The following is a 57,671-nucleotide window of genomic DNA, read 5'->3' as shown; positions in this document are numbered from 1 at the left end:
AAAATGGTGGAGATCAGTAATATTAGACAAAAGAGTAATGCACTAATAAATAAAAAAACTTAGACCTTTTTCTTTCCCCTTTCACCTTCTCCATACAACAAAAAAAACCGCTGTTCGTTAAAACAGCGGCTTTCTTTCTAAAGCTTATAGCTAAAAACTGACAGCTGTCAGCTGTCAGCTAGTATTTTACGCTTTGCCAATCACTTCAAGTCCACCCATGTATGGGCGTAATACTTCTGGCACGACTACTGAACCGTCAGCTTGTTGGTAGTTTTCTAGTATCGCAACTAGTGTACGCCCTACCGCTAAACCTGAGCCGTTTAGTGTGTGTAAAAGCTCTGGTTTTTTAACACCTTCACGACGAAAACGTGCTTGCATACGGCGTGCTTGGAAATCAACCATGTTTGAACATGATGAAATTTCGCGATAGGTGTCTTGTGCTGGTAACCATACTTCTAAATCGTATGTTTTAGCTGCGCCAAAGCCCATGTCGCCCATACATAAAATCACTTTACGGTATGGCAATTCTAGCGCTTGTAAAATTTGCTCAGCATGGCCTGTTAGCTCTTCGAGAGCTTGCATTGAATCTTCTGGTTTTACAAGCTGTACAAGCTCTACTTTATCAAACTGGTGCTGACGGATTAAACCGCGTGTATCGCGACCGTAGCTGCCTGCTTCACTTCTAAAACATGGCGTGTGCGCTGTTAGGCGAATAGGTAAATCGCTTTCTTCGTAAATTTCATCACGTGCGCTGTTTGTAAGCGGTACTTCTGCCGTAGGAATAAGGCTAAAGCCAGCTTGCTGCTCGCCATCATCGTTCACTAGGCCTAACGTGTGGAATAAATCGCCCGCAAACTTAGGTAATTGGCTCGTACCGTATAGGCTTGCGCTATTAACTAAGTACGGTACATACATTTCTGTGTAGCCGTTTTTATCTGTGTGGGTGTCTAGCATATATTGGGTAAGTGCACGGTGCATACGTGCTACTTGGCCGCGCATTACGGTAAAACGTGCGCCACTAATTTTAACGCCCATTTCAAAGTCTAAGCCGTTTAGGTCTTGCCCTACGTCAACGTGGTCTTTAACTTCAAAATCGTACTTTTTTGGTGTACCCCAAGTTAAAATTTCTACGTTGTCGTCTTCGTCAGCGCCTTCTGGTACCGACTCGTCTGGTAAGTTTGGAATTGCTAAGGCAATTTGTTTAATTGCTTCTAACACTTCGTCTTGCTCAGCTTTAGCTGCGTCTAACTCGCTGCCTAAGTTAGCAACTGCGTCTAGCAATGGCTGTGCATCTTCGCCTTTTGCTTTTGCTTGACCAATAGCTTTAGCACTGGCGTTACGTTGACTTTGAAGTTCTTGCGTTTTTACTTGTAATGTTTTGCGTTTTTCTTCAAGTTCAGTCACTACCGCTACATCTAGCTCATAACCACGTGCGGCTAAACGTGCTGCAGTTTGTTCGACATCTTGACGTAAATATTTAGAATCTAACATGTTAGTTTTTTAACCTTTTTGCATTACTAGCTGAAGGCCCAGCCAAGCCATAAAAATACACACCATCACGTTTAAGATGATATTGAGGGCCATTTTAATAAAGTGACCTTGTTGTAATAACAACAACGAATCCATTGAGAATGTTGAAAAGGTGGTTAACGCACCTAAAAAGCCAATTCCGATGAGGGTTTTAGCAGGACTGACGGCAATAACTTGTTTATCTATTAAACCGTATAAAATGCCCATCAACAATGAACCCAGAATATTAACCGTCAACGTGCCAAAAGGGAATCCCCTACCGAGGAGTTTTAGCATGGTTTCGCTAATAAAAAACCGTAAACAGGCTCCTGACGCTCCGCCAAGGGCTATCATCATGTAAAGTTTAATCATGCTCATAACGTTTTATTGGGCTTTGTGCGTCGCGCTCTTTTAAATAATCGAGCTTTTGTTTAATTTTTTGCTCAAGTCCACGATCACTTGGCTGGTAGTATTGTTTGCCATCCATTTCTGGCGGTAGGTATTTTTCGCCAGCAGCAAATGCGCCTTCTTCATTATGCGCATATCGATACTCTGCGCCATAGCCTAAGTCTTTCATTAAATTAGTGGGGGCATTACGTAAATGCTCTGGTACTGGGTAGCTTGGCTCGTTTTTAGCATCTTGTTTGGCTTGATTAAACGCCATATAAACCGCATTGCTTTTAGGTGCACTGGCTAAATACAAGGTGGCCTGCGCAATAGCACGTTCGCCTTCACTTGGGCCAACACGTTGGAATATATCCCATGCATTTAAAGCCACTTCCATCGCGCGTGGATCGGCGTTGCCGATGTCTTCTGTGGCAATCGCTAATAAGCGCCTTGCAACATACAGCGGATCGCCGCCACCGGCTAAAATACGGCAGTACCAGTAAAGCGCGCCATCGGGCGAACTGCCCCGTACTGATTTATGAAACGCCGAAATTAAATCGTAAAATTCATCGCCGCCTTTATCGTATTTAGCTAAATGCGTAGGGAGTACTTGGCTCAGTACCTGTTCGTCTACGTTGTACTTGCCGTTTTGCTCAGTGGTTAAATCGACTGCTTGCTCGAGTAAATTAAGCACTTTACGAGCATCGCCACCGCTTGCTTGGCACAGCGCTTGTTTAGCGTTATCTGCAATCACGATTTGCTTTTGGCTAAGTTGTTCGTCTTGTTTGAGTGCGCGCTCTATTACTGTGTATAAATCGCTTTCCTGCAAGGATTTTAATACATACACCCTTGCGCGAGATAAAATCGCGTTATTAAGCGCAAACGAGGGGTTTTCGGTAGTGGCGCCTACAAATATAAAAGTGCCATCTTCAATATGCGGTAAAAACGCATCTTGCTGAGACTTATTAAAGCGGTGTACTTCATCAACAAACATTAAAGTGCGCTGACCACGGCTTTGTAAGTTATCGCGAGCTTGGGTTACGCTATCGCGAATATCTTTTACGCCAGCGGTTACTGCCGACATTTGAATTAGTTCAGCGTTGGCATGGTTGGCAATAATTTGCGCCAGCGTAGTTTTACCTACCCCCGGCGGCCCCCATAAAATTAAACTATGGCAGCGCCCTGCTACTATCGCTTGATGAAGAGGTTTATCAGCGCTGAGTAAATGTTGCTGCCCTATATAATCGTTAAGCGATAAAGGGCGCATACGCGCAGCGAGTGGGCGCACATCGGGCCCAAAGTTAAATCCTAAATTACTCACCGTTACTCTGATCGTCTATTTCTACACCCGCTGGCGGGGTAAATTCAAAAGTTGTTTTATCAAGCTCAGTATTAACCTGTGCATTGCTAAATGTAAACGCAGACAGCTGGCCTGAGTTATCTTTAACTACCAGTTTTGCAAGCCCTTGCTCGTTATCAGCAAAAGTAATATCAAGCTGCTCTACTTGGCTTTCTACGCCTTTATTTGGGGTAATGCTAAAGCCTAAGTCAGTAGCGATCACGCTGTATTTTTCCCATTGCGCAGGGTCTTTAGAGGTGAGCAATATAAACGGCGTTGAGTCAATTAAACCGCTGGTTTTCATAATGGTTACTTGCTCAGCAAAGCTATCAAAGTAATAGGTTTTATCGCCGTTTGATACAAATAAAGTGTCGTCTGGGTTAGTTTGCTGCCAGCGGATCATTAATGGCTGTTGCAACGCAATATTGCCTTGACCTTGCATTACCAGTTGGCCTTCACCGTCGGTTACGTTCTGTTTAAATTGTGCTTTAAAGCTTTTTAAGGTCGATAACTTATCTTGTAATGCTTGGCTGTCGTCAGCAAAGCTTGGCATCGCCACTAAACTGCCCAATACCAATAATAAACTGTTTAATTTTTTCATTAATTTGCTCCATTAGGTACTAATACATCGCGCGCCCCGTTGTGTCCTGGTGCACTCACGATACCTGATGTTTCCATTTGTTCTACTAATCGTGCAGCACGGTTATAGCCTACACGTAATTTACGTTGCACTGACGATACCGATACTTTACCGGTTTCTATTACAAAGGCGACCGCTTCGTCGTATAACGGATCTGACTCTTCATCGCCATTTTCGCTGGCTTCACCTGGTAATAGAATATCTTCCGTGGCATCGCCATTTAAAATCTCGTCTATGTAATTTGGTTTAGCACGGGCTTTCCAATCGTTTACCACAGCATGTACTTCATGGTCGTCTACAAACGCGCCATGCACACGCTCAGGTACACTGGTACCTGGCGGTAAATAAAGCATGTCACCCATGCCTAATAAATTTTCTGCGCCTTGTTGATCAAGTATGGTGCGCGAGTCTATTTTACTTGATACCTGAAACGCCATACGTGTAGGTATATTCGCTTTTATTAAACCGGTTATTACATCAACCGACGGACGCTGTGTTGCCAAAATTAAATGAATACCCGCAGCACGGGCTTTTTGCGCTATACGGGCAATTAACTCTTCAACTTTTTTACCTACAATCATCATCATGTCGGCAAATTCGTCAATAACCACCACTATGCTAGGTAATTTATCTAGCTCATCAGGGCCGTCTTTCATGCCGTCGGTGTCTTTAAATAATGGATCCATAATTGGGTAGCCCGCTTCTTTGGCTTCCATTACTTTTTGATTGTAACCTTTTAAGTTACGTACACCTAAAGCCGACATCAGCTTATAGCGGCGTTCCATTTCACCTACACACCAGCGCAGTGCGTTAGCCGCTTCTTTCATGTCGGTCACAACTTCACATAATAAATGCGGAATGCCTTCGTATACTGAAAGCTCAAGCATTTTCGGGTCAATCATGATCATACGAACATCTTCAGGGCCCGATTTATACAGTAAGCTTAATATCATTACATTAACGCCCACTGACTTACCTGAACCGGTTGTACCAGCTACCAGTAAGTGTGGCATTTTACCTAGGTCGGCACACACAGGTTGCCCTGCAATATCTTTACCTAGCACCATGGTTAATGGCGAGGGATTTTGCTCAAACTTAGGCGCGTTTATGACTTCTGATAAACGTACAATTTCACGGTATTTATTAGGCAACTCAATACCGATATAGGTTTTACCTGGAATAACTTCAACCACGCGCACACTAATTGCCGAAAGTGAACGCGCTAAATCTTTTGACAGCCCTGTAATTTTAGACACCTTAATACCCGGTGCTAAATCAAGCTCAAAACGAGTAACAACAGGCCCTGGATATACTCCAACTACGGTTGCTTGTACGTTAAAATCGAGTAATTTTGTTTCTACAAGGCGCGATACACTATCAAGCTCTTCTTGCGAAATTGGGTTTTTAGCTTTGTCGGGTCTGTCGAGTAAATCAAGTGATGGCAATGGCCCCGGAGGTGGCTCTTGCTCTAATAATTGCTCAAACTTTTCTTTTGCAGTTGGCGGCGGTTGAAACCCTGATTTTGGCTTGTTAATTGGCCTTGCTGGTGAAACCACGGTTGTTGCTGGTTTTTCAGGTTCAACCACAGGGCTTTGATCCAGCGCGTTAAGTGCTGCCTCGGTGTCCATAGGTTCATCGTCTATGGCGCTAAAGCTAATTTCTTGATCGAGTATTTGGTCAAGCTCGTCAAACGGCATAAATTCGTCGTCTTGAGGGGCGTTTACTTTAGTTGTTGGTTTGTCGAGTGCTTTTGGTTTGTCTGCTACTTTATTAGCAAGATCAGGTTCTTGTTGGCGTGTATCGTCTTCAAAATAAGCATCGGGTTGCTCGTCTTGTACTTTACCTGCAATGCGTTCGCGTTGCATCCAGCCCCGGGCATAGGTCACCAAAAAGCGGTATAACCGAACAATTAAATCACCTAAGTAATCAACAAATTGTACCCACGACACACCCGTTAACAATGTTAAGCCTGCAAAAAAGAAACACAGTAGTAAAATAGAGGTACCGGTAAAATTAAACGCTGGCATCATGGCTGATGCAATCACATCACCCACTACCCCACCGGATGAAAAGTTATAAATATCATCAAAATTAATACTGCTAATAGCGGTTGCTGAGGTAATAAACAGCGCAAAACCAATAATGCGTAATCCAAGTGTGGTGTAATCGAGTTGTAAAATACGGTGTGGCTGCTTAAACACCAAGTAACCTAGCAGCTGAATAGCCGCTGGCACAAAATAGGCAAGCCAGCCAAAGGTAAGTAATAGTATGTCGGCCACCCACGCGCCCGCTGTACCCGTAATATTTTGTACGTTGGTAAATTCACCCGTTTGCGACCAAGCTGGATCGGCAGGATGAAAACTAATTAAAGCACATAAAATAAATACCGCTGCAAAGGTGCTGACGATGAGCCCCGTTTCTAATAGTCTTTGTACACCGTTTAGGCGCATAATTACCTATCCCTCATTATTATTTTTTACACTCACTTGGCAATAGAATACCTTAGCAGGAAATGTATTTTGATGCACTTTATCTTAACCATGATGGCCTGATTATGAACAAGTTTTTATTATTTAGTCGTACACTTATTAAAAAAGCAAAGTTGGCTGCAACAATAAAAGTATATTAAAGGCTGTTACTCTATCATTAAGCAACAAAAGGACGAATAACGACGCCCTCTTCACCTTTTACTTCTTCCATGACTACATAAGTGCGGCTTTCACTCACATTAGGCAGCTTTAATAGTATATCACCGAGCACGCCTCGGTATTCTGACATATCGTTAACCCGGGTTTTTAATAAAAAGTCGAAATTACCCGAAACCAAATGACATTCTATAATTTCTTCGTGCTTTCTAACAGCGGCACTGAACTCTTCAAATACGTCGGGCGATGTTTTGGTAATGGTTACTTCTACATACACAGAAAGCCCTTGGCCAAGCTTGGCAGGATCAACCACGGCTTTGTAGCCTAAAATATATCCTTCGCGCTCTAGCTTTTTCACTCGCTCTAGACAGGGCGTGGCGCTTAGGCCAACTCGTCGGGCCAGTTCAACATTTGACAGGCGGCCATCGAGTTGTAATTCGACTAAAATCTTGCGATCAATACGGTCTAATAAGTTATGCATAGCTTTTTAGTTTTTTATTCTAATAAAATCGATTTAACAGATACTAACACTACAAAGACCTTAAAAAAAGGTGAGACACACTACCCTAGCATGAATATAATAGTGAAAAATTTTTATCCCGTTCTAACAAGGCAAAATTATGATTATTGGTGTACCTAAAGAAATTAAAAACCATGAGTACCGTGTAGGTATGGTTCCTGCGAGTGTTCGCGAACTTGTAAATCACGGCCACCAAGTGATTGTTGAAACTAACGCTGGTATGGGCATTGGTTTTACAGATGATGATTATGTTCAAGCAGGTGCTGAAATTTTAGAAACAGCTGCTGACGTTTTTGCAAAAGCAGAAATGATCATCAAGGTAAAAGAGCCACAAGCTGTTGAACGTGCAATGTTACGTGAAGACCAAATTCTTTTCACTTACCTTCACCTTGCACCGGATCTTCCACAAACTGAAGACCTTGTTAAAAGTAAAGCAATCTGTATTGCTTATGAAACAGTGACTGACGCACGCGGCGGTTTACCACTATTGGCACCAATGAGTGAAGTAGCGGGTCGTATGTCTATTCAAGCAGGTGCACAAGCGCTAGAAAAAGCAAACCACGGTCGTGGTATGTTACTAGGTGGTGTACCAGGTGTTGAGCCAGCTAAAGTTGTTGTTATTGGTGGCGGCATGGTTGGTCGTAGTGCTGCACAAATGGCGGTTGGCTTAGGTGCTGAGGTTGTTGTACTTGACCGTAACATCGACGTACTACGTGCACTAGACGCACAGTTTGGTAACAAAGTTAAAGCTATTTACTCAACAGCTGACGCGCTTGAAAAGCACGTATTAGAAGCTGATCTAGTAATTGGTGGCGTGCTTATCCCAGGTGCTGCTGCACCTAAACTAGTGACTGCTGAACACATTAAAGCAATGAAGCCAGGTGCTGCTATTGTTGATGTTGCCATTGACCAAGGTGGTTGTATTGCCACTTCTAAAGCAACTACGCACGCTGATCCTACTTTCATCGTTGATGAAGTTGTTCACTACTGTGTTGCTAACATGCCTGGTGCTGTTCCACGTACATCGACGTTTGCACTTAATAATGCAACATTACCGTTCATCATTAACCTTGCAAACAAAGGTTACAAAAAAGCACTACTAGATGACGCTCACTTCTTAAAAGGCTTAAACGTAATTAAAGGTCAAGTAACTTACAAAGAAGTAGCTGAAGCGTTCAACATGGAATATGTTGACCCACGCACTGCAGTAGAAAACGCGTAACTATTATTGTTACCGCTTATACCTAAGTCATTATTTAGGTATAAGCATTAAAAAAGCAGCTAATTAGCTGCTTTTTTTGTATCTAAATTTTAGGGTCTGTGGTCAACAGACCCTCGTATTATATAAATCGTTTAATAATAAAATCGACTTTTACGCGCTTAGCTTGACCAAGCAGTTTTTTCACCGGCTGCGGGTAATCGTCCATGGTTTCTAAATCATTTGGACCGGTTAAACGACGACAATGCTTTAAAATTTCTTGGCGTTCATTATCAATGTCGCGCATTATCGTTTGCTCAGGATCTTCTATCAGGATGCCATTTTCGATATCGAGCCCCCACGCGCGCGGATTTAGGTTATGCCCACTGAGTAAATGTACTTTGCGGTCGCAGCAAATCCCTTTTAGATGGAACGAGTTACTCTCGTGTTTCCAAAGGTATACGTTTAGATTACCATTATCTATGTGGCGTTTTTGCGATTTTACAAACTTGTGCAAAATAGTTTCGTATAAATACGGCAGTGCACCAATTTTACTAAATGGCTCGCTAGGTGGCAGATAAAAATCGTTTGCGGTTTTATCGCCCACCACAATAGTCACCTGCTTACCTTGCTTTAATAAGCGACGTAAAGAGCGCATTAAAGGCGCTGGAAAATTAAAATACGGCGTGTATAACACCAACTCTTGCTCGGTGGTATCAAATAACGCTTTAATTAAGCGATTGAGCTCGTTATTACGACGGCCTAACCCTAAAAATAAACGAATACCCATTGCATGGGTATTAAACTCTTGCGCATTTTTATAGCTTGCCGATTTAAGCTCACGCATAAGTTGCTTTTGTTCAAGCTTAAAGTCAGCCATGCGTTTAAGCGGTCGTTGATCAATTCTTGGTACCGCTTCAGAGCTTAATAAAGTTGATTCGATAAAATCGACTACTGAGTCACATAAATCGCTTTGCGAGACTAAAAAGTAGCGATCGAGCCGGTATCGGTCGCTATATTGCAAATACACATTATTTAAACTGGCACCGCTGTAGAGCAGTGTGTCGTCAATAACAAAGCCTTTTAAATGCAACACCCCAAACAATTCTTTTGCCTTTACGGGGACACCATACACTTGAACGTTTGAATTAAATTTTTCTAAATCGTCGCAATATAAGCTTGCATTGCCCTCTGACTTTTCAGCTCCAATTAAACCGCGTTGCGCACGATGAAAATCCACCAATACTTTTATCTCAAGCTCAGGATTAGCTAACGAAGCACTGTGTAGTGCAGCTAATATTTCACGACCCGCTTCATCATCTTGTAAGTAAAGTGTGGTGATATAAATTCGTTTTTTTGCGTTGGCAATTAAATCTAACAATTGCGTACGGTATTCTTGCGCATTGGTTAAGACGTTAACGTCTTTTGAAGTCAACCCAAATGCGGGTTTCTCTTGCCAAAATAACATAGTTGCCTATTCACTTAGGTCACATAATTAAGCAGTGACAAATCAAAATTAGTTAAAAGATAACAAAAAAAATCAGGCTGGTCATGAATTAACGTCGTTTTATTGGCTAACAGTCTATTTATTAGTCGAGCACTGCTTGTAAGTCATTTGCTAGTACACATTAATGAACAGCTTCGGAATTTGCGAAAAAAAATAATCTCATCTTTTATTTACTTCCTGCTTGTTTTTCTTAGAATCGGGCGCATTAAAACCGTATTAAACGTTTAGGAAAAGATCATGACTGAAGCAAAACATTGTAAGTTACTTATTTTAGGTTCGGGCCCTGCAGGCTATACAGCTGCAGTTTACGCTGCACGTGCTAATTTAAACCCTGTTTTAATTACAGGTATTCAACAAGGTGGTCAGCTAACAACCACTACTGAAGTTGAAAACTGGCCTGGCGATGCACACGGTTTAACCGGCCCTGCATTAATGGATCGTATGAAAGAGCATGCAGAACGCTTTGAAACTGAAATTGTGTTCGACCACATCAACAAAGTTGACGTATCTAAGCGCCCTTTCACACTAACCGGTGACCAAGGTACTTACACCTGTGATGCTTTAATCATTGCAACAGGTGCCTCTGCTAAATATTTAGGCTTAGAGTCTGAGACGAATTTCCAAGGTCGTGGCGTTTCTGCTTGTGCAACCTGTGACGGCTTTTTCTATAAAGGTCAAAAAGTAGCGGTTGTTGGTGGTGGTAATACAGCGGTTGAAGAAGCGTTATACCTATCTAACATTGCTGATGAAGTTCATGTTATTCACCGTCGTGATAGTTTCCGTAGTGAAAAGATTCTTGCTGACCGCCTTGCTGAAAAAGCAGCGAACGGTAACGTTGTCATGCACTACAACCGTACACTTGATGAAGTGCTTGGTGACCAAATGGGTGTTACCGGCGTTCGCATTAAAGATGTGGCATCAGATGCTACTGAAGAACTTGATTTAGCGGGTGTGTTTATTGCCATTGGCCATAAGCCAAACACTGATATGTTTGAAGGTCAGCTAGAAATGAAAGACGGCTACTTAGTAGTTGAGTCTGGTCTTAACGGTAATGCAACACAAACTAGTGTGCCAGGCGTATTTGCTGCCGGTGATGTGTCTGATCATATCTACCGTCAAGCAATCACTTCTGCGGGTACTGGCTGTATGGCTGCACTTGATGCAGAACGCTTTTTAGATAATCTGTAATTTAGAATCTAAATTAGAAAAGGGCTGAATTTTCAGCCCTTTTTTGTGCCCAAACATAACTGTACTAACACCAAAATTCATTGTACTTATAATTGAAATTAGTTTTATTTATACAATTAATGGCTTAGGTGCGATAGGATCCAAGGGTGAGCAACAAATACCGTCAAATTATATAAGTAAAACTAGCTATAATTATCGTCAGGAATAAAAGCTTTATTCATTTAGGCATTACTAGAAACTGTAAAATCAGTTAAAATGCTAAACTTCATATCAAGTAAATTACCGAGAGTTTTCTATGAGTTTGTATACAAAATATATGGAAGAAATCCAAACCCGTAAAACGGAGCTTGGATTAAGCCCACAACCAATCGATAGCGCTGAACTAGTATCAGAAATAATTAATCAAATTAAAGATACTAATAACGAGCACCGTAAAGATTCACTGCATTTCTTTATTTATAATACTTTACCTGGAACAACTAGTGCTGCGGGCGTTAAAGCACAGTTTCTAAAAGAAATCATTTTAGGTGAAGAGCACGTTGCAGAGATCACTCCAGAATTTGCATTTGAACTGCTTTCACACATGAAAGGCGGCCCGTCAATTGAAATGCTAATTGATTTAGCATTTGGTGATGACGCAGCAATCGCAGCACAAGCGGCTGAAGTACTTAAAACTCAGGTATTCTTATACGATGCTGATATGGAGCGCATAAAAGCGGCCTACGAAGCAGGTAACGCAATTGCTAAAGAATTACTAAAGAGTTTCTCAAAAGCTGAATTCTTCACAAAACTACCTGACATCGAAGAAAAAATCGAAGTAGTAACTTACATTGCTGGTGAAGGCGACATCTCAACTGATTTACTGTCTCCAGGTAACCAAGCACACTCACGTGCTGACCGTGAATTACACGGTAAGTGTATGATCACTGAAGAAGCACAACAAGAAATCGTTGAACTTCAAAAGAAACACCCTAATGCTAAAGTAATGCTTATTGCTGAAAAAGGCACCATGGGCGTTGGTTCATCTCGTATGTCTGGTGTAAATAACGTTGCACTTTGGGCGGGTAAACAAGCAAGTCCATACGTTCCTTTCATCAACATTGCACCTGTTGTTGCAGGTACTAATGGTATCGCACCAATCTTCTTAACGACGGTTGATGTAACCGGCGGTATTGGTCTTGATCTTAAAAACTGGGTTAAGAAAGTAGATGCAGACGGCAATACTGTAACTGATGAAAATGGCGATGCAGTGCTTGAAGAAGCTTATTCAGTTGCCACAGGTACTGTATTAACAATCAATACAAAAGAGAAAAAGCTTTATAACGGTGATAAAGAACTGGTTGATGTATCATCAGCGTTCACACCGCAAAAAGTTGAATTCATGAAAGCTGGTGGTTCATACGCTGTAGTATTTGGTAAGAAACTACAGACGTTTGCTGCTGAAACGCTCGGCATTGAAACTCCTCTTGTGTATGCACCTTCAAAAGAAATTTCACATGAAGGCCAAGGCTTAACAGCGGTTGAAAAAATCTTTAACCGTAATGCGGTAGGTGTTCTATCTGATACACCACTTCATGCAGGCTCAAACGTTCGCGTTAAAGTGAACATCGTTGGTTCGCAAGATACAACCGGTCCAATGACAGCACAAGAATTAGAAGCGATGGCGGCTTCAACGATTTCACCACTTGTTGATGGTGCTTATCAGTCTGGTTGTCACACTGCATCAGTATGGGATAGCAAAGCACAAGCTAACATTCCTAAACTAATGGCGTTTATGAATAAGTTTGGTTTGATCACTGCACGTGACCCGAAAGGCGTTTACCATGCAATGACTGACGTTATTCACAAAGTATTGAACGACATTACAATTGATGATCGCGCTATCATCATCGGTGGTGACTCGCATACTCGTATGTCTAAAGGCGTTGCCTTTGGTGCCGATTCAGGTACTGTTGCTGTTGCACTTGCAACCGGTGAATCAGCGATGCCGATTCCTGATTCAGTTAAAGTGACGTTTAAAGGCAAAATGGCTAAGCACATGGATTTCCGCGACGTTGTACATGCAACGCAAGCGCAAATGCTTAAGCAATTTGGTGGCGAAAACGTATTCCAAGGTCGTATCATTGAAGTGCATATTGGTACCCTAATGGCTGACCAAGCGTTTACTTTCACTGACTGGACTGCAGAAATGAAAGCGAAAGCGTCAATCTGTATTTCAAATGATGAAACGCTAATTAAGTCAATTGAACTTGCTAAATCACGTATCCAAATCATGATCAACAAAGGTATGGATAACGAAGCGCAAACGCTACAAGGTCTAATCGACTTAGCTGACAAACGTATTGCAGGTATTCAATCTGGTGAAGAGCCAGCACTTTCTCCAGACGACAACGCTAAATACCACGCAGAAGTTGTGGTTGATTTGGACCAAATCGTTGAGCCAATGATTGCCGATCCAGACGTGAACAACGATGATGTTTCTAAGCGTTATACTCACGATGTGATCCGCCCTGTTTCTTTTTACAACGACAAACCTGTTGATTTAGGTTTCGTTGGTTCGTGTATGGTTCACAAAGGCGATATGAAAATTATTGCTCATATGCTGCGTAACCTAGAAAAGAAAAACGGTTCTATCTCATTCAAAGCACCATTAGTTGTTGCGCCACCAACATACAACATTGTTGATGAGCTTAAAGCGGAAGGCGACTGGGATATTCTTGCTAAATACGCAGGTTTTGAATTTGACGATGAAAAACCAAAAACAGCGGCACGTACTAAGTATGAAAATATCCTATACCTAGAACGCCCTGGTTGTAACTTATGTATGGGTAACCAAGAAAAAGCAGAACCTGGTGACACTGTTATCGCAACATCAACTCGTCTGTTCCAAGGCCGTGTAGTAGCCGATACATCTGAGAAAAAAGGTGAGTCACTACTAGGTTCTACGCCGGTTGTAGTACTTTCTACTGTACTTGGTCGTTTCCCGACTATCGAAGAGTATAAGTCTGCGGTTGAAGGTATTGACCTTACCTCGTTTACACCTGTTGAAGAAGCAATGACAACTAAGTTTAACGCTGGACAAGCAGTACCTGTAAAAGTGGTTAGCTAATTCGATTAGTTTACCATTTAATTAAGCGCGTTTTTTAACGCGCTTTTTTTATGTCTAAAATTTATCTAACAGGAATGTAAGCCCTGCTCAACCCTATGGACAACACAATAATTTGTGGTTTGTGATTTTAAAGCAACAGGTTACACTTTACCTTGACCATGCAGTTATTCAATCGGTGTTATGACTAAACAACTCTATCAACTCGCTCAAAGCCACTTTGCTTTTCCTGATCCCATCCATGCATTAGATGATCCCGATGGTTTACTTGCCATTGGTGGATGCTTATCGGTAGCGCGATTAAAAAATGCCTACAGCCAAGGTATTTTTCCGTGGTTTAGTGAGCACGAGCCAATTATGTGGTGGTCGCCTAGTGAGCGCGGTATTGTTGAGCTCAATGACTTTCATGTTAGTAAAAGCCTACGAAAAAATTTAAAAAAGCACCCGGTCACCGTAACCATAAACCATGCCTTTGAAGAAGTGATAGAAGCATGTCGCGATCAACGTATTGATACCGATGGCACCTGGATCACCCCACAAATGCAACAGGCGTACATTAAAGCCCATCACCATGGCCTTGCTCATAGTTTAGAGGTTTGGCGCGAGGGAGAGCTTGCAGGTGGCTTATATGGCATCATGCAAACAGGTGTTTTTTGTGGTGAATCAATGTTTCATCATCAAACAAATTGCTCCAAACTGGCTATGTGGGCGCTGGTTAATTGGCTTAAACGCCATAATGCGCACTTTATTGATTGCCAATTAGAAAATCCTTATTTAATGTCGTTAGGTGCTAGCGTTATTCCACGTGAAGAATTTTTAACTAAACTTAATAAAGCACAGTGTTACACCCCAGCTGCCAGTATGTGGCAGCCACAGGAGCTAATCGCGATTTATGAATGAACAACTTCCCGCTCGTATTGGCCTAAGCCAACCATTTGAATGCAGTTATTTGCCTAACCGCCAAGAGCAACTGTTGGTCATACTCGATCCGAGTTGTTACAGTAGTACTAAATTTGAGTCATTGTTAGCATTAGGCTTTCGTCGCAGTGGTAACCAAATTTACCGTCCGCACTGCCCTATTTGCAGCGCGTGTAGTTCTGTGCGCGTTTTAGCTGATGAGTTTATGCCGACAAAATCGCAAAAACGTAAACTTAACAAAGCAAAAAACCGCTTTGAGGTAAAATATTCTCAAGTTGAACGCGAACAATACTATCCACTTTACAGTAAATACATTAGCTTGCGCCACCAAGACGGTAGTATGTATCCACCTGATAAATCACAATTTCAAAGCTTTTTGTTTTGTAGCTGGTTAACCATTACCTTTATAGAGCTTTGGGATCAAGAAAACTTAGTGGCTGTTGCTGTAACTGATTGTATGGACAATGCTATTTCGGCAATTTATACATTTTTTGACCCTGACTATGAGCACTTTAGTTTAGGCACTGTAATGATATTACAGCAACTTAAATTTGCTAAACTGCAACAAAAACAATTTGTTTATTTAGGCTATCAAATAGATGAATGCGACAAAATGAACTATAAAACGCAGTTTTTACCTGCTCAAAAACAGTGCAATGACCAGTGGCTGGCTATTTAATTTACAAAAATAGCCCCTGCGCCTTTACTTATTGGCGTATTTTGGGCAAAATCTGCAGCGTTTAACTATTAAAGAGGTGTTACGCTAAACATGGCGAAAGAAGACGTAATCGAAATGCAAGGGACAGTCCTTGATACTTTACCAAATACAATGTTCCGAGTTGAGCTAGAAAATGGTCACGTAGTTGTGGCTCATATTTCAGGTAAAATGCGCAAAAACTATATCCGTATTTTAACCGGCGATAAAGTAACGGTAGAAATGACTCCTTACGATTTATCGAAAGGTCGTATCGTATTCCGTGCTCGCTAAGTAAGTGCGTAAACGAGATTTAGTTTTTGGCTAGTGAAAACTAGCTTTAAGCGTTTATTAAATGTAATTAATGGATACTCGCCAGTAATTACATTTAATAAACAAAAAACCCAGCCTTTGCTGGGTTTTTTGTTGTCTATTTCTTTGGCAAATAAAAAAGCCTGCGCAAAGCAGGCTTTTGTATAACGACCATTAGGCTGGGGTTAAATCACTTTCGTAATCAAAACGCAGCTTTTTATCTTTAACCGATACTTTTACCGTACCGCCAGAAATTAGCTCACCAAACAGTATTTCGTTTGCCAATTGCTTTTTAAGGTCTTCCTGAATAACACGTGCCATAGGGCGTGCGCCCATTGCTTTGTCATAGCCTTTGTCAGCCAACCATTCACGTGCTTTAGACGTCAGCTCAAGATTAACTGATTTCTTGTCTAGTTGCGCTTGAAGCTCCACAACGAACTTATCAACCACTTGTAAAATAACTTCTTTATCGAGGTGATTAAACCAAATAATGTTATCTAAGCGGTTTCTAAATTCTGGTGAAAATACTTTATTAATTTCACCCATTGCATCGTGCGTATGGTCTTGCTCACTAAAGCCAATCGACTTACGTGTGGTTTCTTGCACGCCGGCATTAGTGGTCATCACCACGACGACGTTTCTAAAGTCGGCTTTACGGCCATTATTATCAGTTAGCGTACCGTGATCCATAACTTGCAATAAAATGTTGTAGATATCTGGATGGGCTTTTTCAATCTCATCCAAAAGTACAACAGCGTGTGGATTTTTAATGACCGCTTCTGTTAGTAAGCCGCCTTGTTCAAAACCAACATAACCCGGAGGCGCACCAATTAAACGGCTCACCGCATGGCGCTCAACATATTCAGACATATCAAAACGAATAAACTCAACGCCCATACATTTAGCTAATTGCTTGGTAACCTCAGTTTTACCGACCCCCGTTGGGCCTGCAAATAAGAACGAACCAACCGGTTTGTTCTCATTCGCTAAACCTGAACGCGACAAACGAATGGCAGAAGTTAATGCATCAATAGACTGATCTTGCCCAAACACTAACATTTTTAAGTTACGGTCTAAGTTTTTCAGCGTTTCTTTATCAGACGATGATACATTTTGTGGCGGGATACGCGCCATTTTTGACACAATCAGCTCGATATCAGAAACACCAATCGTTTTTTTACGTTTAGAGGTAGGTAACAAGCGTTGGCTTGCACCCGCTTCATCAATAACATCAATCGCTTTATCAGGCAGATGACGTTCGTTAATGTACTTAGCGCTAAGCTCGGCTGCCGCCTTCAACGCTTTTTGCGTGTAACGAATACCATGGTGTGCTTCATAACGCTCTTTTAAGCCGTTAAGAATTTTAGTGGTGTCTTCCACACTGGGCTCAAGCACATCAATTTTTTGAAAGCGACGTACCAAGGCACGGTCTTTCTCAAAAATGTTTTTGTACTCACCATAGGTGGTAGAACCCATACAACGCAATTGACCACTAGAAAGTAGCGGTTTAATTAAGTTTGAGGCATCCATTACCCCACCCGATGCAGCACCTGCACCGATAATGGTATGAATTTCATCTATAAATAAAATAGAGCCTGGTTTAGCTTGCAGCTCTTTTAATAAGCTTTTAAAGCGCTTCTCAAAATCGCCTCGGTATTTAGTACCTGCAAGCAAAGCGCCCATATCTAATGAATAAACAACCGCATCAGCAATAACTTCAGGCACTTGTTCGTTAACAATTCGATACGCTAAACCTTCAGCGATAGCGGTTTTACCCACGCCAGCTTCACCAACCAGTAATGGGTTGTTCTTTTTACGACGACACAACACCTGTACAGTGCGTTCTACTTCGCTGTCGCGACCAACAAGCGGGTCAATATTGCCCTCTTTGGCTTGTATGTTGAGATTAGTGGTGAAGCTGTCGAGCTTACTCGCTTCTTCACTAGCAACTTCTTGCACTTCTTCATGTATATCGTCAGTGTCATCGCCTAATTCGTCGTCACCTTTTGCAATCCCATGAGAAATAAAATTAACAATATCAAGGCGAGAAATATCATTCTTTTTAAGTAAATAAACTGCCTGGCTTTCTTGCTCAGAAAAAATAGCCACCAGCACATTTACACCCGTCACTTCATTTTTTCCCGAAGATTGCACATGAAATACCGCGCGCTGTAATACACGCTGAAAACCAAGCGTTGGTTGAGTTTCGCGTTCTTCTTCTAAATCAGAAATAACCGGTGTGGTTTCATCAATAAATTCAAGTAACTCTGTTTTTAATCCAGAAATGTCAACACCACACGCATTAAGCGCTTCTCCAGCTGATGGATTATCGAGTAGAGCCAATAAAAGATGCTCTACGGTCATAAACTCATGACGACGTGTACGCGCTTCACGAAACGCGGTGTTCAAAGTTAGTTCTAAGTCTTTATTTAGCATTGGCAACCCCTTACAGAGATAATAATTTTATACCGCACTTCAAAGATGAAAGTTCACCTTTGTGGTATTTATTCCTGCTCACAACTACATAGCAGTGGATGCTCGTTATCCCTTGAGTAGCGGTTAACTTGCTCAGCCTTGGTATGTGCTACATCGGCGCTGTAAACACCACAAATGCCCTTACCTTGCTGATGTATTTGCAGCATCACATCAGTTGCTCTATCGCTATCCATATTAAAAAACGTCATCAAGATCTCAATTACAAAATCCATCGGCGTGTAATCATCGTTGTTTAACACAACTTTATATTTTCGCGGTGGTTGCAACTTTTGCTTTTCACTATCGCGAACGGTGTCGATAACACCAGAATCTTTCATACCACTCATAATTAAATATAGTCTTGTCTTTGTAACTCAAGCAAACTTGAATAAAAAAATAAATAAAATGTTAAAAAATAACCCAAAACACTTGACTGGTTGCTTAAATAAACTACAGTCAAATGGTGATTGATTAAACCTTAGTCAGTCTAGCAAACAATACAGTTTAGGATAACTAAATTAGTCAACTTATAGAAGGATGTAGAAGTATGGCTTGTGGTAAAGTCAAATGGTTCAACAACGCCAAAGGTTTTGGTTTCATCGTAGAAGACGGTTGCGAGAACGACATTTTTGCTCATTACTCCACTATTGTAATGGACGGATACAAGACGCTTAAAGCTGGTCAAGATGTTACCTTCGAATTACAACAAGGCCCTAAAGGTCTACACGCTACTAATATAGCCCCTAACGGCGATATTTTAGAGTGATTGTAAATATGAGACTAAAGCGAGCGACCTATTTAGATCCTCGCTTAATTCCCTAAAATCCCTAACCACTTCCATATTAATTGCTTCATTGTTCGTTAATTCAACCCCACTCCTTGATTTTATTTTATCTACCCCAATAATTTCACTATTAGATGTTTAACTGCTGGCGTTTAGCGCGTAATCCTAGCCCTTTTTAGCCAAGCTTGTTACACTCTTTATCCTGTAAAACGTAATTACTTTAGCCTAATGGCTAGTTTAGATTTACATAAATTTTAGTTATAAAAGACACTAGTCCGTCAGGTGTGATTATTCTTACCTTGTTTAGGTTATACGAGTACCAACACCTAACAGACTACTCATTGCATACATTAATACTTTATTTATAAGGTATTAGGCGATGATTTCTTTGCATTGTTGAATTTGGCCAATGCGGCCTACTATCTAGGAATGATGATGACATCAAAAATTATCTATACAAAAACGGACGAAGCTCCGGCATTAGCAACGTATTCGTTGTTACCAATTATCCAAGCGTACACAAATGCGGCAGGTGTTGAAGTTGAAACACGCGACATCTCACTCGCTGGTCGTGTTATTGCGAGCTTCCCGGATTACCTAACAGAAGAACAACGCATTGGTGATGCACTTGCAGAACTTGGCGAAATGGCGAAAACACCAGAAGCTAATATCATTAAATTACCGAACATCAGTGCCTCAGTTCCACAACTTCGCGCTGTAATTAAAGAGCTTCAAGAAAAAGGTTATGCACTTCCAGAATACCCTGTAGAACCTAAAAACGATGAAGAAAAAGCGATTCAAGCCGCCTATGACAAAATTAAAGGCAGTGCAGTAAACCCTGTACTTCGTGAAGGTAACTCTGACCGTCGCGCACCAAGTTCAGTAAAAGAATATGCACGTAATAACCCACATTCTATGGGTGCATGGAGCAAAGATTCACAGTCTTATGTTGCAAGCATGGAAGAAGGTGACTTCTTTGGTTCAGAGCAGTCACTAACTGTTGATGAAGCAACGAATGTTCGTATTGAACACGTAGCGGCTAATGGCGATATCACTGTACTTAAGCAAAGCACACCGCTACTTGCTGGTGAAGTTATTGATGCATCACGTATTAGCGCTGCAAAATTACAAGCATTCCTTGAAGCTGAAATTAATGCAGCTAAAGAAAAAGGCGTGTTATTTTCGCTTCATATGAAAGCGACCATGATGAAAGTATCTGATCCAATCATCTTTGGTCACGCTGTAAAAGTATTTTACAAAGACGTTTTTGCAAAACACGGTGCACTTTTTGAAGAGCTAGGTGTTGATGTAAATAACGGTTTAGGCGATGTGTACTCTAAAATTCAAACTTTAGATGACGCTAAGCGCGAAGAAATTGAAGCTGACATTCAAGCTGTTTACGCTGACCGCCCTGCTATCGCAATGGTTGATTCTCATCGTGGTATTACAAACTTACACGTACCAAGTGATGTGATCATCGATGCTTCTATGCCAGCTGCAATTCGTTCAAGCGGTCAAATGTGGAATAAAGACGATAAATTACAAGACACAAGCTTTGTAATTCCAGATCGTTGTTACTCTGGCGTTTATCAAGCAACGATTGATTTTTGTAAAGAGCACGGTGCATTTGATCCTACGACTATGGGTAGCGTACCAAACGTTGGCCTTATGGCTCAAAAAGCAGAAGAGTACGGCTCACACGATAAAACATTTGAAGCAAAAGCTGACGGTACTATCCGTGTTGTAGACACAAACGGTAATACGTTACTTGAACACAGTGTTGAGAAAGGCGATATCTGGCGCATGTGTCAGGTTAAAGATGCACCTATTCAAGATTGGGTTAAACTTGCAGTAAACCGCGCTCGCGCAACAGGTAATCCGGCTATTTTCTGGTTAGATGCAGAACGTGCACACGATGCTGAGCTAATCAAAAAAGTAAATAAATACCTGCCAGATCACGACACTGCTGGCCTAGATATTCAAATTTTATCGCCAATGGATGCAACCTTGTTCTCACTAGCACGCATCAAAGAAGGTAAAGACACAATTTCTGTAACGGGTAACGTGTTACGTGATTACTTAACAGATTTATTCCCAATTTTAGAATTGGGTACCAGTGCTAAAATGCTTTCAATTGTGCCACTAATGAATGGCGGTGGTTTATTTGAAACTGGTGCGGGTGGCTCTGCACCTAAGCACGTTCAACAATTTGAGAAAGAAAACCACTTACGTTGGGATTCTTTAGGTGAATTCTTAGCACTTGCTGCGTCACTTGAGCACCTAAGCACAACAACAGGTAACAAAAAAGCACAAGTACTTGCAGATACACTTGATAAAGCTACCGGCACATTCTTAGCTGAAAACAAGTCGCCTTCACGTAAAGTAAAAGAGATTGATAACCGTGGTTCTCATTTCTTCTTATCTTTATTCTGGGCACAAGAACTTGCTAAGCAAAATGATGACAGCGAGCTTAAAGCGCAGTTTACGCAAATTGCTAGCGACCTTGAAACTAACAAAGAGCAAATTGTTAGCGAGCTAAACGATGCACAGGGCCCAGCAATGGACATTGGCGGATACTTCCAGCCAAATGACGATGCAGCTTTTAAAGCAATGCGCCCAAGCACAACATTTAACGAGATTTTATCTAAACTGGTATAAATCCATTAAATGAATGAAAAGGCGCTCCAAAGAGCGCCTTTTTTTTGTGCCTAATACCAATTCGCTTATTTAAGTGGTTTACTTTGCAGATTGGTATAAGTAAAAGCTGTTCATAAAAAAGGCCGCTAATGCGGCCTTTTATATTCAACTAAACAAGTTTATTTAGTGTATGCACGTGGCATGTTTGATTCTGTTGTATAGCGCTCACGCAGTTTATCTTGGCGAGATTCAGTACTTACCTCAACCCCATTAATAAACATTTTATTTACGTGGCTGCTTAGCTCAAACGGGTCATTACTCCACATTACAACATCAGCGGCTTTACCCACTTCTAAGCTACCAGCATTAATACCAAATACATCAGCCACATTTGAAGTCATCGCTTTTAATGCGCCTTGCTGGCTCATACCGTAAGACACTGCATTACCGGCATCATAGCGGAGCTGGTAAACATTATGACTGGCATCGCCACCCACAGTTAAAAGTACTTTAACACCTGCTTTTTCTAGTATGCCGGCATTATTTAGGCTTGCATGTAATGAATCAAAACTGCCTGGTAAGTTATCCATTGCACTGATGATCACAGGAATACCCGCTTTTGCGATTCGATCTTTAACTACAACGGCATCTTGCGCACCATTAAGAACAATATTTACCCCAAACTGCTGTTTCACTTTTATAAGTTCAACAATATCCGATGCACGCGACACACTAATTAGTAATGGCATATCGCCTTTTAGTACTTTAGCCATTATTTTATCTTCAGCACTTGGCTTAGCATCGTCTTTTTTAGCTTCTTTGCTTGCTTTAGTTTGGTGCTCATCTAACTTATTGATCAGTGTTTGCAATGTAAATGCACGAGAGCCTTTGCTTCGCTCACCCAAATGAACCACTAATGCCGCTTGCTTTTTGTTTACGCTTTCAAAGCTGCCGCTTAAATCCACCACACTGGCAAGGCCTGCAAATATGCTGTCACCGCCGTACGGGGTGATCAAATCGCGAGTAACACCGCCTTTACGTGCATAAGGGATTAGGCTTGAACGAGGGTTAAATGCCAAGCTTGCATCAAAATCAATACCTGCTTTTTCTTCTCCCGCATCGCGAGAGCCCGCAACCGCACCTACTTCAACTAAACCAAGTTGATTTACAGTGGCAATAAAACCAGGGGTCACGATTTGACCTTTGGCATCAATAATTTTATCTGCTTTAACATCGCTAGGATTAATTGCAGTGATTTTGCCATCATTCATTACGATGCTGGCAGACTCTAATACGCCTTGATCTGAGGATGTATGCAGTTTTGCATTAATTATAGCAAGAGATTGAGCGCTCACCGCACCCGATGCTAGTAACCCTGCAGCAACCAGAGAAAGCGAAAACGAACGTGATAATTTTTTCATTCTGGGTGCTCCTTATTGTTGACCTAACATAAAATCACTTTGTGCTTGGAATGCGCTATCGTTTCTATCGTAAACTTTTGCGCCATCAACAAACACTTGCTCTGCTTTTGCGTAAACGCTAAATGGGCTTTGATTCCAAATAACCACATCAGCTTGTTTACCTGCTTCAAGTGAGCCTGTTTTATCTTCAATGCCAAGTGATTTAGCGGCATTAGCCGTGATCCACTTAATTGCATGCTGCTCAGAAATATCAAAACCATTTTGGTTTGCACTGTACATTACTTTTGCGGCTTCTTGATTTAAGCGCTGAATGGTCGTGTCTGAGTCTGAATGCACAACGGCACATGAGTTTTTAACTGCATCAACAATCGCTACGTTCTCTTGTACCATATCGTAGGCTTCCATTTTAAAGCCCCACCAGTCTGGCCAAAGTGCTGCACACGAGCCATTTTCAGCCAGTAAATCTGCGATTTTATAGGCTTCAATACCGTGATGGAATGTACCCGCATGGTAATTAAACTCTTTAGAAAGGTCGATCATCATCGCCATTTCTTCAGCTTTATAACAGTGATTGTGAATACGAACCTCACCTTCTAAAACACCGCGAAGGGTATCGTATTTAATATCGCGGTGTGGAGCTTCTGGGTTTTTACCCGCAGCGTAATCAGCATCGTATTTGTCCCAAGCACGTTTGTACTCTTGAGCGCCAATCCAAGCTGTGCGATAGCCTGCCATATTACCCATACGTGTCATCGGTAATTCACCTTTACGGCCATAAACGCGTTTAGGGTTTTCACCACACGCCATTTTTAAACCGTATGGTGCATCAGGAAACTTCATCCCTTGCATGGTGTGAGCCGGTACATTTTTAAGGGTAACGCCACGTCCACCAAATAAATTAGCTGAACCTGGTAAAATTTGTAACGAGGTAATACCGCCTTCACGTGCGCGATTAAAACCTGGATCTTGTGGCCAAATTGAATGCTCAACCCATACTTCTGCTGTATTTGGGCTAGTCATTTCGTTGCCATCTTGGTGAGACTCAACCGACGGATTTGGATAAGCACCTAAATGAGAGTGAACATCAATAATACCTGGTGTTACCCATTTGCCTTGCGCATCGATAGTGGTGTCTGCGTTAGCGGTTAAATCTTTACCAACTTGCTGTACTTTACCATCAACAAGTAATACATCGGCTTCATCTAAACGCTCACCCGTGCCCGTTAATACAGTGGCATTGGTAATTAATGTGCTTGATGTAGCAACGGGTTGATAAGTACTTGGGTATGGGTTTTTATTAATGGTTACTTTTGCATCTTGCGGGCCGCTTTCTTGGCAACCAACAAGAGCCACTGCTAAACCAACAGCTAACAATGAGGGAGCAAATTTTTGCATGTTTTTAGGTTCTCCTGTTTTTTTACTACTTTAGCGAAAGCAAACGCATAAAGCTAAAAAAACAGGTGAAAAGGCGGTTATTTAAGGTGAGTTTCTGTAATTATTTTTTTATATAATTGTTATAAAGCTTATCCAGTGCCCCTTCTGTGGTGAGCGATGGATCTTTACTAATAAAGTGTTTAACCGTTCGGGTTACAAAATCCGAATTTTGCTTATGTAATTTTGAAAAATCTTTAATTAATGTATTACCATCTTTTGCGGCGGTGACTTTATCATGACGATGCCTGTATTGGCTCAATGCCTTATTAAAATCGCCTTGATAATCCTCGACTAAAATTTTATAAAAATCAATTTTTTGTACTTTTAATACAGTAATGCAATAGTTAAGCGCTTCTTTAAAGTCGGTAAATACGGTGCCTTCTACATCAAACTCTTTGGTTTTTTCGCGCACCGTAACGCGCGCTTCTTCAGTGGCATAACTAAACCCTGTAAAGGCGAGTCGCTCAGCCGCTTCTTTACCGAGTTTCATGCCCGCTTGAATGCTGTGCGCAAATTCATCGCTCATGTCGCCAAGCTCGCTTTCTTCCCACATGTTGTACACACGTAAGGGCTTGGCGTATTTATTTGATAGTTTCTTTTTAAGCTTACTAAAACGCTCATCAATGGTCATTAAGCGTTCATTATGAAGTAATGCATGGCATTCATAACAAGCCGCAATAGCAACAAAATCCGCTTCTTCGCCTAAATCAATAATACTTTGTAACATGTGCAATGGTGGGCAATGATCGCGCTCTGTTGCCTCACACCCGCAATAAAAACATTGGTTAAAATGCTGTTGCTCACACGCATAAGCTTGCTGGTAGTAACTGGCTAACGTTTTATTCACAATTGCGCTCCAAAAATATAAAATGCCACAAATTTAGGGCGCGATAATAACAGCCTGAAAAAATATTTCAGTATGAAAACGCTAAAGTGTGTCAAAAATAAATTATTTAACCTGAACTTTGGTTAAGAGATTTACCAATATATTGAATTATATCAATAATTTAGTTCGTTTTCTCCAGCCAGAAATTTACAGTGAAAACAAGGCGGATTTTCGCGTCAATAGTGGGCCTATTGCAAGTAAATTCAACGCAGTTAGCGCTGAAAATAGCTGCTTGAGATAGATTTATTATCCATAGTTCAGGTTACTTATGAACAACTTTTCATACACCTACAAAATTGCACGATTTATATACACATCTTCTTACAGCTTGCCCCATTCAGTTAACAACATTCTGGCTACATTAAGCAATACTTAAGTTGCACATAAACAAAGAGGCAAATACTATGATTTCTTTCAAAGCAACTCTATATTCAACTGTATTATTGGGCGCAGCAACATTAACAGCGCCTGTAATGGCAACCACTTTTGTTGCCGCTGATTCATCACCCGGTACACAAGTTTGCATGGCCGTTGCATCTAACAAACAACTGACACTGCACAAAACAATTAAAGAGCTCCATACCAACAAGCATGTAATTGGCAAAAAATTACGCTGCAATGATTTATCAATGAATGATTTTGTAGCGCTTTATGATTTAGACAAATCTGCACGCTTTTTCAATATTAAGGCTACCACCAGCACATCAATAAGGGATTTGGCAAAGGTAAATAAACCGATGGTGGTTATTATGGCGGGATCTAAATAACCCAAATTATAACTAGGAAATCGGTTTTAATACGTTCAATTTACGCGAATCAAACACGTTAAGCAGGGCTTAGTACCTGCTTAACGTGTATTTATTATTAAATAAGCGCTGCCAACAAACCAAACAAGCCACCAAATACCCCACCCCATACAACGAGCCAGCCTAAGTGTTCGCGGATCATAGTTTGAATTATTTCTTTTACCATTTTAGGGGTGAGTTCATCTAGGCGTTCATCCACTAATTTGAGTACTGTATTATGTAAATTTTCCGCGTTATTGCCTTGAGTAAGCATATCGCTTAGTAGCATTTTAAAATCGTCGGTGCCGCTTATTTGCACCAGTGATAATTGCATTTTTTCGATAAATTTTTCTCGCATTGGCTCTACCGCCTCTGTACCGCCAAACATTGCCAGCATGCTGCCAAATTGTGATTGCTCTATCACCACTAACAAATTATCGAAAGCGGGATTTAAATCTACCTTTTCAATTACCGATTCAAAGTCTATCGTTGGCTGCGCCTTGCTTAGAAGCTTGTCTATTTTATGCTCAGAAAAGAACTCCGTAAGTATTAAATTTCTTATAGCTACTTTAAAGCTTTCAAACTTGAGCGCAATCACCCCCGATCCATATAAAAACGGGACTTTTTCAAATAGCATATGAATAGCGAGTAAGTTTGTAACCGCACCAGAGAGTGCAAATAAGCCCACCGAAAGTACAATGGCTTGATCAAATACAAAACCAATAACAACACAACACGCTGCCAATAAGTTAGTGATAAAACTTTTATTCATTTTTATTCCATTTCAGTGATTTCTATCAGAAATTGATAGTCTTAATTTTACACCGATTAATTTGTTTATTTAATCCCTTTTTGCCATAGTTTATTTATAGGTTTAAAAGGTGAGCAATTGTTATGTGGAAAACAATCAATCAACAGATCAGCCAAGCTATCCATTACGATTTTAAACACACCCATAAACGTCAGTTGCAAAACACATCAACCGATAAGCTTTTCCATATAAGTGATGGCAAGCACAATTATTTAGTTAAAATTGCGCAAAAGAATGAGCTCGATCGCTTTGAAGCACAAGCACAGGGCTTAAAACAACTCACTCAAAACAGTATATTTATGGTGCCCGACTGTATTACAACTGGCGCCAATATAGAATATGCGTTTATTGTATTAGAGTGGCTTACACTTGATGACCTTCCCCACACGCATTGGTCAACGATGGGTGAACACCTTGCCATGTTACATCAAAAACACGAGCAAGCGATGTTTGGTTTTGATACAGACAATTATTTAAGCTCTACGCCTCAACCAAATCAATGGCATAAAAAATGGGATGTATTTTTTGCAGAAGAACGTATTGGTTGGCAATTACAGCTATTAGCTGAAAAAGACATTGTGCTGGCAGACCCCGAACAACTGATAAATTTAGTAAAAGAGCAACTGCATAATCATCATGTTTTGCCCTCATTATTACATGGCGACTTTTGGCGCGGAAACATGGGATTTGTAAATAATATTCCGACCCTATTTGACCCTGCCTGCTATTACGGTGATCGAGAGGTCGATATTGCTATGAGTGAACTCTATGCCCCCCTACCTGAGGAGTTTTATAGTGCCTACAATCAACACTATCCTTTAGCTCAGGGTTATGAGCAACGTAAGCTTGTTTACCAGCTTTACCCTATATTAAACAACGCCAACATATTTGCTGGGCATTATCTAAATCAGGCCAAAGAGCACGTTGAAAAACTACTAAACTTAAATAAATGAGTAAACAAAATATAAGCACTATACTTATACTTGAATTCTACAAAATAAATCTATTCAAGCGTTATTTTTAGGGCTAATTGCATTGAATTTATTTGTAATAAATCAATGTTGATAGCTCAATATGAGTAAATCATTTAGTCAGAGTTCAAGCTACTTAGTATTAAGCCGTTATGTGCTATCTAGGTAAAATAACTTAATTTTTAAGGGGGTGTTATGAAAGACTTTTTATCACAACGTATCGCCTGCCCACATTGTGGACACCATATTCATTTAGACCTTGATGCCAGTATGGGCGACCAAGACTACTATGAAGAATGCAGTGCTTGCTGTAATCTAATTCACTTAAATATGCATATAGACTATGCACGTAATAAGTTAGAGTTACACGTGGACAGCGATGACGAACAAATATTTTAGCTATGTTGGCGCATGTAGTTTTCGACGGTGTTTATAATAGTGTATGTTTGCTGATCAACTTCTATATTAAATTCATCACCTACAACAGCTGCACCTAAATTAGTAATATCGAGTGTTTCTGGTATTAAGTGTAACCAAAAGCCATGCTCATCAATATTGCCAACCGTTAAACTGGCGCCATTAATAGATACAAACCCTTTGTATAACACATATTTTTGCCATTTTTTTGGAAGGCTAAGCTGCATTTTATAGTTATTTTCTAGTTTAACTATTTGCGCTATTTTGGCAGTACAATGAATATGGCCAGAGACTATGTGCCCACCCAGCTCAGTACCAAACGACACTGAACGCTCGTAATTGACTAAACTACCCAATTCCAGTTGTCCAAGGTTAGTAAGCTGCAAAGTTTCGTCAATAACATCAAAATGCACTTGAGCCACTACATCTTGATTACTAAGCTCTACTTTAACTACCGTTAAGCAGCAACCATTTATAGCGATGCTCGCACCTAAGTCTAAATGCTTTACGTATTGCTCATTAACAGAAACGACTAAACGTAATACACCCTGCGTATGGGTTCTAGAGACTACTGTTGCTTGAGTTTGAATAATACCGGTAAACATAAAAATCGCTTCTCTTTCTAACAAAGTGCTAGTTTAACGTATCAATCGCTAAAATAATTCACTTAATAGCACTTTTATTCGCAACAAAAGTAAGCTTATGCAGCAATTTAATAGATTCGCTGATTGTCTACATAGATAGAGCAATCACAATAGATTACAATGCGCCCATGTTTTTCTGAATAGCTGTTTTTTATGACTTTTTGTAGTTGGGAAGCTAAACGTTTACTTTCCCTCGCCTTTCCCGTTTTTTTAGCACAAGTGACCTTAGTATTAATGTCGGTAGTTGATACCATTATGGCCGGACAAGTGAGTCCAACCGATTTAGCTGCACTGTCAATTGCAACGGGGATATGGAACCCAATTTTATTGGCAATACAAGGGATTTTATTAGCATTAACGGGCGTTATTGCACAATTCGCTGGTGCTAAAGATCGTAACGGCATCAGCCATTATTTTCAGCAAGCCCTTTATTTAACACTCCTTTTAAGTATTGCTGGTTTTAGTGCAGCGCAGCTTGCCAATACTGTTATTTTACAGCTAGATACTAGCCCGGCGATTGCGGGACTTGCTTTTGATTACATTCATTTTGTTAAATGGGGTGTATTTGGTTTTTTAATTTTTACCGTGTATAGAAATATGACCGAAGGCATGGGGATGACCAAGCCTGCGTTTTATATCAGCCTACTCGGACTTGCGGTAAATATCCCACTCAATTATATTTTTATTAAGGGCTTATTTGGTCTACCCGCATTTGGGGGCGCTGGCTGTGGTATTGCCACCGCACTGGTATTTACTGTAATGGCTATTGCGCAAGTTACTTATTGCCAGCTGAGTAAAAAAATAGATGCCAAAGGCTTATTAACTGGCTTTGAAAAACCCAATTTTAAAACTATTGGTATTATTACCAAACTCGGTATCCCTATTTCACTCGCTACTTTTTTTGAAGTGACCTTGTTTGCCTGTATTCCCCTGTTTATTGCGCATTTGGGTGCGGTGGCTGTGTCTGGCCATCAAATTGCAGCTAGTGTGACTGCACTGTTATTTATGATGCCTCTGAGCCTCTCAATTGCCATTAGCATACGAATTGGTAATTTATTTGGGCAAAATCATTTAGATCAATTAAAAGTAGCGGTATCGACAAGTTATATTATGGCGGCTATGGTTGCGTTGTTTATCGCTTTTATTACATTTATAGGGCGTGATGTGATTAGCCAATTATATAGCGATAGCCCTGCGGTACTTGCTCTTGCTTCATCAATTATGATTTTAGCCTGTATTTACCAACTTCCTGATGCATTACAAGTAGCTGCAAACGGTATTTTACGTGGTTTAAAACACACAGCGCCGATTTCGTATATCACTTTTATTTCTTATTGGTTAATCGGCTTTAGTTTAGGCTACGTATTAGCAAGAACAGACATGATAGTGCCAGCAATGGGCCCGCATGGTTTTTGGATAGGCATTATCTTTGGCCTATCAGTTGCAGCTATACTACTGATGCTGACCGTTCATAGGCGATTTAAACGTGAACCATTTATTCTCACTTAAACAATCAATCTATACCAAACTGCCGCTTAATTGGTTATTGGCGGCATGTTGTGTGGTACTTTTGGGCTGCTCAGAGCAGCCCAGTGAGGCAAATAAAACCTATTTGTCTCGCTTAAGTAATACCTTACAAGCGCCTGAACCACACACAAAGCCACTGCAACAATTAGCCTTAGTAAAGCCAGTTGAAGCGTTGCAACCTGCCATTAAAATTGGCATAACTGAACTTGCTGGTATTAACCAATGTAAACTTAACGTTCTGATAAGCGAGCATAATAATCAATTAGGCAAAACAGCCACCGGTGCTAGCCAATTGAAGTACCAAATAGATTTTATTCAAAGCGCGCAAAACTGTTTAAACACCTTAGATAAACAAAGCAACGTTCACAGTAAAATTACAGCGGCAAAAACCCAAAAACAAACTCAACTCGCTCATTATTTTAATAATGTTTTATATAGTGAACCTGAACTGAGCAGCACTTGGCAGCTAACTGGCCAAGAACTCAGCACCCAACCAGCTGGGTTTAGCGACACGGTTGAGGCGCTTAAAAAGCTAACTACCATAAAACACCAAATAGAAACTAAAGGGAGTATGGCAATAAACAGCGATGATATTTTGTCAGCGCTTGAACCGCTCAACAAATACAAATTTGACCAACAGCTTATCCACGCTGCGCGCGAACAAATTAGCTTAAATCATACGGCCACCCAGTTTGTAAATTCATTGGTACTAGAAGATATTTGCCCTAAAGGAAAAAACAAGCAGCAGGCTAAAATTGTCAGTAATATATTTAATAAATATTATTTAAAACAAATACAGCCTTATCAAGCACAGCTGAGCGGGTATTTAGAAACATTGCAGCCGCTTTATATGCAGCTATGGTTTAATCAAGCAGTGAGTAGTGAAGCGGTAAATGCCCTACTTGACCCAAATTCTAACAACTTACTCTCTCAGCTAAAAGCGTCAGCAAAAGAGCATGTTATCTGGTGGCAAAAATTTTATAAAACGTGCGAAATCAGTCCAATATGAATAAAAAAACGGCAAATAAACTTAAAAACCATAAACATGCTTGATTCACCACTCATCACGCTATATATTAGCGACCGTTGTTAAGCAATTAACAATTCTTAAATACATGCAGTACGACTGTAGCTCAGTTGGGCGAGATTGGACCGAAGCGAAGCTTCGCAGCCGAACGAGGTGAAGGCAGGAAGCCGACAGGATGAAGCTTCATGGATGAATTAAATAGTACGTAAACTCATAGTACGACTGTAGCTCAGTTGGTTAGAGCACTACCTTGACATGGTAGGGGTCGGTGGTTCGAATCCACTCAGTCGTACCAAATTTTTAAAGATTTAATTAAAGTAAGTTGAAAGAAAAAGCACTACCCACTCTTGATCACCCGGTCCAGAAGTCGGTGGTTCGAATCCACTCAGTCGTACCAAATTTTTAAAGATTTAATTAAAGTACGTTGAAGGAAAAAGCACTACCTACTCTTGATGACCCGGTCCAGAAGTCGGTGGTTCGAATCCACTCAGTCGTACCAAAATGAGTAAATGCTGTATTTAAAGTACAAGAATTTCATATTGTACGACTGTAGCTCAGTTGGTTAGAGCACTACCTTGACATGGTAGGGGTCGGTGGTTCGAATCCACTCAGTCGTACCAATTCAAAAAAACACCCCAAGAAAAAGCACTACCTACTCTTAATCACCCGCTCCAAGGGTCAATGCTCCAAATCCACTCAGTCGTACCAATTCAAAAAATACCTCAAGAAAAAGCACTACCTACTCTTAATCACCCGCTCCAAGACTCAATGTTCCAAACCCACTCTGTCGTACCAATTAAAAAAAGAACGTAGGTCGGTTAAGTGGCGAAGCCGCGCCACCCGACATTGGTGAAACACCCGACATTAGGTAACATTCCAACACCAAACGCCACCCAACATAAAGCAAAGCCTGCACCGGTAATGACCAATACCAACATCGTCGGATGACGCCTTCGAATTATCCAACATCGTCGGATGGCGCCTCCGAATTATCCAATATCGTCGGATGGCGCCTCCGAATTATCCAACATCGTCGGATGGCGCCTCTGGCTTATCCAACCTACGTTAATTGTTGGGAACGTAGGTCTGTTAAGTGGCGAAGCCACGCCACCCGACATTGGGGAAACACCCGCCATCAAGCAACGCCAACATCAAAAAGCTCCAAAAAAACGCTCACGATCTAAACTTCCTTAATAAATATCAGGTAACATCCATATAATCACGTTGCAAAGTCAGAATTTATTGCTTGAAAATTAATACTATGTTAACAAGTAGGCTATCTTATAAGATGAAATATCAGAAAGTATTCTAGGAAAGGATTTACCTGTGAAGTCTGCTGCACTCATTACATTACTATTGCTATTTATTTTTGCTGGGCAAGTTCAAGCTAAAACTCTGGTCAAAGTGGGTGGCTATGAATTTCCTCCCTACATAGAGATTGTTGACGGCCGTGCTTCAGGTCTTACCGTAGAGCTAATTAGCGAGCTTAATAAAATACAATCTGACTATCATTTTGAGCTTGTCCTCACCACACCTATTCGGCGCTTTAAAGATTATCAGCAAGGTTTGTTCGATGCGGTATTTTTTGAAGATCCAAACTGGGGGTGGCTACAAGGCAACCATATAATCAGTAACTCCCCTGTGATAGCAACAGACAGTGAGGTATTTATTGCTTTAAAGCAATTTGCAAAGTCACAAGCTTGGTTTGATAACTTAGACGATAAAACTCTCATTGGGATTTTAGGCTATCACTATCAGCTAGCAAACTTTGAAAACAACCCATCAATACTTGAAAACGAATATAAAATGACGTTACTGAGCAGTCATAAAAAAAGTATTGAATTAGTATTAAAAAAACGCAGCGATATGGCGATTGTTACCCGTTCTTACTTAAATCAATACCTGAATAAGTACCCACAAAGTAAAAACAAGCTGCTCATCTCTGAACGCGTCGCGCAAACGTATAAACACCAGTTATTAATTCGTCCAACACAGCAACTTGATATAAACACACTTTATAAAATAGTAAAAAAAACACTTGCACAAAATACCCTAGCAACCAAATTAAAAATACTTGGCCTACAACAACATGATATTTAGTGGTGCTGCTTTAATACTTAATAACATTACTAATAACTTAATGGCAATAACTAGAAAATTTGCTATTTTCATCGTGTGTCGCAAATTCAACTAAAGTCATCAATAAATCACTGTGTTTATGGGTAAAGCCAGTATTAGAAAGGCGTTTTTCTAGATAGGCAGTAAAGTTTTTTCGTTGCAGGTGTTGGCTATGTAATTTTATTAACAGCTCTGACTGCTTTTGGTTAATTAACCGCGTCTCGTAAATCGGGTCTTCATCTGGCCAATTTTCTACAGGCGAGCCCTTTTGCTTAAACACAAAATCACTAAGTGAACGCTCGATTTGATTATAATCGTGCTCCCCTAGCAGTTTTTCTATTTCCTTTAATAAGCTTGAGTACAAAACACGCGGGAAAAGCTTGTAAAAATCATGATTTTTAAAGGGCTCTCCTTGTGGAGTTTGCTGCCAATTTTCAAAACTTGCTCGCAAAGCCTGAACTAATATACGTCCTACATAATGGCTTTTTTGGAATGAGACACCTTGCGATTCTAGCCTTGAAAGTACGTGATTTAAACGTTGCTTTAAGCTACGTACTTCTAGCTGCAATTCGCTTTTTTCTGTCTCTAATAATTGTATTTCTTGAGCACTGGTTGTTATTTTTTGCTCTAGTTTATTTATTTTAACTTGCGCGCCATAAAACAAATCACGGGTATCATTAAGCTCAGCCATAACACTGGCATTTTTTAATTTAATACTCGAATTACCCTCAATAGCATAAGTAGTAAGCTGTTTGCTCTGAGAGAGCGCTTTATTTAAAGTACTTTCTAACTTACTCTCAATAACTTGCCCAGACTTACTGCCTTTAAGTAAAGAATGTAAGGTTGAAGAAATATGCTTTTGGTACCAATTTTGGATCTGCTCACACTGCACATCAGATAAATTAGCAAATGGATTGTCTTCACTTATTGGCTTGTTAGCCATAAAAATTCCCTCTAGTAAAAAGACTTTTTGTTGTTATGTCGTATTAAAGTGAAATTACTTACCTTTGCATGTTAATAGCTATCGCTTTTTAAGGCTATATTTAATTGTTTGTATACTAGAAGAACCTCACTATTTAAGTTGTTTATTCCAAATAACGCACTAAACTTAATATCAAAGATAAAAATGCATTATCCTTATGAGAATATTTTTAATCGCTGCCTTAGTACTATCACTTTTCACTTACGCACAACCTGCGCCAGTAACCTATACGGTCGACAATAAAAATATCACACTTCCCGGAGAGAAATACAAAAGCGGCTATGGCTATAATTTAAAAGCCGATACAGTTCTTCGCTTAGTTACACTTAATTGGCCCCCTTATATAGACGATCACTTATGCAATAAGGGCTGGCTATATCAACTCACAGTAAGCATATTAGTAAAACGCGGCTATGGTGTACATATAGAGTTTTACCCTTGGGCGCGTGCCGTTCGTGAAGCTGAATTAGGTAAAGCTGATATTTTATTTCCTGAGTATTTTATTAATGACGATGTAATGTCAGAAAACATTTTAACCAAAACACGTAATCAGTTATTGGCGTTATCTGAGCCCATTCCTGGTGGTGACTTATCATTTGTAGCACTTAGAGATCACAGCATAAATTACGATGGCAGTATTGAGTCTGTAAAAAACAGGGTTATGGGGGTGGTACGTTCATATAAAAATAGTAAAGAATTAGATCAACTTATTGAACAAGGCGAAATAAAAACCATCGTTGCTAACAGTGAGTATCAGCTTATTCATTTGCTTTTAAATGGTCGGGTTGAGCTTATTGTTGCCGACTTAGAAGTGCTAAGAGCCAGTATTTATAAATCACTATTATCAGCTAGAGAAAAAAAGAGGATGCTTAGCGCGCTAGTTGCATTAACGCCAAGCATAGAATACAAAGCCTTGTATTATGAAATCAGTAAAAGTACGCCTAATTGGCAATTTATCTTAGATGATATCAACGCAGAAATAGCGAATATGCGTGCAAATAATGAATTTGAGCGCTTTATAAAAAATAAAAAACAGCAGTGTTATAACCTCGATTAAGCCGTAGGCAGCTAAATTTGAGCGTGCCTGTTTTCAGTTATATCTACTCATAGTCTAAGGCTTTGGTTAAACACCACCGTTTGGTTCCGTCCGGTTGTTTTTGCATTATAAAGTGCTGTATCGGCATTTCTTAATAATCCCTGCAGCGAACACGACTCAGAAGTCAAACTTGATACACCACTGCTTATTGTATAACTCACCTGCCCGCCACTTGATAACTGCACTGGGTTATCTTTTAAATGATCTTGCAACTTTGCTAAGGTTTTAACAACGGTACTGACACATTTGGTAGGCGAAACAATGCAAAACTCTTCTCCTCCTAAACGCGCTATAATATCTTCACTGTCACAAAATGATTTAAACGTAGCAGCTATGCTTTGCAACACACTATCTCCGCCTTCGTGGCCAAATTGATCGTTAATGCGCTTAAAGTGATCTATATCTATCATCGTAAGGGTTAAGTGCTGGCTGTCTTTAATACACTCATCAAGTGCAAGTTTAGCTGTTTCCATAAACCCTCTTCGGTTGAGCAAATTAGTAAGCGGATCTTTAATGGTTAAATCTTTTAGTTGTGCTTGATACTGCTTCATTTTTGTAATATCGCGCTCAATCGCTGCATAGTAAGCCACCTCACCTAACGCATTTTTTAATGGAAAAATATTCATATCAATCCAATAAGGCTCACCTGATTTTTTATAATTTAGTATTTGCTCAGATACTTGCTGTTTATTTTCTAGCGCATGCCTAATTTTATCGCGCGTGGCTTGTTGTGTTTTAGCGCCTTGTAACATTCGCGGCGTTTTTCCTTTTACCTCATCTAATTGATAACCTGTCACCTTTGTAAACGATTGGTTTGCATAAACAATTTTAGGGCCATCATCAGTAATAGGGGTTGCCTCGGTTACTAAAATAACGTCGCTGGCTAATTCAACAATGTCTTTAAATGGAATAGCTTGTTTTTGGTGAGTAATATCGATAAAAGTGACGACTATTTCAGCAATATTGTTCTGCTCGTCAAACTCTGGATAAGCATTACATAGCACCCATGTAATTTCGTCGCTTGAGCTATCACATATACCTATTTCAACATTCATCAGTGGTTTTTGGGTTTCAATAACCATGCTAACAGGATACTGAGAACTCTGCAGAGGTTGACGAAACTCATCCAGTATTTTCCATTTACTATCAAACGAGTCGCGCCCTAACGCTTGCTCTTTTGTTAAACGTAAAATATTTAAAGCCGCAGGGTTTGCATACAAAATTCCTGTGTCTGGTGAATGCACCACCACACCGGTTTGTAAGTTTTGTATTAACCTTTCTGCATTTAGCCTTGATAAATCCATTAATGCACTCCGTACAAACTGTATTGAAAAAATACACGGGCTAGGGTCTGTTAACCTTTGCGGATTACAATTTGTTCAAACTAGGAGCTGTTTAATCGCGGCGCGAGGTTTGTAACCTAGTGGACTCGATAACTGCTCCTGCGTTATTCTACTGGCTTACATCCATGTAAGAATAAGTAAAAACCGAGCAAAGCTTCGGCGTCCTGCTCACGCCCCTTACCTACATCCATTTAGGCAACAAAGAGTAAATCGCCCCTAGGCAGAACCCTTCGGGCAGCGCCTGTTTGGCATTGATGCTGCGTTATCGCCTATTTATGGGGAATAACCACACCACATAGGCTCTGCCTTGCCTAAATACCAAACAGACTACTGCAAATTTAACCTTGAAAGGTCAACAGACCCTAATGTTCATTTTAATATAAGTGAATATTTGCCGACATAACAGAAAAATACTGCTATTTATTGAATAACCCCCAACAAAGTGTATTTTACAACTTATTGAATGGCTAAATAAAAAAGCCGCAAACTAAGTTAGATTCGCGGCTTATTATTTTACTATAGTACGTATTTTGGGTGCTAGTTAGTCATAATCAAATGGCGCTCTTACCCAGCCTTCCATTAATACACGTGCGCTGCGGCTCATACTCGCTTTAGTCACTTGCCATTGGCCATTTGTAACAACCGCCTCGGCACCTACTTTAAGTGTGCCCGATGGGTGACCAAAGTTAACCTCGTTAATAGCACCGCCACCAGCGGCCAAATTAACTAATGTTCCGTCAATTGCGGCTGCTGTGCCAATAGCGACAGCGGCTGTGCCCATCATTGCATGGTGTAACTTACCCATTGACATTGCACGTACTAACAAATCTATATCGCTTGCATTAACTTGCTTACCACTTGATGATTTGTAATTAAGCGGTGCAGCCACAAACGCCACTTTAGGTGTGTGTTGGCGTGCTTGCGCTTCATTAATAGTACTAATTAGTCCCATTTTTATCGCGCCATAGGCACGAATGGTTTCAAGCTTAGTGAGTGCGGCTTCATCAGCGTTTATATCATCTTGTAGCTCAGTACCGGAATAACCAATATCGCTGGCATTTACAAAAATAGTAGGGATACCTGCGTTGATCATAGTTGCTTTTAATGTCCCCACACCTGGTACTTCTAAATCATCAACCACATTGCCTGTTGGAAATAGCGCACCATCGCCATCAGCAGGGTCAATAAATTCAAGCTTTACTTCAGCGGCAGCAAAGGTAACACCATCTAACTCAAAGTCACCGGTTTCTTGTACTTGAGCGTTGGTCATGGGTACATGCACTAAAATACTTTTTTTAATGTTCGCCTGCCATACGCGCACAATAGCAATACCATTATCCGGTACGCGAGATTTATCCACTAAACCATTGCTGATGGCAAACGCGCCCACAGCAGAGGTTAAATTGCCGCAGTTACCACTCCAATCAACAAACGCTTTATCGATAGCAACTTGCCCAAATAAATAGTCAACATCGTGATCGGGCTGTTCACTTTTACTTAAAATAACTGTTTTACTAGTGCTTGAGGTTGCGCCACCCATACCATCAGTTTGTTTACCATAAGGATCGGGGCTACCAATAACGCGCAGTAATAAGTTATCGCGCGCCTCACCTGCCACTTGGGCAGGTGCGGGTAAATCGGTTAAATTAAAAAACACGCCTTTACTGGTGCCGCCACGCATATAGGTCGCTGGCACTTTAATTTGTGGTTTAAACATCTGTTTTATGTCCTTATGATGCTTGCGTGGCTTCTAAAAAGTCTTGTGCAAAGCGTTGCAATACACCGCCTGCCGCATAAATAGAAAGCTCTTCTTGCGTATCTAATCGGCATTTCATTGGCACAGTGACTACTTCACCATTTTTGCGGGTGATCACTAATTCTAAAGTTGCACCTGGTGTTGGTTCGCCCTTCACGTCGTAGCTTTCGCTACCATCTAGATTAAGTGTTTTACGCGTTGTGCCTGGTTTAAATTCAAGCGGCAATACGCCCATACCAATTAAGTTAGTACGGTGAATACGTTCAAACCCTTCGGCTGCAATAACCTGAACACCAGCAAGCCTAACGCCTTTTGCTGCCCAATCGCGCGAAGAGCCTTGGCCATAATCAGCACCTGCCACAATAATGAGTGGCTGTTTACGCTGCATGTAGGTTTCGATTGCTTCCCACATACGCGTATTTTCACCCTCTGGCTCTATACGTGCGTACGATCCTTGCTTCACTTCTCCGTTTTCATCTAATACCATTTCGTTCAATAGTTTAGGGTTTGCAAATGTAGCTCGTTGTGCGGTTAAGTGATCGCCTCGGTGCGTTGCGTATGAGTTAAAGTCTTCTTCTGGTACGTTCATTTTAGTTAAGTATTCACCTGCTGCGCTGCTGGCCATAATCGCATTAGAAGGTGATAAGTGATCGGTTGTAATGTTATCGCCAAGCACTGCCAACGCGCGCATACCTGTCATACTGCGCTCACCTGCCAATGCTCCTTCCCAGTAAGGTGGGCGGCGAATATACGTACTCTCTGGGCGCCAATCGTATAGAGGGTCGTTATCTTCGCCGTAATCAACGGTTAAGTTAAACATTGGCTCGTATACTTTTCTAAACTGCTCTGGTTTTACGCTTTGTTTGATAACCGCATCTATTTCTTCATCAGATGGCCATAAATCTTTTAAGGTTACATCGTTACCTTGCTGATCTTTACCGAGTATATCTTTTTCTATATCAAAACGAATGGTGCCCGCAATTGCATAAGCAACTACTAAAGGTGGTGACGCTAAAAACGCTTGCTTAGCATACGGATGAATTCGGCCATCAAAGTTACGGTTGCCCGAAAGCACAGCCGTTGCATATAGGTCGCGATCAATCACTTCTTGTTGAATTTTAGGGTCCAACGCACCACTCATGCCGTTACAGGTAGTACAGGCAAAACCCACAATACCAAAACCGAGTTGCTCTAGTTCAGTGAGTAAGTTTGCATCTTCAAGGTACGACTGCACCGCTTTTGAACCCGGTGCCAGGGATGTTTTAACCCACGGTTTACGCATTAAGCCTTTAGCGTTTGCATTTCGCGCTAATAAACCTGCAGCAATTACATTGCGCGGGTTACTGGTATTAGTACAGCTGGTAATAGCGGCGATAATACAGGCGCCATCTGGCATTAAGCCTTCTTCATTTTCAACAACACCCGAAATACCTTGCGCTGCTAAATCGCTGGTAGATACACGACGATGCGGATTTGAAGGCCCTGCAATGTTGCGCCCTACACTTGATAGGTCAAATTTAAGTACGCGATCGTATTGAGCAGTTTTTAAGCTATCACTCCATAAACCTGCTGTTTTAGCGTAGTTTTCTACCAGGGCAATTTGATCTTCATCACGGCCTGTTAAACGCAAGTAATCAATAGTTTTATCGTCAATGTAGAACATAGCCGCGGTGGCGCCAAATTCTGGGGTCATGTTCGAAATGGTCGCTCTATCACCCAGGGTTAGTGCATCAGCCCCTTCACCGTAAAACTCAAGGTAAGTCGATACCACACGTTGCTCACGTAAAAATTCGGTAATCGCCAGTACAATATCGGTTGCAGTTATGCCAGGCTGGCGTTTACCGGTAAGCTCTACGCCCACTATATCTGGTAAACGAATATATGATGCGCGCCCAAGCATTACGCTTTCGGCTTCAAGGCCACCTACGCCAACAGCAATAACACCTAAAGCATCAACATGTGGGGTATGGCTGTCGGTACCTACTAAGGTATCTGGGAACGCAATGCCATCGCGGTTTTGAATCACCGGCGACATTTTTTCAAGGTTAATTTGATGCATGATGCCATTACCCGGTGGGATCACATCAATATTTTTAAACGCGGTTTTGGTCCAATTTATAAAATGAAAACGGTCATCGTTGCGTCTATCTTCAATGGCGCGGTTTTTTTCAAATGCATCGGGATCAAAACCTGCGTGCTCAACAGCTAATGAATGATCCACAATCAGTTGAGTAGGTACAACCGGATTTACTTTTGCAGGATCGCCGCCTTTTGCAGCAATAGCATCACGCAGGCCCGCTAAATCAACCAGTGCGGTTTGCCCTAAAATATCGTGACATACAACGCGTGCCGGATACCACGGAAAGTCTAAGTCTTGTTTACGCTCAATTATTTGGCTAAGCGCATCGGTTAGCATTTCGGGCTCACAGCGACGCACTAAGTTTTCGGCAAATACACGCGAACTGTAAGGTAGTGTAGCGTATGCGCCTGGCTTAATGGCATCGACGGCGGCTTGGGTATCGTAGTAATCAACATTTGAGCCTGGTAAAGGCTTACGGTATTGGGTGTTATTAATAATGGTCATAATAAATTCGCTAATTTGGTGACGGAGGAGAGTACGCTAAAGCGCTATAATGAGTAATCATCAGCGCTATAAACAATAAAAGGTGAGCTAGGCTCACCTTAAACGCTAACTAATTAGCCTCTTGATTCAATTGGCGTGTAGTTACGCGCATCTGGCCCGGTGTAATCAGCACTTGGGCGAATAATACGGTTATTTGCACGTTGCTCTTTTACATGCGCGGTCCAACCAGTTACGCGGCTCATTACGAAGATAGGCGTGAATAACTTGGTAGGAATACCCATAAAGTGGTACGCCGATGCATGGAAAAAGTCAGCATTACAGAATAACTTCTTCTCACGCCACATAACTTCTTCACAGCGAACTGATACTGGGTAAAGCACCTCATCACCCACTTCTGCGGCTAATTTTTCAGACCATTTTTTAATAATTACATTACGCGGATCCGACTCGCGGTAAATAGCGTGGCCAAAGCCCATAATTTTATCTTTACGCTCAAGCATCCCCATAAGTGCATCTTCTGCTTGATCAGCACTGCTAAAGCCTTCAATCATATCCATGGCGGCTTCGTTGGCACCACCATGCAGTGGACCACGTAAGGTACCAATTGCGCCAGTTACACATGAGTGAATATCAGAAAGCGTTGATGCACACACGCGACCGGTAAAGGTAGAGGCATTAAATTCATGCTCTGCGTACAAAATTAGTGATACATTCATTACTTGTGCAAATAATTCACTTGGCGCTTTATCGTGTAATAGCGTTAAAAAGTGTGCGCCTACTGAATCATCATCCGTTTGTGTTTCAATGCGAACACCGTCATGGGTAAAACGATACCAGTAACAAATAATACTTGGGAAAATTGCCACCATGCGGTCAATCGCATCGTTTGCTTCGCTAAAGTCGTTTTCCATTTCAAGGTTACCTAGCATAGAACACCCTGTGCGCATTACATCCATAGGATGTGCCTCTTTAGGAATGTTCTCAAGCACTGTTTTTAGTGCCTCTGGTAAACCGCGTAAACTTTTAAGTTTAGCTTTGTACTTTGCCAGTTCGCTTGATGTTGGTAGCTCGCCGCGTGAAAGTAAAAACGACACTTCTTCAAACTGCGCTTTTTCAGCCAGTTCGCTAATGTCGTAACCACAGTAAGTTAAACCTGAGCCTGTTTGCCCTACTGTACATAATGCTGTTTGTCCTGCTACTTGGCCACGTAAGCCTGCGCCACCTAATGCTTTATCTACCATGATTTGTCTCCTGTTGAAATTTTTATTATTTGTCAGATTTTGCTGAAAAAAGGTTATCGAGTGTGTTTTCGTACGAGTGATAATCTAAAAAGTCGTAAAGCTCTGCACGCGTTTGCATGTTTTCAATTTGGCTTTGTTGAGAACCTTCATTCAAAATAGCCGAATACACATTGAGTGCGGCTTTGTTCATTGCTCTAAATGCACTTAATGGGTAAAGCACCATTTCTACGCCCACATCGCTTAATTGCTCTTTGGTGTAAATTGGGGTTTGGCCAAACTCGGTAATGTTGGCCAAAATAGGCACATTAATCGCTTTGGTAAATGCTTGGTAATCAGCAAGGTCATGAACCGCTTCTGCAAAAATCGCATCGGCCCCCGCCTCAACACAGGCTGCTGCACGGTCTATTGCTGCATTTAAGCCTTCTTTTTGAAACGCATCGGTGCGCGCCATAATGTAAAAATCGCTATCGGTTTTAGCATCAACCGCCGCTTTAATTCGGTCTACCATTTCAGCTTGGGTAACTATTTCTTTATTAGGGCGATGGCCACAACGCTTTTGCGCCACTTGGTCTTCAATATGAAAGCCTGCTGCCCCCGCTTTAGTCATTTCTTTAACGGTACGGGCAATATTAAACGCCCCACCCCAACCTGTGTCGGCATCCACTAACAAAGGTAAATCGCTAGCACCGGTAATACGGCGAATATCTTCAAGCACGTTATCAAGGCTGGTCATCCCTAAATCTGGCATACCAAATGAGGCATTAGCCACACCTGCACCCGATAAATAAATAGCCTGATGGCCCATTTTTTCAGCCATCATCGCGGTGTACGCGTTAATAGTACCTACCACTTGTAACGGGTGGTTATTTGCAATTACCTGTTTAAATTTTAATCCTGCTGACATTACCTTCTCCTAACTTTGAACGGGGCTGCTCTTTGGCAACTTAGTATTTTTTAATAATGTGACATATGTATTAGGGTCTATTGACCTTTCAAAATTTAATTTGCAGCAGCCTGTTTGGTATTTAGGCAAGGCAGAGCCTATGTGGTGTGGTTATTCCACATAAATAGGCGATAATGCAGCATCAATACTAAACAGGCGCTGCCCTTTGGGTTCTGCCTAGGAGCGATTTACTCTTTGTTGCTCGGTTTTTACTTAGCCCACTAGGTTACAAACCTCGCGCCGTGATTAAACCGCTCCTAGTTTGAACAAATTATAATCCGCAAAGGTCAACAGACCCTAGTTAACCACTTCATTTTGAGTGGCTTGTACTGATTGATATCTATCAAATTTTGTTTGTATATTTGCTTGTGATGCACTGATATGGCGCTTCATTAGCATTTCTGCCAGCTCACCATCATGATTTTCTATGGCGTTAATAATGGCTAAGTGTTCGTCAAATGCTTTCGATACTCGCGGCCCTACCATACCCATTTGTACACGGTACATTCTTATTAACTGGTACAGGTCGTGGCATAGCAAATGTATTAAGTGTGCGTTTTTACTGCCTTTGATTATTCTATAATGAAAGTCTAGGTCGCCTGCTTCTTGATAGTACGACTCACCTTCTTTAACACGCTGAGTTTGCAAATGCTGATTAAGTAATTGTTTCAAGCCTTGCACTTCATCTGGTTCCATATTGTCGGCAGCTAACCTACATGCAAGTCCCTCAAGAGCACTGCGCACTTGGTAAACCTCAATTAAACGCTCTGCGGTTAATGCCACAACACGGCAACCTATATTGGCTTTGCGCTCAACTAAATAACAACTTTCTAAACGGTTTAATGCCTCTCTAAGCGTTGCACGGCTCACACCATAACGCTTTGCAAGTTCCGGCTCAGATATTTTACTGCCTTGTGCAATACTGCCTTCTACTATCTCGCGACGCATATCTACAAACACTTTATCGGAAGCGGTTGTAACTGCGGTGTCGTTTAAAAAGTGCTGTGTCATAAGGTGTTTTTATATTGTCGACAATTTATGGGTTAACTATGTGCTTATTATTTATACCTGTCAACCCTAAAACCACTTAAATCGAGTGAAAAACCGCCATATTGTCGACATTATTAGCCAAAAGTATAATAAAAATTTGTATTTAAGCTATTTAACCCAACAAGATGTCGACATCCTTTAATGGTTACTATTTCGTTTTTAACACTGAAAAAAATCGTTAAAAATGCTATTATCCTGCTTTATTTTGACTGTATGAGCCAAATCGTGGACGCAAACACTTACATCCCTGAGCCATTTATTAACGACGTAAAAACCTATTTACCCGAGCACCTAAACTTAGATGACTTTTTAAGTGCGTGTCGTCGTCCACTACGTAAATCTGTTCGCGTTAATACATTAAAAATGAGTGTTGAAGAGTTTAAGCAACAAGCGGCTCAAAAAAACTGGCAACTTACCGCTATTCCTTGGTGCGACGAAGGTTTTTGGTTAGAGCGCCCAAACGCTGAAGAGCAAAACCTAGCGTTGGGTAATACCGACTTACACTTAAGCGGGGCTATTTACGTGCAAGAGGCAAGCTCAATGTTGCCGCCAATGGCACTAAAGCAAAGCCTTAAAACCAGTAACACAGTGCTCGATATGGCCTCGGCACCGGGCTCTAAAACCTCACAACTTGCCGCGTTAATGAACAATCAAGGCGTGCTTGTGGCCAATGAGCTGTCGTCATCACGTTTAAAAGTACTCAGTGCCACGCTAAAGCGTATAGGTGTAGGTAACTGTGCGCTATCGCATTTTGATGGTGTGGTATTTGGCAATTACATGTTTGAGTGCTTCGACAGCATTTTACTTGATGCTCCTTGTTCAGGCGAAGGCACGGTACGTAAAGATAGCGACGCGCTAAAAAATTGGTCAATCGAGTCAAATATTACCATTGCCCAAGTACAAAAAGATCTGATTAAAAGTGCGTTTTATGCACTTAAACCTGGCGGTACACTGGTGTATTCAACCTGTACATTAACCCCACTCGAAAACCAACAAGTGTGTGATGCATTGCTAGAAGAATTTGGCGAATACATTACGCCAGAGCCTTTAAATGACCTTTTCCCTGGCGCTGAAAAAGCCACCACCGCAGAGGGCTACTTACATGTTTGGCCGCAAACCTTCGACAGCGAAGGCTTTTTTATTGCCAAATTTAAAAAGCACAGCAGCTGCGAAAACCAAACATTAAAAGTTAAAAAAGGCGCGTTCCCCTTTAGTGACTTTGATAGTAAACAAAGTGCTGCGTTTATGAGCTTCCTTAAAAAGCAATTTGGTTTAACGAGTCTGCCAGGTACGTTAAAACAACGCGACAAAGAGCTTTGGCTGTTTCCTGATGAGTTTGAAGCGATACAAAACAAAATTAAATATGCGCGATTAGGGATACAAGTAGGCGTTATTCATAAAAATGGCGTACGCCTAACGCACGAATTTGCAACGGTATTTGGTAAGCAGTGTAAAAGTAATGTACTGGCATTAACCAATGAACAGGCTAACGATTACTTTAATGGTAAAGATATACGCCTAGAAGAGGTAACCAAAGCCAGCGGCGAGGTAATCCTAACTTTATGTGGTTGCCCTATTGGCTTAGGGAAATGGCAAAAAAATAAAGTTAAAAACTCACTACCACGAGATTTAGTACAAAATACGCAGTTAATAAACTGGGCGTAAATTCTAATAAAGGTGTGTATAACAAATGTAACTCACTGTAATTACTGCAGTATAAAAAATGAACAAAAATGTGTATTTTTAGCACTTTTGACTATACTTAAATAACTTTCTTCTTCTCCCTAAGAATCTGAAAGTGTCTTTAGTTAGCGCAGGGCTCAAATACGAGCCCCTCTATAACCCAGAGTTCTTATAGCTCTGGGTCTTTTTTTGTCTAGGCGAAAGTTAACGGGCTGCGAGAGTCGGGTTACGAGCTTAATAACTCACCCGGCCCTATTATTACAATAAGAACTTAGTGATTTATTTACCACAGAGGATAGGAGCACACAGAGAAAGTGATTAAAGACAAAAAGATTAAAGAACTGTTGTTAGTTATTAGATTTCCAAAATTGAAGCTTTTCTCTGTGCAGCGCGAAGCGCCTCGGTGTTCTCAGTGGTTCAAAAATAAAGGTTTTAGGAGATAGTTAACTGGTTGCAGGGATCGGACAACCGGACCAGGGCATTACAATAAGAACTTAGTGATTTATTTACCACAGAGGATAGGAGAAAACAGAGAAAGTGATTAAAGACAAAAAGATTAAAGAACTGTTGTAAGTTATTAGATTTCCAAAATTGAAGCTTTTTCTCAGTGCAGCGCGAAGCGCCTCGGTGTTCTCTGAGGTTCAAAAATAAAGGTTTTAGGAGAAAGTTAACTGGTTGCGGGGATCGGACAACCGGACCTGGGCATTACAATAAGCTCTTAAAAATTTATTTACCACAGAGGATAGGAGAAAACAGAGAAAGTAATTAAAGACAAAGATTAAAGAACTGTTGTTAGCTATTAGATTTCCGCAATTGAAGCTTATTCTCTGTGCAGCGCGAAGCGCCTCGGTGCTCTCTGTGGTTCAAAAATAAAGGTTTTAGGAGATAGCTAACTGGTTGCGGGGATCGGACAACCGGACCTGGGCATTACAATAAGAACTTAGTGATTTATTTACCACAGAGGATAGGAGAAAACAGAGAAAGTGATTAAAGACAAAAAGATTAAAGAACTGTTGTAAGTTATTAGATTTCCAAAATTGAAGCTTTTTCTCTGTGCAGCGCGAAGCGCCTCGGTGCTCTCTGTGGTTCAAAAAAGGTTAAAGTTCAGAGTAAACGAGCTGCGAGGTTCAAGGCCCGTTACCCGAAACCCGTGGCTCGAAGCCCGCAACCCGAAGCTCGCCACCCGTGGCTCGTGTTTTAACCACAGTATTTATTAAACATCCAACTGTCTCTAATAGCCTCATAGTGAGAACCAAATTGCAGCGATAAACACACTATTGGCAAACGATTCATTTGCTCAGCCATACTAAACACATCATAAAATTTATAACCATATTTAGAGGCTAACTTTAGCTCATTCACATAAAGGGCTTTGTAAGTAGGTGGTAGTTCATTCCAATGCATTAACGCAATTTGGATGATACCTAAATGAACATCTAACTTATACGGGCCGACTTTTTTGGCTTGCTGAATATAATTGTATACCCGCTCTGTTGGTCCCTCTTGATAACTTACAACCTGCGCTAAGCTCATCCAAGTTTGTGCCCAAGTTTGTCTAAGCTCAACCGACTTTAATAAAGCCTGCTCAGCTTGTTGATATGTTTGCTTTACTTTATCTGATTGCTCACTTGATGTGCTATCTATACCACTGAGGCTTAGTAATTTTATATGGGCTAAAAAATGCCAATAATGAGGATGCTCGGGATCCATATTCGTAGCTAACGTAATCGCATTTTCTGCAGCTTGAAGCGATGAACCAGATAAAGCGCCATCCGACTCTTGCACAATATTAAGCGCATGAAAGTACCATGCATTAGCGCGCATACTTTGCATGCTGCTATATGCAATTACAAGCACTATTAGAGCTAAAATAACAGCAGGCACTACCTTGACCATGTTTAATTTAGTCATTAAATAAGCTCTCGGTTAGTTGCAGCGGGTTAGTTACAAAAAGCGCTGTAGCCTGCTCTTCACCTATTAATTGCGCTACTGTATTTCTTGCTTGGCTTAAAATAGGCGGTCGACGTTTTACTGAATGCGCATCAGAGGCAACATAGCTCACTACCCCATCTTTTAGCATTTGTAACGCTATAGTTTGTGCGCTTTCGCCCCACTCGCCTTCAATACTCGATGCAGTTAATTGAAAGTCGCAGCCTAACTGCTTTAAGTGTTCAATATAATAAAGGTTTGACTGAATATCGCGATTACGCTCTGGGTGCGGAATAATAACGCGTATGTTTTGTTTGGCGAGCCACTGTATAAACTTATCGTAACCTTGTGGCATGTGTGAATGCGGTAACTCCAATAACAACACATTTTTGTCTGCTATTTTACCAATAAAAGGCAGTTTATTAGCCATCACCATTGCCATCAGTTCTACGTCTAAACGTACCTCTGCAGCGGCAGCTAATTTTACATTAATACCTTCTTTATGTGCCTCTAGCTTTAAACTTTGTAAATCGTTTTGTATTTGATTAGTCGCATTGTTAAAGCGACCCACATGTATATGTGGCGTTGCTACCATATGAGTAATACCATCGGTTTCAGCCAATTTTAAAAGCGCTAAAGATTCAGTTAAATCTTTAGCGCCATCATCAATACCCGGCAAAATATGCGTATGAATATCAATCATAAATTAACTTCGTTACGCTTGTGGCTTTTCAGGTTGCTGAGAGTAATCGTAATAATCATAGTAGCCATGACTATGCTCATCTTTAGATTTACTCATATCTACCTTATTAAGTACTACACCGGCAACGTGGGCTTTTACCTCAAATAAACGCTCAAGGCCGGCTGTAATTGGTTTAATACGGGTTATGTCGGATTTAACAACATATACTACCGAATCAACACTTTGTGCGATTACTAATGCATCACTTACTGCTTGTGTAGGCGGAGTATCAACAATAATGTGATCGTACTGTGTTTTTAACTCGCCAAGTAATTCAGCAAAACGTGGGTTTGATAAAAGCTCAAGTGGATTAGACGGTATTTGCCCGCTTGGCATAATAGTGACACCCGATTGTGTATCAATATGAACACACTCAGTTAATTGCTCAGTACCTATCATTAAATTACTTAAACCTGGGTGAAATACCGGTATATCAAAACGTTTAGCTAACGTTGGTTTACGTAAATCGGCATCTATCAGTAATACCTTGCCCATTTGTGCCAACGACATCGCTAAATTGGCAGAGGTGGTGGTTTTACCTTCTCCTGGGGCAGTAGAGGTAACTGCAATAACCTGATGCGCTCTATCTAAATGGGTGAGCAATAAACTAGTGCGGAAAGTACGTACCGACTCAGCAAAACGGCGATAGGTATCTTCTAAATAAGCATGGATCGGAAAAAAGCTCTTTTTAGGAACAGCAACGTGAGGCAACAAACCAAGCATACGCTGAGCAAGTTTATTTTCGACATCATTTTTATTTTTAACTGTATCGTTTAAGGCATCAAAAACAAAAGTCATTACCACTGCAAAACCAAAACTGGCTACAAAGGCTAAAATAACAATTAACTTTTTGTTAGGCTTGCTCGGTTCATTTGGTGCAAAAGCACGGTCTGTAAAGCGCGCAGCTGCAGAGCTAAAGTCACTGGTTACTTCGGTTTCTTTAGAGCGAGATAAAAAGGTATTAAAAATATTACGATTTGTTTCTACTTCACGCTTTAGTTGGTTATATTGGGTTTCTTTGCGGGTAATATCTTGATATTCAGCGCGAATTTTAGCTAAGTCACGCTCAAGCGCATTTACAGTGCGTGTGGTTCTGTTAAGCTCTTTTTCTATACCGGTAATTAACCCTTTAATTTGCTTATTAAGGTTAGTTTTTACGGTTGCAAGCTCAGCTTTAGCTGAGATCATTTTAGGGTGTTTAGGGCCGTAAACTTCACTAAGCTCACTCACCTTACGCTCAACAAGTACAACCTCGCGTTTAACATCTTGTACTACACGGTGCGAAGTAATTTCAGGCATGCTTCCAAGTAACTCTATGTTATCGTTACCATATTCGTTAATAACACGATTTATGCTTTCAAGGTTATTTTTAGTCGCACGCGCATCAACTAACTGTTTTGAGGTTTGCTCAAGCTCTTGGGTAACAAGGCCTGCTATACCTTCTATATCAACCAGCTTTTGTTCTTCTCGGTAAGCTTGTAAACGTACTTCAGAGCTATCTAGTTGTATACGTAATTCAGATAAACGCGTGTTTAACCAGCTTGATGCTTGCTGGGTAATGCCCATTTTAGCGCGCATTTGGCTTTCTATGTAAACCTCGCCTACTGTATTAGCTACTAAAGCTGCCAGCTTAGGGTCGCTCGACTCAAAACTTACACGCACTAATTGCGTTTTCATTATAGGAGAGACACTCAAACGTGACTTGAATGCAGCAAGCAAACCTAACATCTCGCGCTCTGCTTGCTCCTCTTCACTAAGATCAGAACTTTCTTTTTTATTTAAAAAGGGCAGTAACTGCTTAACCATGCCTTTTAACTCACCTGTAAGTGAAGGTTTAGCAATAAAATCGGCATGATCTTTTAAATTAAGTTTAGTAATTACCTCACGTGCAATGCTATTTGACTTAATCACTTCAAACTGAGTTAAATAGTACTCTTTTTTGGTGGAATCTAAGCCATAAATTTCATCAAAGCTGACCGCTTTGGTTTGCTCCGATTCAATCAATAAAGTGGCTGTAGCTACATATTTAGGCACTAAAGTTAAAGCAACCATTATAGTGAGTAATGTAACTACAATAGCAAAACCTAAAATCTTCCATTTGCTTTGCTTAATAACATTAAGATAAGCACCTAAATCAATAACTTCCTCGTTGTTGTTAGGCTTTTCAGAGTGTGTATTCATTTTTTAATTACTGCCTTAAACTGCTTAAAACAAGCGCTGTTCTATTTTTATGGTGTCACCCGCTGCAATTTGGCTGTTTAAACTACCTTTTTGTTGCTGCTGTTTGGTTTGCTCTTTAAAAATAAATATTTTATCAACCGAGGCGCGCTCGGTTAACCCACCGGCTAATGCTATTGCTTGATTTACCGTCATAGCTGGTTGGTAAGGGTAAGCGCCTGGCTCTTTAACTTCACCATGTATATAAAAAGGCCGGTATTCTATAACTTGCGCATACACATTAGGGTTAACTAAATAGTCAGGCTGTAAGCCTTGGCTTATTGTTTGCTCAACTTGCGAAACACTTAAACCCACCAGTTTAACCTTACCTAAAAACGGGTAATTAATCTCACCGCTATTACCAAGCAGTGAGGTTACATCTAAATCGGGCTGACCAAATACTTTTATTTCTATTTTATCACCCGCACCTAAAATGTAGTTTTGCGAATCGTTCGCAAAACTACAAAAGCTCAGTAACAACATTAAGCCAGTTAAAATTTTAACCTTCATTCATTTCCCTTTAATGCAAATGTAAAGTTTAGGCCCACAATCACGCGGTCAAATTCAATGTCCGCTTGAGTTGAATTACGATCAATAAAATCAACATACCCTGTTACCATACCAAAATTACTGGCTAAATAATTTAAGCCTAAACGGGCATTTTTAACTTTATCTTTTCGGTTAAAATTACCAGAGTATTGCTGGTCAACGTAATTAGCGCTTACTACAGAGCTTAAATAATCACTCCAGTCATGCTGCCACGTTGCACCGTAAACACTCTCACGAATGTAATCGCCTTGTAATAACGGATCTTTAGCGGCACGGCTAGTAACTAGTTGCAAGGTTGAATAAGTCAACGGCTTCCAAACGGCTGCGGCTTCCCAGCTTAAACCACTAAAGTTATCACGCAGATTTGACTCAAAATCTTTATTTTGGTAACCCACTTTAAAAGAACCAGTAGTAACGGCTGTGGCTTCCCACTCCATACCTAATAATACTTTTACGTCGTCTGAATCACGGGTAATACCGTTCGAGTCAATTACATCATATTGGTAGTTTTCTTGCTTTACTTCTAAAAAGGCACGCGTGCCTGCTTGGGTATTATAATAACCTATAACACCTAACATAGGTTTATCGTAATCACGGTACTGTGACACAGCCGTAAAATTTTGATAGTTTTTGTTATAGTAACCTGCTGTTAAAGCAACCTGTGCTTTAGAGCTTTGTGCGCCGTATTCGTAGCGAGCAGTTAAGTTTTGTTGTTGGTAGTTTACAAGCTCATCTAGCGCACTGCCCTGGCCTTCAGTTAATCCGCCACCACGTGGCTCGTACAACCAATCAGCATCACCAGTAATATCTAAGCGGTGTTGACTAGTAAACTCTTTGTGCACACCCGCGCCCACATTTACTTGGGTAAAGTTATCGGTGGTGTCTTTATTATGAAACGACGTGCTAGATGCAATATCAAACTTATAGCTATCAGGGCCATCTTCAATTAAGGCATTTAAACTTGGCGCTATATTCCATATTAAACGTGACTGAGTGGCAGACGGAGTCATAAAAAAGTTGTCGTTGCTGCTCACGCCTAGCTGCAGTGTAGGTGTAATCTCAGCGCCATCTTTAGTCATTACACTGCCTGGTTGTAATTCTACTGCCAATGCAGGTGCAGATAAGCCTAACGCAACAAGTAAAGTGGTAATTGTATTAGTACGCATTTTCACTTTTAAATCCCTTAAAAATTGTCATAAAAATTATTTTAACATCAAACCATAAAGACCAATGCTTAATGTAATGTAAATCGTATTCAACTCGCTTAGCCATTTTATCGAGGGTGTCGGTTTCGCCGCGCCAGCCGTTAATTTGTGCCCAACCGGTAATGCCTGGTTTGGTTTTGTGCCTAAACATGTAAAACTCTACTTTTTTTCGGTACTCTTCGTTGTGGGCAACCGCATGGGGCCGAGGGCCAACAATAGACATATCGCCTTTTAAAACATTTATAAACTGCGGCAGTTCGTCAAGGCTAGTACGGCGTAAAAAGCCACCTAGTGGGGTAATGCGGGCATCATTTTTTGTTGCCTGAGTCACCACATCGCTGTTTTCGGTGACTGTCATAGAGCGAAACTTCCACACTTTTATTTTTTGCCCATCTAAGCCATAGCGATCTTGCTTAAATAGTATAGGCCCTTTAGATGTCAGCTTGATTGCAGCAGCAATCGTTAATAATACGGGAGTGATTAAAGCAACAATAATAGCTGATACGACTATATCTTCTGTGCGTTTTATAAATTCATGGGCGCCAATACATGGTGCTTCAAACACGCTTAGTGTATCCACAGCACCTACATGTTCAATGCGGGCGTGTATCAAGTTCGACAATAAAAAGTCTGGTACTATATGCACGTCAACGGTGGTATCGCCTAACTGTAATAAAATATCAGCTATTCGCTTTTGTGCTTTCATAGGGAGGGCTATATAAAGTATGTCTATGTCGCCATTACGCGCTGCATCCACTGCACTTTGAATGCGCCCTTCAACACCCTGCTGTTCAAGTTGTTCAAACAAACGTTCAGGGCTTCTATCGTCGTAAAAACCTTTAAAGTTAAAGCCTAACTCATCGTGTTTTACAATTTCAGCATGCAAATAAGCGGCCGATTCGGTTGCGCCAATAATGGCAACATTACGTTGAGATAAGCCTAATTTACGGCGACTACGTTTATATAAGTACACTCCCAAGCGCCAAATATATAAATACGTAACACTTAGCGTAAACCAAATAACAACACCAACTCGTGAGAGTGATTCAGTAAATTTAAAAACAAAAGACACAACTAATAAAAACGCAAAGGCAATTAAAACACTGCCCCATGCACACAATACCATTGTTCTAAATTTACCCGCACGCCAAGAGCGATAGGTAGAAAATAGCTCGGCACTATACAAATAGCTAAGTGCTACAGTCAGCGCAGAAACAACATAAATAGGAGTGAGTTTAAAGCTATAGAGTAAAGCAGCACACTGGAAGGCTAAAAACAGCGCAAATATATCAAATAATCGGTAAAAATTGGCATCAGAGGAACCTGAGGGTTTAAAAGTCCTTGGAGATGTCATTTTGCTTAATTCCTTGTAGCTAATTCTTAATGGGTTAACCCCAAATATTCCAAGGGGGATAATATAGTATTAGCCATTTTTGTTCAATTACAGTTCACGACAAAAGTACTAATTTTTATGGCAATAAACATTTAAATGCTATCAACGTTTATTGCAACATATGTATAAACTTAAATATAAAAGCTATCTTTAGCTAAACAAGCCTTTAAACCAACTCCAAACCCCAAACGAATAACCTTCAAAAATATCAATTCCCAATGCCGATTTAATTAAATATATAACCAACAGAACAAATAAAAATAAAAATGTAATCGCAGCACTGAGTAAAAAAGCCTGTGTCATTTTAGCTATTTTTTGTTCTTTAGCGTTAAGCTCGCGCCTATTTCGACCTGCTAATAATACGTAGTAATATCGGTATTTAAATAGTTTAACTACGCCTCTACAATCAACAGTATGGTTACCCCACTGCCTAGCACCAATAGCTATTTTTAAATGGGCTAGCTGTTCATTAGTAAACGTAGTTTGAACGTTTTTAGGCATTCGCTCCAGCAAACTTCTAATTGCAGGATCATGCTTTAAGTTTGACAAAAAAACCTCAGATTAAACAATAACTAATTAACTTAAAAATACTTTTACAGGTTTCAATAATAAAAAGCCAATTAAAAATAATTGGCTTTTTAGGGAGGTGTTGTTATTTATTTAAGGTTAGCCGAACGGAAAGTATTAGACTTTTCCCAGCTATTCTCTTGTTGTAATGGAAGTGACCCGTTTTGGTTTATATTAGCACCTGAGTAAGAATGCTGATTCCATATGCGTGTTGCAGGAGCCCATTTACAACTACCTGAAGTTTTAACATGCACACCATTAGTCGGCTGTTTATCTCCTAATAGAAGTCTATTAGATACAGAAATAATTTCACCAGAACCATCACCATCTAAATCAACTACAATTGGGTATTCCCATAAAGTACCTGATGACTGAACAGTAGAGTAAATAACTTGGTTTAAATTAAAATCAAAAACCTCTAACTTTTCTTCATCTTGGTAAATAACTTCAGATTTTCCGTCATTATTAAAATCATAAGCCACTGTACCCACTCGCATACTAGAAATATCATTAATAGGTGTTGTTGATAAAATAGTACCATTAGAGTTAATAACTCTAAGTTCAGTCGAACCAGCGTTAATTATTTCAGGAATGCCATCACCATTAATGTCAGCCATTGAGCTTACACCAGCTCCAGCTGATGCTGCTTTTATGCTCCATAATTGATTACCTTCATGATCGTATAAGCTTATGGTACCGTCTAGGTCTGTCTGAACTATTTCAGGATAAGCATCATTGTCAAAATTAACTGGTAATGCAAATGTCTCACCATTATCTGTGCCTTTTGACCAAATAACTTCTCCATATTGATTATACAAAATACCATTAGCTAGAACTTCTTGTACACCATCTAAGTCAACATCAACTACAGTAGACTCAACAATACGAAGAGAAGAGTAATTGCTTGGCTTCTGTAATTCTCTAACAGATTCATTTTGAATGTCTAAAATTATGTTACCAAAAACAATTTCAGGATATCCATCAGCATTTAAGTCTGTAATAGTTGGATTACCGTATAAAACACCCCCAACTTGTTGAGGTATTGATTTTTTGAGTAAACCTTCATTACTATAAATATTTAATGTTTTATTTACAGAGTCATAGGCAAAAATATCAATTAATCCATCATTATCTAAATCAGCCATAGCTACAGAATAGTAAGCGTGTGAATTAATATGGTTATAACTAATAGAACCATCTTGGTTGTTAGTTAACCATAATTCAGAGCCATCGATTCCACTCAATGCCCTTATTATGCCTGGCTTTCTAAACTGGCTTGAATCAAAAGTGACAACCAAAACGTCTACAACATCTTGATCATCAATTATACCATCACCATTATCATCATTTAATTGAGCTGCCAATGGCGTAGAAATTACATCAATATAAGTTGGTTCATATTCACTGGCAGTCCAATTCCATTTATCAACGATATTAATTTCGTTACAAACAGGTGCTACTGTACCAGGTAAGTTACCATCAAATTCACCACCTAATAGCGCCATTGAACCGTAAAAGCTTTGCCCGATAATAGGCATTTTAGCTGTACCATATACACCTCTAATATCAGCATATGGTGCTAATACAACGCCTTCCCAGCGGTTGCCCTTAATGTCTAGCTTTTGGGCATTAGTAAAATTGAATACCGTTTTAGTTGCATGGGCACGCAACCATGCAAAGCTTTTACCTTTAACATTTACGTTGTCGTCACCTGTAATATTAAAAATTACAGTGGCATCAGCAGGAATGCCCCATACTTTAAAGGTATGCGCTTTTGCAAATTGGCGAGCATCTAAATTAAATACTTGAGTATCAGAACTGCCATCACCTTCTAAGTAAAGGCCACCCCATTTGCTTGATACAGAACCTGTAAGATCAAGCTGACTTAAGTCCGTGCTTAAATCTTTGTAATATTGTTCTTGCTCATCAAAACTAAATGGCATGGCCGATTCGTCTTGATTAGATAAAATTTCAGAGCCTCGCTCCATACCCCAACGTACAGACCAGTTAACATCTGTAGCGCCGCTAGCAACCATACTACCTACATATTGGCGGCCATATTTAAAGTCGATAGTAGACTCGCTAATTAAATAGTGCTCACCTGGGTTTGAAGGGCGAGTGTAGCCTACACTGTAACCTTTAAGGTCTATTTCACCGGCGGCAATTGCGCCATCTGCACGGCCAAAGTTCGATTTAAAATCTTCAAAAACAAATGCTGAAAAATTGTTGGCGACGCCTAAATCTGCGGCTAGTGTTGTAGAACTGGCTAACGTAAGTGCGATCACTGCACTCAATTTTTTATATTTTAATAGTGAGTTAGTCATTTTTTCCCTCAAAATGAAAAAGTGCATTAATGGCACAAAGTTAAAGTCATTTGTTTAATGAAAGTTAATTCATCGAATTCTTGTGAACATTATATACACAAATAAAATCAAAAGGAACAAAAAACCCTACGAAAGTACTAATTTTTAGTACCTGAAAGGGCACAAAA

The 57,671-nt window shown here is 40.5% G+C and carries 45 protein-coding genes and 2 tRNA genes; 18 read left to right on the top strand and 29 right to left on the bottom strand.

Annotation, left to right across the window (positions count from 1 at the left end):
• Nucleotides 1–186: 186 nt before the first annotated feature.
• From serS to lrp, 6 genes are all read right to left on the bottom strand, one after another.
• Nucleotides 187–1,491, bottom strand: coding sequence for a serine--tRNA ligase (gene serS / locus A9479_RS07795; RefSeq protein WP_064663111.1), 1,305 nt, complete (start codon nucleotides 1,489–1,491; stop codon nucleotides 187–189).
• A gap of 9 nt (nucleotides 1,492–1,500) precedes the next feature.
• Nucleotides 1,501–1,881: a fluoride efflux transporter CrcB gene (crcB, locus tag A9479_RS07790; RefSeq protein ID WP_010389726.1), complete on the bottom strand. Its 381-nt coding sequence runs from the start codon at nucleotides 1,879–1,881 to the stop codon at nucleotides 1,501–1,503.
• Nucleotides 1,874–3,217 (bottom strand): replication-associated recombination protein A, encoded by a 1,344-nt coding sequence (locus A9479_RS07785; RefSeq protein WP_064663110.1) that lies wholly within the window; start codon nucleotides 3,215–3,217, stop codon nucleotides 1,874–1,876. The genes crcB and A9479_RS07785 overlap by 8 nt, the downstream gene beginning before the upstream one ends.
• Nucleotides 3,210–3,836 carry an outer membrane lipoprotein chaperone LolA gene (gene lolA, locus A9479_RS07780; RefSeq protein ID WP_013464761.1) on the bottom strand — a complete coding sequence of 209 codons (627 nt, stop codon included), beginning with the start codon at nucleotides 3,834–3,836 and terminating at the stop codon, nucleotides 3,210–3,212. Before lolA ends, A9479_RS07785 begins: the two co-directional genes overlap by 8 nt.
• Nucleotides 3,836–6,325 carry a DNA translocase FtsK gene (locus A9479_RS07775; RefSeq protein WP_064663109.1) on the bottom strand — a complete coding sequence of 830 codons (2,490 nt, stop codon included), beginning with the start codon at nucleotides 6,323–6,325 and terminating at the stop codon, nucleotides 3,836–3,838. Before A9479_RS07775 ends, lolA begins: the two co-directional genes overlap by 1 nt.
• Nucleotides 6,326–6,521: 196 nt before the next feature.
• Complete coding sequence (lrp, locus tag A9479_RS07770) at nucleotides 6,522–7,001, bottom strand: leucine-responsive transcriptional regulator Lrp (RefSeq protein WP_008110073.1); 480 nt, start codon at nucleotides 6,999–7,001, stop codon at nucleotides 6,522–6,524.
• A 139-nt stretch (nucleotides 7,002–7,140) separates the two neighbouring features.
• Here lrp and ald point away from each other — a divergent pair, with 139 nt between their 5' ends.
• Nucleotides 7,141–8,262 carry an alanine dehydrogenase gene (ald, locus tag A9479_RS07765; RefSeq protein WP_013464758.1) on the top strand — a complete coding sequence of 374 codons (1,122 nt, stop codon included), beginning with the start codon at nucleotides 7,141–7,143 and terminating at the stop codon, nucleotides 8,260–8,262.
• 118 nt (nucleotides 8,263–8,380) lie between these two features.
• Here the strand turns inward: ald and pssA are convergent, their stop codons facing one another.
• The gene (pssA, locus tag A9479_RS07760; RefSeq protein WP_064663108.1) at nucleotides 8,381–9,706 is read right to left on the bottom strand and encodes a CDP-diacylglycerol--serine O-phosphatidyltransferase; all 1,326 of its coding nucleotides are present in this window, start codon (nucleotides 9,704–9,706) and stop codon (nucleotides 8,381–8,383) included.
• Nucleotides 9,707–9,982: 276 nt separating this feature from the next.
• Between pssA and trxB the strand changes: the two genes are divergently transcribed.
• From trxB to infA, 5 genes are all read left to right on the top strand, one after another.
• Nucleotides 9,983–10,933: a thioredoxin-disulfide reductase gene (gene trxB, locus A9479_RS07755; protein ID WP_008110078.1), complete on the top strand. Its 951-nt coding sequence runs from the start codon at nucleotides 9,983–9,985 to the stop codon at nucleotides 10,931–10,933.
• A 295-nt stretch (nucleotides 10,934–11,228) separates the two neighbouring features.
• A complete protein-coding gene (locus A9479_RS07750; RefSeq protein ID WP_082918308.1) occupies nucleotides 11,229–14,042 on the top strand; it encodes a bifunctional aconitate hydratase 2/2-methylisocitrate dehydratase in 2,814 nt (937 codons plus the stop codon).
• Nucleotides 14,043–14,222: 180 nt separating this feature from the next.
• Nucleotides 14,223–14,939, top strand: a complete 717-nt coding sequence (aat, locus tag A9479_RS07745) for a leucyl/phenylalanyl-tRNA--protein transferase (protein WP_064663106.1) — start codon at nucleotides 14,223–14,225, stop codon at nucleotides 14,937–14,939.
• Nucleotides 14,932–15,636, top strand: coding sequence for an arginyltransferase (locus A9479_RS07740; RefSeq protein WP_064663105.1), 705 nt, complete (start codon nucleotides 14,932–14,934; stop codon nucleotides 15,634–15,636). Before aat ends, A9479_RS07740 begins: the two co-directional genes overlap by 8 nt.
• Nucleotides 15,637–15,726: 90 nt before the next feature.
• The gene (gene infA / locus A9479_RS07735; RefSeq protein WP_002962494.1) at nucleotides 15,727–15,945 is read left to right on the top strand and encodes a translation initiation factor IF-1; all 219 of its coding nucleotides are present in this window, start codon (nucleotides 15,727–15,729) and stop codon (nucleotides 15,943–15,945) included.
• Between the two features lie 192 nt (nucleotides 15,946–16,137).
• On the opposite strand, the gene clpA is transcribed toward infA, so the two are convergent.
• Together clpA and clpS are read right to left on the bottom strand one after the other, a co-directional pair.
• Nucleotides 16,138–18,399, bottom strand: a complete 2,262-nt coding sequence (gene clpA / locus A9479_RS07730) for an ATP-dependent Clp protease ATP-binding subunit ClpA (protein WP_064663104.1) — start codon at nucleotides 18,397–18,399, stop codon at nucleotides 16,138–16,140.
• A 68-nt stretch (nucleotides 18,400–18,467) separates the two neighbouring features.
• Complete coding sequence (gene clpS, locus A9479_RS07725) at nucleotides 18,468–18,776, bottom strand: ATP-dependent Clp protease adapter ClpS (RefSeq protein ID WP_008110102.1); 309 nt, start codon at nucleotides 18,774–18,776, stop codon at nucleotides 18,468–18,470.
• 209 nt (nucleotides 18,777–18,985) lie between these two features.
• Here clpS and cspD point away from each other — a divergent pair, with 209 nt between their 5' ends.
• Both cspD and A9479_RS07715 read left to right on the top strand, forming a co-directional pair.
• Nucleotides 18,986–19,204, top strand: coding sequence for a cold shock domain-containing protein CspD (gene cspD, locus A9479_RS07720; RefSeq protein ID WP_013464751.1), 219 nt, complete (start codon nucleotides 18,986–18,988; stop codon nucleotides 19,202–19,204).
• Between the two features lie 453 nt (nucleotides 19,205–19,657).
• Nucleotides 19,658–21,880: an NADP-dependent isocitrate dehydrogenase gene (locus A9479_RS07715; RefSeq protein ID WP_064663103.1), complete on the top strand. Its 2,223-nt coding sequence runs from the start codon at nucleotides 19,658–19,660 to the stop codon at nucleotides 21,878–21,880.
• Between the two features lie 158 nt (nucleotides 21,881–22,038).
• Here the strand turns inward: A9479_RS07715 and A9479_RS07710 are convergent, their stop codons facing one another.
• From A9479_RS07710 to A9479_RS07700, 3 genes are all read right to left on the bottom strand, one after another.
• A complete protein-coding gene (locus A9479_RS07710; protein ID WP_064663102.1) occupies nucleotides 22,039–23,280 on the bottom strand; it encodes an amidohydrolase family protein in 1,242 nt (413 codons plus the stop codon).
• A 12-nt stretch (nucleotides 23,281–23,292) separates the two neighbouring features.
• A complete protein-coding gene (locus A9479_RS07705) occupies nucleotides 23,293–24,675 on the bottom strand; it encodes an amidohydrolase (RefSeq protein WP_064663101.1) in 1,383 nt (460 codons plus the stop codon).
• A gap of 100 nt (nucleotides 24,676–24,775) precedes the next feature.
• Nucleotides 24,776–25,561 carry a hypothetical protein gene (locus A9479_RS07700; protein ID WP_064663100.1) on the bottom strand — a complete coding sequence of 262 codons (786 nt, stop codon included), beginning with the start codon at nucleotides 25,559–25,561 and terminating at the stop codon, nucleotides 24,776–24,778.
• A 443-nt stretch (nucleotides 25,562–26,004) separates the two neighbouring features.
• Between A9479_RS07700 and A9479_RS07695 the strand changes: the two genes are divergently transcribed.
• Nucleotides 26,005–26,367 carry a DUF3718 domain-containing protein gene (locus tag A9479_RS07695; protein ID WP_064663099.1) on the top strand — a complete coding sequence of 121 codons (363 nt, stop codon included), beginning with the start codon at nucleotides 26,005–26,007 and terminating at the stop codon, nucleotides 26,365–26,367.
• A gap of 97 nt (nucleotides 26,368–26,464) precedes the next feature.
• On the opposite strand, the gene A9479_RS07690 is transcribed toward A9479_RS07695, so the two are convergent.
• On the bottom strand, nucleotides 26,465–27,157 hold the full coding sequence (locus tag A9479_RS07690; protein WP_064663098.1) for a hypothetical protein: 693 nt from the start codon (nucleotides 27,155–27,157) through the stop codon (nucleotides 26,465–26,467).
• Nucleotides 27,158–27,279: 122 nt separating this feature from the next.
• Between A9479_RS07690 and A9479_RS07685 the strand changes: the two genes are divergently transcribed.
• Together A9479_RS07685 and A9479_RS07680 are read left to right on the top strand one after the other, a co-directional pair.
• Nucleotides 27,280–28,149, top strand: coding sequence for a fructosamine kinase family protein (locus A9479_RS07685; protein WP_064663097.1), 870 nt, complete (start codon nucleotides 27,280–27,282; stop codon nucleotides 28,147–28,149).
• 213 nt (nucleotides 28,150–28,362) lie between these two features.
• Nucleotides 28,363–28,566 carry a CPXCG motif-containing cysteine-rich protein gene (locus tag A9479_RS07680; protein ID WP_008464077.1) on the top strand — a complete coding sequence of 68 codons (204 nt, stop codon included), beginning with the start codon at nucleotides 28,363–28,365 and terminating at the stop codon, nucleotides 28,564–28,566.
• On the opposite strand, the gene A9479_RS07675 is transcribed toward A9479_RS07680, so the two are convergent.
• The gene (locus A9479_RS07675) at nucleotides 28,563–29,189 is read right to left on the bottom strand and encodes a riboflavin synthase (protein WP_033102520.1); all 627 of its coding nucleotides are present in this window, start codon (nucleotides 29,187–29,189) and stop codon (nucleotides 28,563–28,565) included. The genes A9479_RS07680 and A9479_RS07675 overlap by 4 nt on opposite strands.
• Nucleotides 29,190–29,381: 192 nt before the next feature.
• On the opposite strand from A9479_RS07675, the gene A9479_RS07670 reads away from it, so the two are divergent.
• The 5 genes from A9479_RS07670 (at nucleotide 29,382) to A9479_RS07650 (ending at nucleotide 33,882) form a co-directional block, all read left to right on the top strand.
• Nucleotides 29,382–30,737, top strand: coding sequence for an MATE family efflux transporter (locus tag A9479_RS07670; protein ID WP_064663096.1), 1,356 nt, complete (start codon nucleotides 29,382–29,384; stop codon nucleotides 30,735–30,737).
• Nucleotides 30,715–31,764, top strand: coding sequence for a DUF3080 family protein (locus A9479_RS07665; RefSeq protein WP_064663095.1), 1,050 nt, complete (start codon nucleotides 30,715–30,717; stop codon nucleotides 31,762–31,764). Before A9479_RS07670 ends, A9479_RS07665 begins: the two co-directional genes overlap by 23 nt.
• 236 nt (nucleotides 31,765–32,000) lie before the next feature.
• Nucleotides 32,001–32,077, top strand: a tRNA-Val gene (locus A9479_RS07660).
• Between the two features lie 248 nt (nucleotides 32,078–32,325).
• A tRNA-Val gene (locus A9479_RS07655) sits at nucleotides 32,326–32,402 on the top strand.
• 706 nt (nucleotides 32,403–33,108) lie between these two features.
• Nucleotides 33,109–33,882 carry a transporter substrate-binding domain-containing protein gene (locus A9479_RS07650; protein ID WP_064663094.1) on the top strand — a complete coding sequence of 258 codons (774 nt, stop codon included), beginning with the start codon at nucleotides 33,109–33,111 and terminating at the stop codon, nucleotides 33,880–33,882.
• Between the two features lie 37 nt (nucleotides 33,883–33,919).
• Here A9479_RS07650 and A9479_RS07645 read toward each other — a convergent pair whose 3' ends face one another.
• Entirely contained in the window at nucleotides 33,920–34,843 is a 924-nt protein-coding gene (locus tag A9479_RS07645) for a hypothetical protein (RefSeq protein ID WP_064663093.1), read from the bottom strand.
• Nucleotides 34,844–35,039: 196 nt separating this feature from the next.
• Here A9479_RS07645 and A9479_RS07640 point away from each other — a divergent pair, with 196 nt between their 5' ends.
• Nucleotides 35,040–35,939 (top strand): ABC transporter substrate-binding protein, encoded by a 900-nt coding sequence (locus A9479_RS07640; RefSeq protein WP_064663092.1) that lies wholly within the window; start codon nucleotides 35,040–35,042, stop codon nucleotides 35,937–35,939.
• A 47-nt stretch (nucleotides 35,940–35,986) separates the two neighbouring features.
• On the opposite strand, the gene A9479_RS07635 is transcribed toward A9479_RS07640, so the two are convergent.
• The 6 genes from A9479_RS07635 to A9479_RS07610 all read right to left on the bottom strand — a co-directional run bounded on the left by A9479_RS07635 (nucleotide 35,987) and on the right by A9479_RS07610 (nucleotide 44,856).
• Nucleotides 35,987–37,282 carry a diguanylate cyclase gene (locus A9479_RS07635; protein WP_064663091.1) on the bottom strand — a complete coding sequence of 432 codons (1,296 nt, stop codon included), beginning with the start codon at nucleotides 37,280–37,282 and terminating at the stop codon, nucleotides 35,987–35,989.
• A gap of 580 nt (nucleotides 37,283–37,862) precedes the next feature.
• Complete coding sequence (gene prpF, locus A9479_RS07630; protein ID WP_064663090.1) at nucleotides 37,863–39,038, bottom strand: 2-methylaconitate cis-trans isomerase PrpF; 1,176 nt, start codon at nucleotides 39,036–39,038, stop codon at nucleotides 37,863–37,865.
• Nucleotides 39,039–39,051: 13 nt separating this feature from the next.
• Nucleotides 39,052–41,661, bottom strand: coding sequence for a Fe/S-dependent 2-methylisocitrate dehydratase AcnD (gene acnD, locus A9479_RS07625; RefSeq protein ID WP_064663089.1), 2,610 nt, complete (start codon nucleotides 41,659–41,661; stop codon nucleotides 39,052–39,054).
• Between the two features lie 113 nt (nucleotides 41,662–41,774).
• Entirely contained in the window at nucleotides 41,775–42,902 is a 1,128-nt protein-coding gene (gene prpC / locus A9479_RS07620) for a 2-methylcitrate synthase (RefSeq protein ID WP_064663088.1), read from the bottom strand.
• A gap of 25 nt (nucleotides 42,903–42,927) precedes the next feature.
• Entirely contained in the window at nucleotides 42,928–43,806 is an 879-nt protein-coding gene (prpB, locus tag A9479_RS07615) for a methylisocitrate lyase (protein WP_064663087.1), read from the bottom strand.
• Between the two features lie 336 nt (nucleotides 43,807–44,142).
• Nucleotides 44,143–44,856 (bottom strand): GntR family transcriptional regulator, encoded by a 714-nt coding sequence (locus A9479_RS07610; protein ID WP_064663086.1) that lies wholly within the window; start codon nucleotides 44,854–44,856, stop codon nucleotides 44,143–44,145.
• A gap of 264 nt (nucleotides 44,857–45,120) precedes the next feature.
• Between A9479_RS07610 and rsmF the strand changes: the two genes are divergently transcribed.
• Nucleotides 45,121–46,560 (top strand): 16S rRNA (cytosine(1407)-C(5))-methyltransferase RsmF, encoded by a 1,440-nt coding sequence (gene rsmF, locus A9479_RS07605; RefSeq protein WP_064663121.1) that lies wholly within the window; start codon nucleotides 45,121–45,123, stop codon nucleotides 46,558–46,560.
• A 1,215-nt stretch (nucleotides 46,561–47,775) separates the two neighbouring features.
• Here rsmF and A9479_RS07600 read toward each other — a convergent pair.
• The 8 genes from A9479_RS07600 to A9479_RS07565 form a co-directional block, all read right to left on the bottom strand.
• A complete protein-coding gene (locus tag A9479_RS07600; protein ID WP_064663085.1) occupies nucleotides 47,776–48,489 on the bottom strand; it encodes a VpsP family polysaccharide biosynthesis protein in 714 nt (237 codons plus the stop codon).
• The gene (locus A9479_RS07595) at nucleotides 48,482–49,210 is read right to left on the bottom strand and encodes a tyrosine-protein phosphatase (protein ID WP_064663084.1); all 729 of its coding nucleotides are present in this window, start codon (nucleotides 49,208–49,210) and stop codon (nucleotides 48,482–48,484) included. Before A9479_RS07595 ends, A9479_RS07600 begins: the two co-directional genes overlap by 8 nt.
• A gap of 12 nt (nucleotides 49,211–49,222) precedes the next feature.
• On the bottom strand, nucleotides 49,223–51,430 hold the full coding sequence (locus tag A9479_RS07590) for a polysaccharide biosynthesis tyrosine autokinase (protein ID WP_064663083.1): 2,208 nt from the start codon (nucleotides 51,428–51,430) through the stop codon (nucleotides 49,223–49,225).
• Nucleotides 51,431–51,454: 24 nt separating this feature from the next.
• Nucleotides 51,455–51,976, bottom strand: a complete 522-nt coding sequence (locus A9479_RS07585) for a polysaccharide biosynthesis/export family protein (RefSeq protein WP_064663082.1) — start codon at nucleotides 51,974–51,976, stop codon at nucleotides 51,455–51,457.
• On the bottom strand, nucleotides 51,973–53,187 hold the full coding sequence (locus tag A9479_RS07580; RefSeq protein WP_064663081.1) for an outer membrane beta-barrel protein: 1,215 nt from the start codon (nucleotides 53,185–53,187) through the stop codon (nucleotides 51,973–51,975). Before A9479_RS07580 ends, A9479_RS07585 begins: the two co-directional genes overlap by 4 nt.
• Nucleotides 53,171–54,574 (bottom strand): undecaprenyl-phosphate glucose phosphotransferase, encoded by a 1,404-nt coding sequence (locus A9479_RS07575; protein WP_064663080.1) that lies wholly within the window; start codon nucleotides 54,572–54,574, stop codon nucleotides 53,171–53,173. Before A9479_RS07575 ends, A9479_RS07580 begins: the two co-directional genes overlap by 17 nt.
• A 189-nt stretch (nucleotides 54,575–54,763) precedes the next feature.
• Nucleotides 54,764–55,114, bottom strand: coding sequence for a 3-phosphoshikimate 1-carboxyvinyltransferase (locus A9479_RS07570; protein WP_231893553.1), 351 nt, complete (start codon nucleotides 55,112–55,114; stop codon nucleotides 54,764–54,766).
• A gap of 155 nt (nucleotides 55,115–55,269) precedes the next feature.
• Nucleotides 55,270–57,504, bottom strand: a complete 2,235-nt coding sequence (locus tag A9479_RS07565; protein WP_064663078.1) for a choice-of-anchor A family protein — start codon at nucleotides 57,502–57,504, stop codon at nucleotides 55,270–55,272.
• Between the last annotated feature and the right edge of the window lie 167 nt (nucleotides 57,505–57,671).

Source organism: Pseudoalteromonas sp. MQS005, assembly GCF_001661605.1.
Taxonomy (GTDB): domain Bacteria; phylum Pseudomonadota; class Gammaproteobacteria; order Enterobacterales; family Alteromonadaceae; genus Pseudoalteromonas; species Pseudoalteromonas tetraodonis.
This window is presented reverse-complemented; position numbering and strand designations above follow the sequence as displayed.

Bases quoted from the DNA above. Each gene is read 5' to 3' on its own strand.
- serS (WP_064663111.1), bottom strand. From the start codon at position 1,491: ATGTTAGATTCTAAATATTTACGTCAAGATGTCGAACAAACTGCAGCA.
- A9479_RS07645 (WP_064663093.1), bottom strand. From the start codon at position 34,843: ATGGCTAACAAGCCAATAAGTGAAGACAATCCATTTGCTAATTTATCT.
- A9479_RS07715 (WP_064663103.1), top strand. From the start codon at position 19,658: ATGACATCAAAAATTATCTATACAAAAACGGACGAAGCTCCGGCATTA.
- A9479_RS07710 (WP_064663102.1), bottom strand. From the start codon at position 23,280: ATGAAAAAATTATCACGTTCGTTTTCGCTTTCTCTGGTTGCTGCAGGG.
- prpB (WP_064663087.1), bottom strand. From the start codon at position 43,806: ATGTCAGCAGGATTAAAATTTAAACAGGTAATTGCAAATAACCACCCG.
- A9479_RS07595 (WP_064663084.1), bottom strand. From the start codon at position 49,210: ATGATTGATATTCATACGCATATTTTGCCGGGTATTGATGATGGCGCT.
- trxB (WP_008110078.1), top strand. From the start codon at position 9,983: ATGACTGAAGCAAAACATTGTAAGTTACTTATTTTAGGTTCGGGCCCT.
- A9479_RS07705 (WP_064663101.1), bottom strand. From the start codon at position 24,675: ATGCAAAAATTTGCTCCCTCATTGTTAGCTGTTGGTTTAGCAGTGGCT.
- A9479_RS07750 (WP_082918308.1), top strand. From the start codon at position 11,229: ATGAGTTTGTATACAAAATATATGGAAGAAATCCAAACCCGTAAAACG.
- A9479_RS07775 (WP_064663109.1), bottom strand. From the start codon at position 6,325: ATGCGCCTAAACGGTGTACAAAGACTATTAGAAACGGGGCTCATCGTC.
- A9479_RS07610 (WP_064663086.1), bottom strand. From the start codon at position 44,856: ATGACACAGCACTTTTTAAACGACACCGCAGTTACAACCGCTTCCGAT.
- A9479_RS07575 (WP_064663080.1), bottom strand. From the start codon at position 54,574: ATGACATCTCCAAGGACTTTTAAACCCTCAGGTTCCTCTGATGCCAAT.
- A9479_RS07685 (WP_064663097.1), top strand. From the start codon at position 27,280: ATGTGGAAAACAATCAATCAACAGATCAGCCAAGCTATCCATTACGAT.
- infA (WP_002962494.1), top strand. From the start codon at position 15,727: ATGGCGAAAGAAGACGTAATCGAAATGCAAGGGACAGTCCTTGATACT.
- A9479_RS07640 (WP_064663092.1), top strand. From the start codon at position 35,040: ATGAGAATATTTTTAATCGCTGCCTTAGTACTATCACTTTTCACTTAC.
- A9479_RS07690 (WP_064663098.1), bottom strand. From the start codon at position 27,157: ATGAATAAAAGTTTTATCACTAACTTATTGGCAGCGTGTTGTGTTGTT.
- A9479_RS07565 (WP_064663078.1), bottom strand. From the start codon at position 57,504: ATGACTAACTCACTATTAAAATATAAAAAATTGAGTGCAGTGATCGCA.
- crcB (WP_010389726.1), bottom strand. From the start codon at position 1,881: ATGATTAAACTTTACATGATGATAGCCCTTGGCGGAGCGTCAGGAGCC.
- lrp (WP_008110073.1), bottom strand. From the start codon at position 7,001: ATGCATAACTTATTAGACCGTATTGATCGCAAGATTTTAGTCGAATTA.
- clpA (WP_064663104.1), bottom strand. From the start codon at position 18,399: ATGCTAAATAAAGACTTAGAACTAACTTTGAACACCGCGTTTCGTGAA.
- aat (WP_064663106.1), top strand. From the start codon at position 14,223: ATGACTAAACAACTCTATCAACTCGCTCAAAGCCACTTTGCTTTTCCT.
- A9479_RS07740 (WP_064663105.1), top strand. From the start codon at position 14,932: ATGAATGAACAACTTCCCGCTCGTATTGGCCTAAGCCAACCATTTGAA.
- acnD (WP_064663089.1), bottom strand. From the start codon at position 41,661: ATGACCATTATTAATAACACCCAATACCGTAAGCCTTTACCAGGCTCA.
- clpS (WP_008110102.1), bottom strand. From the start codon at position 18,776: ATGAAAGATTCTGGTGTTATCGACACCGTTCGCGATAGTGAAAAGCAA.
- A9479_RS07635 (WP_064663091.1), bottom strand. From the start codon at position 37,282: ATGGATTTATCAAGGCTAAATGCAGAAAGGTTAATACAAAACTTACAA.
- A9479_RS07680 (WP_008464077.1), top strand. From the start codon at position 28,363: ATGAAAGACTTTTTATCACAACGTATCGCCTGCCCACATTGTGGACAC.
- prpF (WP_064663090.1), bottom strand. From the start codon at position 39,038: ATGTTTAAACCACAAATTAAAGTGCCAGCGACCTATATGCGTGGCGGC.
- prpC (WP_064663088.1), bottom strand. From the start codon at position 42,902: ATGGTAGATAAAGCATTAGGTGGCGCAGGCTTACGTGGCCAAGTAGCA.
- A9479_RS07675 (WP_033102520.1), bottom strand. From the start codon at position 29,189: ATGTTTACCGGTATTATTCAAACTCAAGCAACAGTAGTCTCTAGAACC.
- A9479_RS07585 (WP_064663082.1), bottom strand. From the start codon at position 51,976: ATGAAGGTTAAAATTTTAACTGGCTTAATGTTGTTACTGAGCTTTTGT.
- A9479_RS07570 (WP_231893553.1), bottom strand. From the start codon at position 55,114: ATGCCTAAAAACGTTCAAACTACGTTTACTAATGAACAGCTAGCCCAT.
- A9479_RS07670 (WP_064663096.1), top strand. From the start codon at position 29,382: ATGACTTTTTGTAGTTGGGAAGCTAAACGTTTACTTTCCCTCGCCTTT.
- pssA (WP_064663108.1), bottom strand. From the start codon at position 9,706: ATGTTATTTTGGCAAGAGAAACCCGCATTTGGGTTGACTTCAAAAGAC.
- cspD (WP_013464751.1), top strand. From the start codon at position 18,986: ATGGCTTGTGGTAAAGTCAAATGGTTCAACAACGCCAAAGGTTTTGGT.
- A9479_RS07590 (WP_064663083.1), bottom strand. From the start codon at position 51,430: ATGAATACACACTCTGAAAAGCCTAACAACAACGAGGAAGTTATTGAT.
- ald (WP_013464758.1), top strand. From the start codon at position 7,141: ATGATTATTGGTGTACCTAAAGAAATTAAAAACCATGAGTACCGTGTA.
- A9479_RS07695 (WP_064663099.1), top strand. From the start codon at position 26,005: ATGATTTCTTTCAAAGCAACTCTATATTCAACTGTATTATTGGGCGCA.
- lolA (WP_013464761.1), bottom strand. From the start codon at position 3,836: ATGAAAAAATTAAACAGTTTATTATTGGTATTGGGCAGTTTAGTGGCG.
- A9479_RS07600 (WP_064663085.1), bottom strand. From the start codon at position 48,489: ATGACTAAATTAAACATGGTCAAGGTAGTGCCTGCTGTTATTTTAGCT.